We start from the raw sequence: 55283 nt of genomic DNA, 5'->3' as shown, positions 1-55283 counted from the left end.
ATCGGTGTCTTCGGTGATGTAGGTCGAATTGACCCAGTTCACCTGGCTCGCCTCTACCGTATAGCCGAACAAATCCTTCTCCGCCGCCGCGATGAAGGCGGCCGCCCCTTCGGCATTGGGCGGATAGGGCAAGGCGGCCCGTGCCGGCGCTGCGGTGGCCTTGTCGGCGGGGGCGGCGGCATGGGCGGACTGGGCCTGGGCCGTGGGCGCAAGCGTGGCGATGACGAGCGCGCAGAGCGCGGTGGCGGTGTGCTTCATGGCGGTGATCCTTCCGGGTCTGGAACGGCGCATCAGGGCGCCCGATTGCACCGCGCCATGGCGATAATCAAGCGGTACGCATCAGCCAGTCCGCGATCGCCTCGCCCAGCTCGGGCCTGGTGACGCTGCCCATGTGCGTTCCCGGCACCTCGACGAAGGTCGCGTTGGGCAGGCGTGCGGCAAGGTCGGCCGCGCTGCCATTGTCCCGGTCCTCGTTCCCGCAAACGACCAGCGTGGGCATGGTCACCCGGGCAAGGTCGGCAAGATCGAGGTCGGTCATGGTGTCGAGCAGCAGGCGCGCCGCCGCACGATCGGTCCCCTGCGATTTGAGGAACTGGACCGAAAACCACGCCGGATCGCCGCGCGGGATGGTGTCGAACTCGTCGATCACGCGCTTGAAGAAGGCGCTGCGCTTGCCCCATTCGCCCAAACCGGCGGTGCCCATCCCGCCCAGGATCAGGCGCCGTGGCAGCAGCGCATGGTTCGCCACTGCATGAAGCGCGGTGCGGGCACCAAGCGAGAAGCCGCCGAGATCGAAGTCCTCGACCCCCAGCTCCGCGACCAGATGGTCAAGATCGCGGACGAGGATATTGGCCGGATAGCGTGACGGATCCTGCGGTGCCTCGCTGTCGCCATGGACGCGAAAGTCGGGCATCAGCACCTCGTATCCCGCCGCCGCGATCCGGGCGGCGTGGCCGAAGCGGATCCAGTTGGTCTGAGCGCTCGAGAACAGTCCGTGAAGCAGCACCAGCGGGCGGCCCGCCCCCATCCGGTGAAGCGCCAGCCGCGTGCCATCAGGTGCGGTGATGAGGTCGGTGGTGGCGGATTCGGTCATCGAAGGCGATCCTGTGGCAGCCTTTGCGGCGGATGGGGAGATCAGTGCAGGCGGGCGACCGTGCAGGTCTCTTGCGCCGAACGGGCCGAGGGACAGGTAAGCCGCAATCCGTGCTCGGGCGCGATGCTGATGGCGGACAAGGCCCCTTCGGCAAAGTTCAGCATCACCGGGCCGAACACCGCGGGCTGTCCCGCCGCAGCCTGTTCAGGGCTGGCAGGCCGGCCGAGCACGGGTTCGAGCGTCCGCAGCACCTCGGCGCGGGGGCTGCCGAACGGAACGGCGACCGGCAGGACCAGCGGATCGTCGCTCTCCACCCGCAATCCGTTCGCATCGAGCGTGAAGGCCAGCCCCGACCAGCCGCGCGATGCCGCATCGGGCACCGGGGCGAAGCGTTCCACCGGCGTTGCGGGCGGTGCGGCGCTATCCTGCGCCTCGACGATCTCGCCGCAGCCACCCAGCGGCAGGACCAGCATTGCGAGCATGGCCGCCGCCGTAAGTCGCCCCCGGACCATGCCTAGCCCTTGCGCAGGCATTCGCGGCCGAGCAGTTCGGCGATCTGCACCGCGTTGAGAGCAGCGCCCTTGCGCAGATTGTCGCTGACGCACCACAGGGTGATGCCGTAGTCCACCGTCGGATCGTCACGCACGCGGCTGATGTAGGTGGCACTGTCGCCCGCCGCCTCGACCGGGGTGATGTACCCGCCGTCCTCGCGCTTGTCGACCAGCATGACGCCCGGCGCTTCGCGCAGTATGTCCTGCGCCGCCTCGGCCGACAGCTCGCTTTCGAACTCGATGTTGACCGCTTCGGAATGGCCGACGAACACCGGCACCCGCACGCAGGTGGCGTTGAGCTTGATCGCGGGGTCGAGGATCTTCTTCGTCTCGACCACCATCTTCCATTCCTCCTTGGTCGAACCGTCGTCGAGAAAGCTGTCGATATGGGGGATGACGTTGAAGGCGATCTGCTTGGTGAACTTCACCGCCTCGACCGGATCGCCGACGAAGATGTTGCGGCTCTGCTCGAACAGCTCGTCCATGCCGGCCTTGCCCGCGCCCGATACCGACTGATAGGTGCTGACGACAACCCGCTTGATCCGCGCCGCATCGTGCAGCGGCTTGAGCGCGACAACCAGCTGCGCGGTCGAGCAGTTGGGATTGGCGATAATGTTGCGTTTCGTAAAATCGTGGATCGCCTGCGGATTCACCTCGGGCACGATCAGCGGCACGTCCGGTTCCATCCGGAACAGCGAGCTGTTGTCGATCACCACGCAGCCCGCAGCCGCCGCCTTGGGCGCGTAGTCCCTGGACGGACCGGACCCTGCCGCGAACAGCGCGATGTCCCATCCGGCGAAGTCGAAATGCTCGATGCTCTGGCATTTGAGCATCCGCCCGATATCGCCGTATTCGACCTCGACGCCCTGGCTGCGGCTGCTGGCGACGGCGGCTACCTCGTTTGCCGGAAACTCGCGTTCGGCAAGGATCTGCATGATTTCGCGGCCGACGTTCCCCGTCGCGCCCACGACTACTACCCGATAACCCATCAATCTTGATCCTGCTTGCTGTCCGGCCGGGACGACGCGGCGCCTTCGGGCGGCACGACCCCGTGCGCCTCGAGGAACCGGAACACGGTATTGTAGCGATGCGGCGAAATCCGCTCGCCCGAAACGCGGTGCGTATAGCCGGGATAGAGCATCATTTCGAACGGCACATTGGCTTCCTGCATCCGCGCGATCACCGCGGTGGCGTTCTCGAACACCACGTTGTCGTCGGCCATGCCGTGGATGATCAGCAGCGGGTCCGATATCCTGTCGGCATTCGCGATCGCATCGCTGGCCGCATAGGCGGCAGCATCGTCCTGCGGCGTGCCCATGTAGCGTTCGGTGTAGTGGGTATCGTACAGCGCCCAGTCGGTAACCGGAGCGCCGGCGATACCGGCGGCGTACAGCCCCGGATCGGCCTGCAACTGCTTGAGCGTCATGTAGCCGCCATAAGACCAGCCATCGATGGCGATTTTCTGCGGATCGACGAAAGGCAGGGTCTTGAGGTATTCGGCCCCCGCCTTCTGGTCACGCACCTCGGCGCCGCCCATCGCGCGGTACAGCGGTTGTTCGAAGGCCACGCCGCGATTGGCGCTGCCGCGATTGTCGAGCGCAAACCAGATGTAGCCCCGGTCGACGATTGCCTGCCGCAGGGCGCCGTCCCAGCCCTTGTTGACGATCTGCGGGCCGGGCCCGCCGTAATGATAGAAATAGACCGGGTAACGCCGTCCCGGTTCGAGTTCGGGGGTCACCATCTCCCAGTGGAGCGGCGTGCCGTCCTCTGCCGGCACGGTGCCATAGGTCACGGGGCGATGGCTGGCGAGGAACGGGGTATAGGGGTGGCCCGCGTCCAGCGCATTCTCCTCGACCCAGGCAAGGCGGCTGCCGGTGCCATCGGCGATGTAGCTCTGCGGCGGGGTGCTATCGTTCGAGCGGGTGACGATCATCGTCTGCCCCTGCTGGTCCATCGATGCCGCATGGGTGAAGGCAGGGTCGGTCAGGCGCTCGATCGCGGCCGGACGATCGAGATCGAAGGCATAGACGTGCTGCGCCAGCACATCGTCGCGGTTGCCCTGCACGAACACCCGGCCCTCGGCCTCGTTGACGCCGACGAGGTTGCTGACCACCCATTTGCCCGAGGTAAGCTGAGTCCAGCGACCCTGGGCGAAGCGATAGAGGTGGCCATAGCCATCGCGTTCGGACCACCAGATCAGCGATCCGTCCTTCAGGAAACGGTAGCTGTCGGACAGATTGATCCAGTGCCCCGGCGCCGCCCTTTCGGTGAACATGACGCTGCTCTTGCCGGTGGCGGGATCGACCCGCAGCATGTCCAGCCTGGTCTGTGCGCGGTCCTGCCGCTGCACGTAGAGTGCGGAGCCATCGGGCGCCCAGTCGACCCGGGCGAGGTAGATATCGGGATCGGCGCCGAGGTCAACCTTGACCCTGCCGCTGCCGTCCGGGTCCATCAGGTAAAGCTCGACCACGGCGTTGGGCGTGCCCGCGGCGGGATAGCGCTGCTCGTAAACCCTGGTGCCGGTGGCGCCGATGGCGGCGCGGGTCACGATGCCGACCCCGCTTTCGTCGAACCGTTCGACCGCGATGCGCGCATCGTCGGGCGCCCACCAATACCCCGTCAGCCGGCCCATCTCTTCCTGCGCGACGAATTCCGCCTCGCCCCAGCGGATCGCCTCGCCTTCCGCCGGGGTGATCGGCGCGGCCGCCTTGCCGACTTCGGCCACCCACAGCTGCCCGTCGCGCACGAAGCTGACATAGCGGCTGGTGCCGCTCATCGCCGGATTGAGTTCGCTTTCCTCGGTATCGGTCAGGCGCACCACCTCACCGCCGAGGCGGGCAAGGTACAGATCGCCGTCCAGCGGCACCAGCACGCCCGAACCGTCGCTGACCCACTGGTAGGCGATGATGCCCTTGAGGCTGCCGACCCGCGCCCGCTCGCGCTGCATCTTTTCGGCCTCGGACAGCTCGCGCCCCGAGCCGAGCTTCTCGCTGTCCACCAGCATCGCCCAGGTGCCCGCCTGCCGGTCGTAGGCCCACAGGTCATAGCGCTCGCGATCGGTCTCGCGGTTGCGCAGCACGGTGAGATAGCGCCCATCGGGCGACAGCCGTGCCGCCCGCGGGGCGGGCCCGTCGAGCGAGGGGGAGGCGAAGACGCGTTCGAAGGTAAGGTTCATCGCCGTATCCCCGGGGGCGGCAGGCGTGCCGTCCTGCGCATACGCCGCAGCAACCGGCAGCAGCGCCAACGCGCTGGCAGCGACAAGTGCGGCAGACAGGATGGTCGAACGCATGATGTCTCCCCGTGAGCGGCGGGGCAATCGCTTCACGCCGTCCGCCTGAGTGCGCGCCGTGTTGCAAGCCCGCGCCCGGAAAGCAAGCGAGCCGGCGGGATTATTCCGCAGACTGCCAATGTGCGCCGATGCACGCCTGATGCAAGAAGGGCGGCGCCGCTTGCGCGGGGCCGCCCCTCGAATGCGGTCGAAAGCGCCGCTTATGCCTTGGGCGCGTTGTCGCGGCGTTCCGCGATGCGCGCGCGCTTGCCGGTGCGGCCGCGCAGGTAATAGAGCTTGGCCCGGCGCACGACACCCCGGCGCACCACCTCGATGCTGTCGACGATGGGCGAATACAGCGGGAAGACGCGCTCCACCCCTTCGCCGAAGCTCATCTTGCGGACGGTGAAGTTGCTGCCCATGCCGCGGTTGGAGCGAGCGATGACCACGCCTTCGAAGTTCTGCACACGCTCGCGATTGCCTTCGACGACCTTGACGCCGACGCGCACGGTATCGCCCGCGCGGAACGTGGGAATATCCTTGCCGAGATTTTCGATCGCTTCGGCTTCGAGCTGCTGGATCAGGTTCACTGGTCCGGTTCCTTCGTATCGTGCCGCGCGCCAGAGGCAGGCTGGTCCCGAACGTCCCTGTGACGTTCCCAAAGGTCCGGCCTGCGTAACCGTGTGTCGTCCTCGCTGCGCAGCTTGCGCCACGCCGCGATCTTCGCATGATCCCCCGATCGCAGCACTTCAGGGATCGTGCGCCCTTCCCATTCGAATGGTCGGGTATACTGCGGATATTCGAGCAAACCGTCCTCGAACGATTCCTCGACCCCGCTGTCGGGCGCGCCCATTACGCCGGGGACGAGCCGAATGCAAGCGTCGAGGATGGCCAGCGCCGCCGGCTCGCCGCCCGACAGCACGATATCCGCAAGGCTGACCTGTTCGATCTCGGGATGGGCGTCGAACAGCCGTTCGTCGAAGCCTTCGAACCGGCCGCACAGGATGATCACGCCCGGGCCTGCCGCAAGCTCGCGGATGCGGGCCTGGGCGATCGGGCGGCCGCGCGGGGTCATGGCAAGGATCGGCCGCCCATCCGCCACGTGGCGGACCGCCGCGGCCATGATATCGGCCTTGAGCACCATCCCCGCCCCGCCCCCCGCCGGCGTATCGTCGACCGTGCGATGACGGTCCGGAGCGAAATCCCGCAGCTGCACCGCGTTGCAGGACCAGTCCCCGCGAGCGAGCGAGCGCCCGGCAAGCGACACGCCTAGCGGGCCGGGAAACATCTCGGGATACAAGGTCAGCACGGTGGCGGCAAAGGTCATCGCCGTGCGCCTAGCGGCCGCCGCAACGCTTTGCCATCCTGCGCGTTCAGCCAGCCATGAACGACGCACCAGACGATTGCATCATCATCGGCGCCGGGCCGGCCGGCCTGACCGCGGCGATCTATCTTGCCCGCTATCACCTCGGCATCCGCATGTTCGATTGCGGTTCGAGCCGCGCCAGCTGGATCCCCACCAGCCACAACCACGCCGGCTTTCCCGACGGCATCAACGGCAACGAGCTGCTCGACCGGATGCGCCGGCAGGCGGCCAAATACGGCGCGTGGCGCGAACCGCGCCGGGTCAGCGGGCTGAGCAAGGACGGCGACCTGTTCCTCGTCACCTGCGATGACGAGACCTATCGCGCGCGCACCGTCCTCCTCGCCACCGGAGTGGTCAACAACCGGCCCGAGGGGATCGACGAACAATTGCACGACGAGGCGCTGTCGCGCGGCCTGATCCGCTATTGCCCGGTGTGCGACGGCTACGAGGTGACCGACAAGCGCGTGGGTGTGATCGGGACCGGCGATCATGGCATGAAGGAGGCGCTGTTCATCCGCGGCTTCACCAGGGACGTCACGCTGATCTCGCCCCACGGGGACCACGAGCTCGACCCCTCGTGCTCGGCCGCGCTCGACGAGGCCGGCATTGGGCGCATTGCCGGGCCGTGCGGCGAGTTCGCGATCGAGGGCGAGCAGATCGGCGTCGACACAGCCGAAGGGAGGATGACCTTCGATTCCATCTATCCCGCGCTCGGTTCGGTGATCCGCTCGGGGCTGGCGAAGGCCTGCGGGGCGGACGTGACCGACGAGGGGTGCCTGACGGTCGACGATCATCTGGAAACCAGCGTGCCGGGGCTGTTCGCCGCCGGCGACGTGGTGGTCGGCCTCGACCAGATCAGCCACGCGATGGGCCAGGCAGGCGTTGCGGCGACAGCGATCCGCAACCGGCTCGCCGAGGAACACCCGCTGCGGCGTTAGTCGACGAAGGCGGCGCTTACGATCAGCCGCTCGGCATTCCATTCCGGCACCGCCTGTTCGGTCAGCGGGACCATGAAGCGCTTGCCGTCGGGCTTCTCGATCTCGACGATGTCCGTCGCCCCGAAGTTCTCGACCGCGCAGACCGTTCCGACGGGCTCACCCGCCTCGGTGACGACGGCGAGGCCGAGCAGATCGGAGTGGTAGAACTCACCCTCGTCCAGGGCGGGCAGGCTGCCGCGGGCGACGGTCAGGACCGTGCCCCGCAGCGCCTCGGCAGAGGTGCGGTCCGGGATTTCGGCGAAGCGGGCGATCGCGCCGCCCTTGCTGTCGCTCTTCAGCCCGACAAGGGTCAGCGTGCCATCATTGAACGTCCGGTGGGCACGCAAGGCGTCCACACCGTTGCCGAACAATTTCAGGCGGACCTCGCCCGTCACCCCGTGCGCGCCACTGACTGCGGCAAGAGTGACGGGCTTATCCTGCATCGCGCCGGCTTACTCGGCCGAAGCCGCAGCTTCGTCCGCGGTTTCCGCGTTTTCCACCGCAGCACCCTCGTCGGCGGTATCGGTCGCGGGGGTATCCGCCGCTTCGCCTTCGCTAGGAGCGGCATCGGCGCTGGCGGCTTCGGCCTGTGCAGCCTTGGCGGCTTCTTCGGCCTCGGCAGCCTTGGCGGCCTTCTCTTCGGCGCGTTCCTTGGCAGCGTCGCCCGGCTCGCCCTTCTTGGGGTTGTTGCGCGCCGCACGTTCGCGGATGCCGGCATTGTCGAGGAAGCGAGCCACGCGGTCCGACGGCTGCGCGCCGACCGAAAGCCAGTGACGCGCGCGATCCTCGTTCAGCTGCACGCGCTTCTCGTCATCCTTGGCGAGCAGCGGATTGTAGGTGCCGATCTGTTCGAGATACTTGCCGTCACGCGGGCTGCGGCTGTCGGCCGCGACGATGCGATAATAGGGGCGCTTCTTGGCGCCGCCGCGCGAAAGACGAAGTGCAATTGCCATGATATCTAACCTTTCCGATGTAAGTGTCTGGATTATTTCTTTGTCAGCATGTCGCGCAGATCGGGCGGCAGGGTGTCGGGATCGACCTAGGGACCCTTCCCTCCGCCCAGGCCAGGCAGCCCGCCCGGCCCGCCGAGCCCCGGCATGGCGGCACCCAGACCGCCCTTGCCGAACAGCGCACCCAGGCCCTTGAGCCCGCCCATCTTCTTGATCTGCTTCATGGCCTTGGCCATTTCCTGGTGCATCTTAAGCAGCTTGTTGACGTCCTGCACCTCGGTGCCGGAACCCGCCGCGATGCGCTTCTTGCGCTTGGCGTTGAGGAGTTGGGGGCGCTTACGCTCCTTGGCGGTCATCGAGCCGATGATCGCATCCATGTGGATCAGCAGCTTGTCGTCCATCCCGCTCTCGGCCATCGCCGCCTTGGCCTTTTTCATGCCGGGCAGCATCCCCGCCAGAGCGCCCAGCCCGCCCATGCTGCGCATCTGGTTAAGCTGCATGCGCAGGTCGTCGAGGTCGAACTCGCCCTTGGCCATCTTGCGGGCAAGCGCCTCGACCTCTTCTTCCTTGATGCTGGCGGCGGCCCGTTCGACCAGGCTGACCACATCCCCCATGCCGAGGATGCGGCCTGCCACCCGCTTTGGATCGAACACCTCAAGCGCGTCGAGCTTCTCACCCGTGCCGGCGAACTTGATCGGCTTGCCGGTAACATAACGCATCGACAGCGCCGCGCCGCCGCGGGCATCGCCGTCCATCCGGGTCAGCACCACGCCGGTGAGCGGTACCTCGCCGGTAAAGCTCTGCGCGACGTTGACCGCGTCCTGCCCGGTCAGGCTGTCGACCACCAGCAGCACCTCGGTCGGCGCGGAAACGCTGGCGATGGCCTTCATCTCGGCCATCAGCGCCTCGTCGACATGAAGGCGGCCGGCGGTATCGAGCAGCAGCACATCGGCCGCCTGCAGGCGCGCCGCCTCCATCGCGCGGCGGGCGATGTCGACCGGCTGCTGACCGGCGATTACCGGCAAGGTGGCAACCCCGGTCTGCTCGCCCAGCACGGCCAGCTGCTCCTGCGCCGCCGGACGATTGACGTCGAGCGAGGCCATCAGCGCCTTCTTGCCCTGCTTCTCGCGCAGCATCCGCCCGAGCTTGGCCGTGGTCGTCGTCTTGCCCGAGCCTTGAAGGCCGACCATCATGATGACCACCGGCGGGCGGGCATTGAGGTTCAGCCCTTCGATCGGCGCATCGGGATCGTCCCCGGCAAGCATGACGACCAGTTCGTCATTGACGATCTTGACCACCTGCTGCCCCGGCGTGACCGAGCGCAGCACGTCCTGGCCGACGGCCTTTTCGGTGACCGCGTCGATGAAGCGGCGGACCACCGGCAGCGCCACGTCTGCCTCGAGCAGCGCGATCCGCACCTCGCGCATGGCTTCGCGCACGTCGGTTTCCGACAGCGCGCCGCGACCCTTGAGGCGGTCGAAGACATTGCCGAGCCGGTCGGACAGATTGTCGAACATCGCCTGCACTCCTTCCGCCGATCGGACGACCGGCCAAACGCGAAAAACGCCGGCGGACGAAACCTCGTCAGCCAGCGCGGGGCAGCGCCCCTATGGTCCCAAACTATCGCCCGGGTGTGGTGGAAGCAGACCGAAGCCGTCGCCCCGGCCTGCTACCATCGCACCCTGGCCAAAGGATTTTGCCGGATGCCGGTTCGTGCGGATGGCGAAAATGGTGGGACCGGAGAACCGGCGCGCAGCGACCTTCAGGTCGTGAGCACCGGAAGCGGACGGACCCGCCATTTGCAGCCCCGCACGGGCTGGCAGGCGGTAAAATCCGGAATGGTGGAGCCTAGCGGGATCGAACCGCTGACCTCTACAATGCCATTGTAGCGCTCTCCCAGCTGAGCTAAGGCCCCGAGCCATTTCCAGTCAGGCGCACCCTGGGAGGCGCGCCGTCTTTGTGGAGGCGCCGTTTATGCAGGCGCGCTCCGCAAGGCAAGCCAAAAATCAGCTGTCATCGCTTTCGTCGTCGTCGCCCTTGGACTTGGTCTCGACCCCCAGATCGTCGTCCCCGCCAAGGTCGACCTCGTTGTCGGGCGAATCATCGTCCTCGTCGATGTCTTCCAGCTCATCGTCCGCCAGATCGCTATCGGGATCGACGTCCTTTTCCTTCTTCTCTTCCTCGAACGGGATCGGCTGCTTCGACTTGAGCACCGGTTCGGGGTACCACTTCTCGTCGCATTCGATGCAGGTGACGGGTTCGTCCTTCGTCAGATCGTAGAAACGCGTGCCGCATTTCGGGCAGGTCCGCTTCGAACCCCATTCCGGCTTGACCATTGCAAATCCTTGAGCGTTGCGGCCCTGCCGCGAGACCCGGCAGGGCAGTATCCGATTATCGTAATGATGGGTTCCCCGCACCGGGGAATCAACAGCGCGGCGCGCCTTGCCAGATGGTATAGCCACTGTCAAAGACGCCGCGCCCCACCCCTGTCCGCCGAGTGTGAAGAGAACCTTGCTGACCCCTCACCGCTTCATGCCTGCCGGCCCGTTGACGGGGCGTATCCGGGTGCCGGGGGACAAGTCGATCAGCCACCGCGCGCTGATGCTGGCAGGGCTTGCCGTCGGTCGCAGCCGGATCAGCGGCCTGCTCGAGGGCGAGGATGTGCTCACCACCGCCACGGCGATGCGCGCGCTGGGGGCAACTGTCGAACGCGATGGCGCCGACTGGATCGTCGACGGAATTGGCGTCGGCACCCTGCTGCAACCGGACGCTGCGCTCGACATGGGCAATTCGGGCACGTCGGCGCGGCTCCTGATGGGCATCATCGCCAGCCACGGGATCACCGCAGCGTTGACCGGCGACGCCAGCCTCTCGCGCCGTCCGATGGCGCGGGTGATCGAGCCGCTGGGATTGATGGGCGCGCACTTCACACCCTCGCCCGGGGGCACGCTGCCGCTGATGATCGAGGGGCTGCAACCGGCCGTGCCGCTCACCTATCGCCTTCCGGTGCCCAGCGCGCAGGTCAAGAGCGCCATTCTTCTCGCCGCGCTCAACACGCCGGGAACCACTACCGTGATCGAGCCGGTGGCCACCCGCGACCATACCGAACGCATGCTGCGCGCCTTCGGGGTCGCGGTCGATGCGGAAACCGTCGATGTCGAGATGCACCTCTCGCTGACCGGGCCGGCCGACCTGTCACCGTGCGACATCACGGTGCCCGGCGACCCCTCGGCCGCTGCCTTCTTCGCCGTCGCCGCAACCATTGTCCCGGGCAGTGACCTGGTGATCGAGAACGTCGGCCTCAATCCGGGGCGCAGCGGTCTTTACCGGGTTCTGGACGAGATGGGGGCTGCGATCGATCTGCAAGACCGGCGGGAAATCGGCGGAGAACCGGTGGCCGATCTGCAAGTGCGGCACGCCCCGCTCCGGGGGGTTACGATCGATCCCGCGATCGTGCCCTCGATGATCGACGAGTTTCCCGCCCTTTTCGTGGCCGCCGCCTTTGCGACCGGCACGACCATCACCAGCGGGCTGGACGAATTGCGAGTGAAGGAGAGTGACCGGCTCGGCACCATGGCGCAAGCCTTGCGGGCGATCGGCGCGCGGGTCGGGGAGCATGCCGACGGGCTGGCGATCGAGGGCAGCGGCGGCAGGCCCCTTGCAGGTGGCGGACCAATCGAGGTGCGGCACGATCACCGGATCGCGATGAGCATGGCCGTCGCCGCCTGCGCCAGCGAGGCCGGGATCGAGGTGGACGACATATCCTGCATCGCGACCAGCTTTCCCGGCTTTGCCGCGCTGCTTGACCGGGCGACCGGAGAGCCGCCCCCCTCGCCCTCCGGGACAACTTCATGACGCTCGATATCTATTCGTTGATCGGCTTCGTTGGCACGGCCTGCATCATTGCAGCCTACGCCTACCTGACCTTTGCCGCACGCCCCAATCCGTATGTCCTGCACGGCACCAATCTCGCCGGGGCGGCCCTGCTGACGATTTCGCTGCTGGTGCATACCAACTGGCCGAGCCTGGTGCTCGAAGGGTTCTGGGCCGCGATCGCGATCTTCGGCCTGATCAAGGCCGCCCGCACGCGGATGACGCCGCCATGATCATTGCCGTGGACGGGCCCACCGCATCGGGCAAGGGCACGATCGCCAAAGGACTGGCGCTGCATTTCGGCCTGCCGCATCTCGATACCGGGCTTCTCTATCGTGCCGTGGGCCGGCAGGTGCAGTTGAACGGGGGCGACCCCGATCAGTCCGTTGATGCGCTGGCCGCGACCGGGTTTGCCGAAAGCCTGCTTGCCGATCCCGAACTGCGCAGCGAGGAGACCGGTGGGCTCGCCAGCCGGGTTTCGATCCATCCCGCCGTGCGCGAGGCGCTGTACGAACGGCAGCGGCGGTTCGCGATGCAACCGGGCGGGGCCGTTCTCGACGGGCGCGATATCGGGACGGTCATCGCCCCGGAAGCCGAGGTCAAGCTGTTCGTCACCGCCAGCGTCGAGGCCCGGGCTCGCCGCCGCTACCTCGAAATGCGCGATCTGGGCCGCGCGGTCACTCAGGCCGAGATCGAGGACGACCTGCGCCGCCGCGACCGGCGCGACACCACGCGGGCGACCGCCCCGCTGACGGCCGCCGCCGATGCCAGAGTCATCGATACCAGCAGCCTCGACCGGCACGAGGCTTTCGCCAGCGCGCTTGCGGCAGTCGAGGAAGCTTTGGACCGATCGCCCCCCGCCTGAGGCACGGGCGCAAATGCCTTGCCTTTTCGCGTAGTTTCCCCTAGGCGCGCGCGGTTCTCGCAATCCACAGGATGACAGGACCTTCGCGGCGGCATTCGGCCTCGCGGAGCAGTCGGCCCTCTTGCCCCGCTCCCCCTCGCAATGGTGCGTTGAGGCGGTGAAAGACCCCGGTAAAACCGGTGGCCGGTAGCAAAACGAACGAACAGGACTTCACATAGATATGGCAACCTCAGCCAATCCCACGCGCGATGATTTCGCCAGGATGCTCGACGAGCAGTTCGGCGGCGCGGATGACGGCGGCTTCGAAGGCCGCGTGGTCAAGGGCACCGTGACCTCGATCGAAAACGGCATGGCGCACATCGACGTCGGCCTGAAGAGCGAAGGCCGGATCGACCTCAAGGAATTCATGCGGGGCGAAGACGGCCACGGGCTCGAAGTGGGTTCGGAAGTCGAAGTCTTCGTCGATCGTATCGAGAACGCCGACGGCGAAGCCATGCTCAGCCGCGATCGCGCCCGCCGCGAGGCCGCGTGGGACAAGCTCGAAAGCGAATTCGGTGAAGGCAAGCGCGTTGAAGGCCGCATCTTTGGCCGGGTCAAGGGCGGCTTCACCGTCGACCTCGACGGGGCCGTCGCCTTCCTTCCCGGCAGCCAGGTGGACATCCGCCCGGTCCGCGATGTGGGCCCGCTGATGGACATGGCGCAGCCGTTCCAGATCCTCAAGATGGACCGCCGCCGCGGCAACATCGTCGTCTCGCGCCGCGCGGTGCTCGAGGAAACCCGCGCCGAACAGCGCAGCGAACTGATCGACCAGCTGACCGAAGGCCAGGTGATCGAAGGCGTGGTCAAGAACATCACCGACTACGGCGCCTTCGTCGACCTCGGCGGGATCGACGGCCTGCTCCATGTCACCGACATGAGCTACAAGCGCGTCAACCACCCCAGCGAGATGATCGAGATCGGCCAGACCGTGACCGTGCAGATCATTCGCATCAACGAGGATACCCAGCGCATCAGCCTCGGTATGAAGCAGCTGGAAAACGATCCGTGGGATGGCGTCTCGGCCAAGTACCCGGTCGGCATGAAGATGACCGGCACCGTCACCAACATCACCGAATACGGCGCCTTCGTGGAGCTGGAACCGGGGATCGAGGGCCTTGTCCACGTGTCGGAAATGAGCTGGACGAAGAAGAACGTCCATCCCGGCAAGATCGTCTCGACCAGCCAGGAAGTCGACGTCATGGTGCTCGAGGTGGATAGCGAGAAGCGCCGCATCAGCCTTGGTCTCAAGCAGGCCCAGCGCAATCCGTGGGAAGAATTCGCCGAAGCGCATCCGGTGGGTGCCAAGGTCGAAGGCGAAGTCAAGAACGCCACCGAGTTCGGCCTGTTCATCGGCCTGCCCGGCGACGTCGACGGCATGGTCCACATGTCGGACATCGCCTGGGGCATCTCGGGTGAGGATGCTCTGGCGCTGCACCGCAAGGGCGAGCAGGTCGAGGCCGTCGTGCTCGACGTGGACGTCGAGAAGGAGCGCATCAGCCTCGGCATGAAGCAGCTCGAGAAGGGCGCGCCGACCGAGGCAGGTGCCGCGGGCAGCCTGCGCAAGAACGAGGTCGTCACGGTCACCGTGCTCGAGGTTCGCGATGGCGGGCTCGAGGTTCAGGTCGGCGAAGACGGGGCGACCGGCTTCATCAAGCGCAGCGACCTTGGCCGCGACCGCGACGAGCAGCGTTCGGACCGGTTCCAGACCGGCCAGAAGGTCGATGCCATGGTAACCGGCTTCGATCGTTCGAAGAAGCCGACCTTCTCGATCAAGGCTCGTCAGATCGCGGAAGAGAAGGAAGCCGTGGCACAGTTCGGTTCGTCCGACTCGGGCGCGTCGCTGGGCGACATTCTCGGCGAAGCGCTCAAGAAGCGCGAGGACTGAGCATCGCGGCGGGGCGGGCTTCGCAGTCGGCCCCGGCACCGCTGATGGATTGAACGTTACACGGAAGGGGCCCGCCCGCTCGAAAGAGCCGGCGGGCCTTTTCTCTTGGCGCCCGGCGGCGTAACCTCGGCCCATGCTGCACGTTCATCAATTTCCCTGCCTGTCCGACAATTACGGATTCCTGCTCCACGATCCCACGAGCGGCGAGACTGCGGCGATCGATACGCCCGACGGCGGCGAATATCTCGCCCAGGCCGCAAGCCGGGGATGGCGCATCACCCAGATCTGGAACACGCACTGGCACCCGGATCATACCGGCGGCAACGCGGCCATCGTCGAGGCAACCGGGGCGAAGGTCGTCGCCCCGGCCGAAGTGCTGCGCGTATCGCCGATCGACGTGGCCGCCGCGCATGGGGATCGCGTAACGCTGGGCGGTGTCGTCGCCGACATCATCGATGTCTCGGGCCATACCAACGGGCACATCGCCTATCATCTGGCTAGTGAGGGGGTCGCCTTCGTCGGAGACAGCGTCTTCGCGCTTGGATGCGGCCGCATGTTCGAAGGCGAAGCCCGGCAATTCTGGGCCAGTCTCCAACGGATCAAGGCCTTGCCGCCGGAAACCAGACTGTATTGCGCCCACGAATACACCGCCGCGAACGCACGGTTTGCGCTGCATGCCGACCCCGGCAACGACGCACTTGTCGCCTATGCGCAGGACATTGCGGAGCTACGCGATAAGGGCGAGCCGACCGTGCCAACCACGCTCGCCCGCGAACTGGCGACCAACCCGTTCCTGCGGGCGGACGATCCGGCGACGATGGAGCGATGGGGCAGCGCCGATCCGTGGCAGGCCTTTGCCGCACTGCGTCAGGCAAAGGACGCGTTCTAGCCCAGGCCGTCAGGCGAACGGGGCAGAGTGCGACTCCCCCCGACCGCGCCGAGCCTCAAATGTCGGCGATGACCCGGTCGGCGTATGCGCGGTCCGCATCGGCGTTGTAATTGGCCGCGATAAGCTTGCGGCTGGCCGCCGCTGCGGCATTGGCGGCGCGGGTTCGGACCTCCTCAATCGCCTCGCGCTCGGCGGCGGCGATCTTGTCTTCGGCCATGCGCTGACGGCGGGCGATCATCGCGGTGCTGTCGCTTTCCGCCTTGGCGACGATGGCGTCGGCTTCGTGACGCGCGGTCGCCAGCATTGCGTCGGCATCGCTTTCGGCGGCCTTGATCTTGCCGGCATATTCCTCGCGCAGGGCCTCGGCCTCGGCGCGCAGCTGCTTTGCTTCGTCGAGCTGGTCTTTGATCGCCTGGATCTTCCCATCCAGTCCGCCGGCGATGGTCTTGTGGACCTTGGCGCCGAGAAAGGCGATGAGCAGGAGGAGGAGCATCGCGATCGACACCCACTGATAGGGTGCCAGGCCGAGAAGCTCGGGCTCGACATGGGTCGGCGCGCCGCCGTGACCTTCCTCGACGAGGACCTCGGCCGTATCGGTGGCGAAAACTTCGGGCTGCACCGCATTAGCCATGGACCAGCGCCTCCTTCACGGCCTGCTGGGCAAGCGGCCGGGGAATTTCGATATCGGCCAGCTTGGCGACGATCGCCTGTGCCGCCTCGGCAGCAACAGTTTCGAGTTCTGCAAGCGCCTCACGCCGGGCCGCCCCGATCCGCTCTTCCGCCGTATTGATTTCGCTGTCGAACTGCGCCTGCGCGCCCTTCAACCGCTGTTCGGCCTCGGCCGCGGCGCGTTCCTTGGCCTCGGCGACGAGTGCCTGCGCAGCTGCCCGGTTCTCGTTCTCGCGCACCCGCCATTCGGCTTCCTGCGCATCGGCAGCGTCCCGCGCGGCCTTGGCGGCTGCGAGATCCGCGCCGATCCGGCTTTCGCGATCTGCAACCGTCGCCATGATCCGGGGGACCATGCCGCGGCCCACGACAAGAAAGGTCAGGCCGAAAAAGACCAGCAACCAGAAGATCTGGCTGGAGAAGGTCTCGGACAATTGCGCAATCTGAGGCATCGAAACGCTCTTTCCTCGCTGGAGGAACCGGCCCGCGCGCCGCCTGTCTGATCCAGGCGGCGGCGAGCCGGACAAGTGCTGCTTACTGGAAGATCAGCAGGGCAGCGATAACGAACGCCAGCAGGCCGAGAAGTTCGGCGCCGGCGAAACCGATGAACAGACGGCCCTGCTGGGCATCGGCGGCACCCGGATTGCGCAGCGCGCCTTCGAGGAACTTGGCGAAAACGTTACCCACGCCGATCGAGGCGAGACCCGCACCGATGGCGGCGAAACCTGCTCCAAGCAGCTTTGCAGCTTCTGCGTCCATTACTAAACTCCTTGTCAAACAATAGGTTGATTTCAATCAGTGAAGATTTTCCGCGTCGTTGATATACAGCGACGTCAGGAGCGCGAAGACATAGGCCTGGATGCCCGCCACGAGGATTTCGAGCGCGCAGATGCCGATCATCAGGATCATGCTGGGAACGCCGATCCCGAGCGCAAACAAGGGCCCCGCATTGCCCCCGGAGATGACGAAGCTCGACAGCACTTCCAAAAGGACGTGCCCGGCCATCATCGCGACGAACAGACGCAGGCCGAGGCTGAAGGGGCGCACCATGAACGAGATGAACTCGATCGGCGCGATCACCGGGGCCATCCACCACGGCGTGCCATGGGGCAGGAACAGCGAGAAGAAGTGCAGCCCGTGCTTGAAGAAACCGACCGCCAGGACGATCGCGAAGCTCATGATCGCCAGCACGCCGGTGACGGTGAAATGGCTGGTGAAGGTGAACGGATGGATCCCCACGACCCCCAGCGGCAGCAGCCCGAGGAGGTTCGCGAACAGGATGAACATGAACAGCGAGAAGACGTAGGGCACGTACTTGCGCCCCGCCTTGCCGATGTTCGCCTCGAGCATCTGGTCGATGAAGCCGGTGAAGCTTTCCACCATCACCTGCCAGCGCCCCGGCACCAGCTGGCGACGCATGCCGCCCAGCATGAAGACGATCAGCACCAGAGTGGTGATGAGCATCCACAGCGCGCTGTTGGTGAAGGCGATGTTGTAGCCTGCGAGCTCCATGTTCTGCGAACCGGCGAGCGGTTCGATCGTGAACTGGAGCATCGGGTCGACTTTGGCCTCAGATGCCACGTCCGCTTGTGTCCCTAATCCGTTGTCGTTCCAGCCCGAACGCCCCCCGCGGGAAGCTATTCGCCGGGCCGCCTGCTAGCCGCGCGAAAGATGTTTCTGAAAGCGACGACGATTCCGAGGAACAGCCCCACCAACAGGCCCCATGGATTGGTATCGGTAAGATAGCCGATGGCATACCCGATCACCGCACCGCCAAGAACCCCTCCGAGGAGATCGGCGAGAACCCGGTTGCCGGCGCGATAATCCGCGTCGGCTTCGCTGGTTTTCGGCCGGTTGCGTTCGTCTTCGCGTTGCTGGGCGGCGGCAAGCCGCCGTTCCAACGCGTCGATCCGCGCATCCTCCTCGATTGGGTCCCGGGCGGGCTCGTCCTTGCTCATGCCATGCTCCTGCAAAAGGGACTGCGCGGCATGGGCACAGACTTGCCCGCCGAGGGCGCCGCCCCCTTAGAAGGGGCAACCTGACGAGTCAACACGGCCACGCCCCCGACGCGCGGGAAGCGGCCAGACCTCGTCCCGAAACGGACCTGTTACGGGCAGCGCGGATCGCGCAGGGGAGCCGCCGCCGTGCGCGTTTTCCACGTGCCGTCCGGTGCCTGGTACTTCTCCCCCGGTGCTGTCGCGAGGATCGCCTGGCACCCGGCGGTGAGCGCGTATTCCTCCAGCGTGGCGCGATTGGCCTGCGCACGCTGCGAATAGAGGGCCCGGCGCTTGATATTGATGGCGTTGACGAGGCGGCGCAGTTCCGGCGTTTCCTGGCCCACGATCCCGAGGTATCCGTCCATCTTCTCGCCCACCTGGCCGGCCGAGCGGGCGGCGGCGTAGGCCGGATCGCGTTGCTGCGCGAAGGCGGGCACCGCGCCCGTCGTCGCAATCGCGAATGCGGCGAGTGTGGCGGCGACGAGGCGGCGGGCGCTGCGCTGGGTCAGACTGGTCGTGTTCATCAGAATATGTCCGCGTTCTCTTCGATCGTGTTGCCGGCATCCTCTGCCAGCCGGTATATCACTTCCTGGCGAATGTTCACGTTGAGTTCGATCACGATCGGCTCTTCCGGCGCGTTCACGGTGACGCATCCGCCAAGAGCCAGTGCGATCGGCATCGCTCGTGCCATCATGCCATATGGTGCGGGTATCTTCATAGCGCCCCTTCGCTTTCTTCGGTCTGAATGGAGGGTTCGTCGGGAATGAGATCGTCCGGGGCCACCTCGTCCTCGACCTCGTCACCGCTGATCTCACGGCGCAGCAGGCGGGTGCCGTCGTCCGACAAGAGGCCGAGACTGCGAGGATCGCGCACGGCCGCCGGATCGTAGAGCGACTTCAGCGACGAGATCAGGCGATAGAACGGGGCGCGGATGTTGATCCGGAACTGGATCGGCAACTGGGCCAGACGGCGGGTGATGACATTGCGCGATGCGCCCTCGCCCTGGCTGACCCCGTCGAAGCGCACCCGGGTGACGATATCGCCGGTCAGCGCGCCTTCCATGCCGATCGTCATCTGGCGATAGTCCAGACTGCGCAGGGCATCGAAGGCGAAATTGGCGATCGGCGAAAGATCCTCATAGGTCAGCTCGCCGAGGTAGGAGACGTTGCCGCCCGGATCGCGCGAAACCAGTGCGCCGTCCTCGATCGAGCCGTTTCCATCCCGATCGAAAACGATGGTGACTATGCCGTCGAACACACCGGTGGCGTTGATGTTCTCAAGCTCGAACCGGCTGACGAATTCGGCGGCCTGCAATCCGACGATCTCGAACACGTAGCGACGTTCTTCCCGGGCGCCGATGTTGATATCGACATCGCGCAGGATCAGCTGTCCGCCCATGAAAGGCCATGCCCCGCCCCTCACCCCCAGAACCTCGCCGCCGCGAAGTTCGAAGGCGACTTCGCCATCCGTCACCTCAACGCCCGGATTGATCGCTGCGACCTTCAGTTTCTGGCCCGGGGCGGTTGTCAGGCCGAGGAGGTCGGTGAAAACGATCGTCCCGCTCGCCCCGCGCACAGGGCCGAAGGCGGCGGCGAAATCCAGCGCTTCGGACGAGAAGCTGCCCGTGCTGGTAACGGTGCCGTCGCCCGCCCAATCGATCCGCCCGGTTCCGCTTACGATGCCGCTGACATTGGCAACGACGCCGAAGGCGAGCCGCGTGAGGCCATCGGGTTGCAGGTCGCGATCGAACAGGATTCCCGGGACGGCAAGATCGGCATGGCCGCTGCCGGTGGCGAGACTGTGGCGAATGCTGGTCGAGGCGACGATCCGGTCGCTTTGCGGATCGCGCAGGTCGGCCGATGCGGAGATCAGATTGTCGCGCAGGACGAGCGATGCCTCGCGCGCGATCAACGGCTCGAACCGCGCCGGCTCGTTGCGGTCGGAAAGAGTGAGCGCCCCCTGCTTCAATGTCAGGGCACCGTCGGCATAACGCCATGTGCCGCCCGCCTCGCTGATGTCGAGGGGAACGGACGGCAGGGTCACGTCGGCTCCGGCGAAGGTGCCGCCGATGTCGGGGCCGAGCCGAGCATCGAGATCGCTGATGGCAAAGCGCGTCGGCCGGTCAGCCGGCCCCAGCGCGACCGACAGCGTGCGGGCACGCAGGACGCCGGGATAGGCAAAGGCGATCGGGCCGCTGTCCAGTACGACCGGGGTCGAGCCGAGCATGCCGGCAAGGCGAAGCGAAGGCGCACCGGCAGCCAGCCGCAACGAACCGTCGCGATAGGCAAGTATCGGACGGCCCGTCGCCGGGCAGACCGTCAGGTCCTGTCCCCGGATCGTCAGATTGGCATAGCGCAGCGAGCGGAAGTTCGGGCGGATACAGCCCTGCCACAGGGTCAATCCGCCGCCCTCGGACAGTTGCCCGGATACCGGCAATTCCAGCCCCTCGACACTGCCGCCGGGAAGCGCGCCGCTGGCAATGATGGTTCCGGCAAAGCCCAGCGCGCCGCCGGGCGACTGGGTGAGCGTCATCGCGGGAATGGCGAGGCGATCGCCGCCGACCGCATAGTCCTCCATCCGCAGCCGAAACACCCCGGCCCCGTTCGCGCCGCGCTCCATCCGCCCGGTCAGGCGGGGCAGGTCGCGCCCGGCAAGCGCCAGGTTTCCGGCCAGCGTCGAGCCGGTGCCGGAGGAACGCAGTTCGATGCGCGAGAGCGCGGCAATCCGCTGGCCGCTGCCCCCGGTAATCTCGGCCCGGGGAACGATCAGGTTGTAGCCCTGCGGGGTGGTGCGCAAGCGCAGTTCCGCGTCGAGCGCACTGCCCCGCGCCTCACGCCGCAGGGCTGCGGCCATGCGCCCTATCAATGGTGCGAGCATGGTGCCCCGGGTGGCCTCGACCCCGCCTTGCAGTGAAGAAAGCGCACTTTCGCCCAGACGCAGCCCCCCGCTTTCGAGAGTGGCGACAATTTCGGTTCGCTGACCGGGCAGCGAGCGGGCCGAGCCTTCGAACGTCGACAGGGCGGCGGCGACCTGCGCTGTCTCGAGCCCCCGCCCGACCAGATTGTAGCGCGCGGACCACGCCCCCGCGCCCGCTTCGCCCCGGACGGTTCCGGTAACCCCGGAAAGCGCCGCGAAGGGTGCCCGGGCGGTGCCCGTCTCGATCCGTGCGGTCAGCTTGAGGCCAGAGAATTGTTCGTCGGTCGTCAGGTCGGCATCGGCATCGAGCGCGGCAAGCGTCATCCCGCCGGCACAGGCGATATTGCGCGCCCGTATCGGGCCGGTGAAGCGTGGCACGCCCCCCTGGGTCGCGATCCGGCCATAGGCGGTCATGCTGTCTGCCGCGCAGCCTTCGACGGACACGCCCGGCATGGTTGCTGCTACGGTGCCCCTGAAGCCGTCCGCCAGATTGCCGCTGCCATCAAGCTTGAGCCCGGCGATGCCGTAGGGCGTTTCGATCCGCCCGCGCCCGTCCTGCAGAACCAGTTCGATGTCGGGCAGGCCCGTCCCGCTCTCGTCTTCGCTGTAAAGGAACCGGTCGAGCGTGCCGAACGAAATTCTTCCATCAACCATTCGCCCGTAGAGGCGCGGGGCGATCAGCGTGATCCGCCCGATCTCGGGATAGCCGAAGCGGTGCCGAAGCCTGACGATGGCCCTTTGCGCGGTCAGGTCCGGACGCGCCGGATCGCCCACCACGATGTTCGAGACGATCTGCGTGCGCGCGCCGATGCGCTTGATCGTATAGGTCGCCGGGATGCCATAGGTCTGCAACTGATCCGCCACCAGATCGTCGGCCAGAACGCGCCGGTTGTTCCAGGCGAGCAAGGCGGCCAGCAGCAGCAGCAGGAACAGGATACCGGGCCAGGCCCAGCGCTTCTTGCGCCAGCGCGGGCGCCGGGGCGCAGCATCCGGGGCGACGAAAAGCTCCTCTTCCGCCGCAAAATCCTCACCCGCCCGGTCCATACCCTCGCGCACTTGCGCAATGCGCGCGGCAAAGGCAATGCGCTTGATCAGGCGAGGACGAAGGGGGCGCGGATGGCGCGACGGGCGCAGGGCGAAGTGCCCCAGAATGGCACGCCGCATTCCGGCATCGGACATCGCGAACGGCTCCGGCAGCGGCTGCTCGGCGGCGGGGCGGAGGCGCTGGCCGACTACGAGTTGCTCGAATACCTGCTGTTCGCCGCCATCAGGCAGGGCGATACCAAGCCGCTGGCCAAGCGGCTGATCGCGCAGTTCGGATCATTTGCCGCGGCAATGAACGCCGAACCTGCCGCTCTGGCGCAGGTCAAGGGCATGGGGGAGGCTAGCGCCGCCGCGCTCCACGCCGCCGCCCTCGCCGCCCGGCGCATGGCGCGCGGGGCGGTGGAGGAACAGCCGGTTCTCGGCAGCTGGCAGGCCCTGCTCGACTATCTTGCGATCGACATGAGCCACCTGCGGCACGAGCGCGTGCGCGTGCTGTATCTCGATACGCGCAACCGGCTGATCCTCGATCATCTGGCCGCGGAAGGTTCGATCGACGAGGCCGCGATCCACCCTCGCGAAGTCATCCGCCGGGCGTTCGACATCGGCGCGAGCGCGCTGATCCTGGTGCACAACCACCCGAGCGGCGATCCCGAGCCCAGCCGGGCCGACATCGCGATCACCAACCGCATCGCCGAAGCCGGACGCCTGCTCGGCGTGACGGTGCATGACCACGTGATCGTGGGCAAGGGTTGCCACGTCTCGATGCGGGCGAAGGGCCTCGTCTGACGCCCGCTATCTGGCGGGCACCAGACCATAGGCACGATAGCGTTCCGCGATCGCCGGTTCGATGCGCAGGGCATGCTCGATATCGCGCGCGGCCGCGGCCCGATCGCCCCTCTTGGACAGGATGACGCCCCGCAGATAGAGGCTTGCCGCCATCCCCGGCTGCTTGCGCAGGACGGCGTCGATATCCTTCAGCGCCTCTTCGTCGCGGCCGAGGCGGTGATAAAGCATTGCCCGGCTATCGAGCACCGGCGCATCGTAATCGCCCACGCGCACCGCCTTGTCGCACAGTTCCGCGCCTTCATCGAGGCGGTAGGACCAGGTCGCCATGAACCAGCACTGCGAATTGAGCAGGCTCTTGTCCGACGGGCGATCCTCGGTCGCGGCAACAAGCTTCTGCCACGCCTCGTCCTTGCGCGCGGTGCTCCCGGCGATTTCGGCAAAGGTCATCGCCACCTGCGAAGCCTCGTCCCCCGACAGGTCGAGATCGTCGAGCACCGCCAGCGCTTCCTCGTGGCGACCCGCATAGGCCAGCGTCATGGCATGGGCCGAGGCCGTGTCCAGGCTGCCGTCGAGGTCGTAGGCCTTCGCAGAAGCTTCGGCCGCATCGCCGAACCGGCCCATGCTGGACAGGATGTTGGAGCGCAGCAGATGCCCCTCCGCCGTCGCGGCGCTGGCCAGCGTGCGATCGACGTCGGCAAGAGCGCCTTCGTAGTCGCGCATCGACATCCGGAAAGCGGCCCGGAAGGCGGGCATCTGCGGCTCGTCCTTCATGAGGTCGACCAGCGTGGTCACCGGCGGGATCAACGTGCTTACCCGTTGCCTGATTTCCGCGTCGCTGAGTTCCCAGGAACGGCGCGGATCGGTGATGCGGATTTCGGGATCCTTGCTGACCAGCGACCGCATCGCCGCCTTCTGCGCGGCGATTTCGCGGGCGGGCACTTCGATCGGCACATAGCTCGCCATGTCGCGCACGGTCAGCGTGCGGCCGGCGAGTTGCGCTTCGCGGGACAGGCGGGTCGAGGCGACGACCTGTTCGGCAAGATCGGGCTCGCCCCGCATCTCGATCACCCCGTCGCCTTCGGGCAGAACATAGGTAACTTCATAGCGCGTCGTCATCGGACCGCCCGGCATATAAGGGATGTCACGCCACGCCGCGCGCGACCGATCGGGATCGAACGACCAGTTGGTCGATGCGGTATCGATGTCGAGGTTGGCGGTATTGCGCTCCAGCTGGAAGGGCTCGAACACGATGCCGCGCGCGTTCAGGCGGCCGACGCCTGCGACCTCGTCATAGGTGAACGTGCCCTCATAGAAGATCGCGTCGATGAAATCCTTGAAATAGTTCTGCGCGTGCGACAGCTGGGTGCGGGTATCGCTTTCGGCGGCCCGGGCTTCCATCCACGAAGCCATCTGCCCGCGGGTTTCCACCTCGAAGTCGACCAGGCCGGGCAGATCGACCCCGCGGCTGTAGTCGTAGCGCAGCTTCATCACCCGGTCGGCCGATGCCGGCCAGCGCTGTTCCAGCTTCACCAGCTGCGCATCCTGCGCGATCAGCGGCAGGGCATAGGCGAAGTGCGGTACTTCGTCGATATTGGCAAGGCGCCCGCCCGAACCGGTGCCGTCGAGCCAGTAATCCTTGCCGTCGATCCGGGCGTGAACGATCACGTGATCGAATGCGCCGGGCAGCGGCTGCCACCGCGAAACCGCATCGCCGTTGTCGGTATTGACGAGGACCGGCCGCGCCTCGATCCCCATGTCGTGCAGCATCGCCAGCAGCAGCAGGGTCTTGGCCTTGCAGTCGCCGTAGCGCAGGCTCCAGGTATCGGCGGGGGATTGCGGCAGATAGTTTCCGCCGTTCATGCCGTTGGCAAGATAGTTGATCTCGTCCTGAACGCTTTGCAGCGCGAGCGCCGCGCGTTCGAGTGGGGTGCGGGCGGCGCCGCTGATCCGCGCGACCTCCTTCGCCAGGGCACTGCCGGGCGCAATCGTCCCCTCGGTCGCATAATGCGGCGCCATCACTGCCGCCACTTCCGCCCACGAGGCGAAGCTACCCGCCGCCAGCATGGGCGCCATGCGATAGCGACCGGGCGCATCCTGCGGAATTTCGTCCTGCTTGGCGATGGGCAGCATTACCTCGACCGTGCGGATGCCGTTTCTGACCGGCAGTTCGGCCACTTCGGCATCGCCGATACTGCTGAAGTTCACGTCGCTATCTGCGGGCCACGACATGCGCAGACGACCGAAACCGACCTTGGCGGGTTCGGCCATGTACCCCTCGATGGCCTGCATTTCCTCGCGCAGTGCCTGATCCTTCAACGTCGTCGACACGGTGAAGCGCAGCACGTCCCCCACCCGGGCACCCGGCACCTTGACCACGGCGGTCAGCATTCCGTCGATCGAGCGGCGCTCAAGCTCGCTTTCGCGGCGGATGACCTCGGGCTTCACGCCCTGGGCAAGCAGGTCGATCACCTCCTTGCCGCGTCGCAGTTCGAGACGGTGGACGATAAGGTCGCCCTTGTCGGGCATCCACGCGAACTGGAGCGTGCCGAGCCGGCCGAGGATTTCCGAGCTGCGCAGATCGTACGCCATGTCGACATAGCGCTGCACCACCCCGTCCTTCAGCATGACCTGGCGATCGGCCAGGACCAGTTCCTGGCGGTTCTTCATGGCGGCATCGATATCGGCCGGCACGACCCATGAGGGGGCGGCGGCGTAGGCGACCTCCTCGCCGGCGAACGCCGGGGCGGGGGCGACGATGAGCGCGATAGGCGCAGCTGCCAGAAGATACTTTGCGACCATGGGAATTCCTCTCGGCCAAGACGGATAGTCGATTCGCCCCCGCTTCTCAACGGCTGGTCGCCCCTCTGCATCACTTCGGCGCATTATGATGCCCGTCCGCAACGATCGCGGCGGGGGCACACTGCTTGCCTCCGGTCGCGTCACCCCCTAGCGGCGCCGGTATCGTCATCCATCTGCCGGAGCCTTCCGATGGTCCCCCGTTACGCCCGCCCTGAAATGACCGCCATCTGGGAGCCCGAGGCACGCTATCGCATCTGGTTCGAGATCGAGGCCCATGCCACGCAGAAGCTCGGCGAACTGGGCGTCGTTCCGGCCTCTGCCGCACAGGCCCTGTGGGACTGGTGGGCGACAGGCCCCAGGATCGACGTTGCCGCGATTGACGAGATCGAGGCGGTCACCAAGCATGACGTGATCGCCTTTCTGACCTGGGTGGCGGACAATGTCGGCGATGAGGCGCGTTTCATGCACCAAGGCATGACCAGCAGCGACGTGCTGGACACCACGCTCGCCGTCCAGCTCGCCCGGGCGAGCGACATCCTGCTGGCCGACCTCGACGAACTGCTGGCGGCGATCCGCCGCCGCGCGCTGGAGCATAAGCATACCCCCACAATCGGGCGCAGCCACGGGATCCACGCCGAACCCGTCACCTTCGGCCTCAAGCTCGCGCAGGCCTATGCCGAGTTCGACCGCTGCCGCAGCCGCCTCGTCGCGGCGCGGGCGGAGATCGCCACCTGCGCGATCTCCGGCGCGGTCGGTACCTTCGCCAATATCGATCCGGCGGTCGAGCAGTATGTGGCCGAGAAGATGGGACTGACGGTCGAACCCGTCAGCACCCAGGTCATCCCGCGCGACCGGCATGCCATGTTCTTCGCCACCCTTGCGGTGATCGCCGGCAGTATCGAACGGCTCGCGGTCGAAATCCGGCACCTGCAGCGGACCGAGGTGCTCGAGGCGGAAGAATACTTCTCGCCCGGCCAGAAGGGATCGAGCGCGATGCCGCACAAGCGCAATCCGATCCTCACCGAAAACCTGACCGGACAGGCCCGGATGATCCGCGCCTATGCCTTGCCGGCACTGGAGAACGTCGCCCTGTGGCACGAACGGGACATCAGCCATTCTTCGGTCGAACGGTTCATAGGTCCGGATGCCACCATCACGCTCGACTTCGCGCTTGCCCGGCTGACCGGCGTTATCGACAAGCTGCTGGTCTATCCGGAACGGATGCAGGCCAACATGGACCGCATGGGCGGGCTGGTTCATTCGCAGCGCGTCCTGCTGGCGCTGACGCAGGCCGGTGTCAGCCGCGAGGATGCCTATCGCCTGGTGCAGCGCAATGCGATGAAGGTCTGGGAATCCGATGGCAGGCTGCAATTGCTCGACCTGCTGCAGCAGGACGACGAGGTGACTGCCGCCCTCCCCCCGGAAACGCTCGCGGAGAAGTTCGACCTCAATTACCATTTCAAGCACGTCGAGACCATTTTCGAGCGGGTCTTCGGCGAGGTTGCTTGATGAACCCGCCCGCCCCGCCTAGCATCGCCGCCAAACAACGGTGGGAGAGCGCGTGATGCAGGTCGTACGGACCATCCTGTGGGTATTGCTGCTGGTCGGCGTTCTGGTCTTCTCGTTCGGCAATTGGGACAAGGAAATCGATGTCCGCATCTGGCCGGGCATCGTCTGGGAAACCCGTATCCCGGCGCTGGTGATCGTGGCGTTCCTGATCGGGCTGGTTCCGACTTGGCTCTATCACCGCGGCGTGCGCTGGCGGCTGAAGCGTCAGAACCAGGCGCTGGAAAGCTCGATCGCCCGCATCAATACGCGGCACGACGAGGCCGCCACCCATGCGCCGCCAACCCGGCCGGGCGGGCCCGACCTGCAACCCGATCCGGTGGACCGGGAGCCGACGATCCGCTGATGGCGAACCCGCTGTATCTGGCGCTGGATGTTCCGCGACTGGCCGATGGCCTCGCGCTCGTCCGGCGGGTGCGGTCGCATCTCGGCGGGGTCAAGCTGGGGCTGGAGTTCTTCTGCGCGCATGGTCATCACGGGGTGCACGAAATCGCGCAGGAGACGCGGCTGCCGATCTTCCTCGACCTCAAGCTTCACGATATTCCCAATACCGTCGCCGGCGCGATGCGGGCGATCAGCGTGCTGCAACCTTCGATCGTCACCGTCCATGCCGCGGGCGGCCGGGCAATGATGGAGGATGCCAAGGCCGCGGCAGACGAGCATACCCGGGTTGTCGCCGTCACGCTTCTCACCAGCATGGACGAACGCGATCTCGCCCGCACCGGGGTGACCGGCGCGCCATCGGATCACGTCCTGCGGCTGGCAGAGCTAGCGCAGCAGGCCGGGCTCGACGGGATCGTCTGTTCGGGGCAGGAAGTCCGTTCGGTGCGCGACCGGTGGAAGGACGGTTTCTTCGTCGTCCCCGGCTTGCGCCTCGCCAGCGGGTCGAGCGGCGACCAGAAGCGCGTCGTCACTCCGCGTCAGGCGCGCGACGATGGTGCCAGCGTCCTCGTCATCGGGCGGCCGATATCGCGCGCGGACGATCCGGTCGCGGCGGCGCGCGAGATCGAAGCCTCGCTCTAGCACACCCGGCAGCATGGCGATGATCAAGATTTGCGGCGTGTCGACGCCTGCTATCGCCGCTGCCGCGATTGCCGCTCGGGCCGATTACATCGGTCTCGTCTTCTTCCCCCCTTCCCCGCGCAACATCAGCCTCGCCGACGCGCGATTGCTGGCACAGCGCAGCGATGGGCAGATCCGCCGGGTGGGCCTGTTCGTCGATGCGGGCGATACCGAGATTGCAGAGGCGGTTGAAGCGGGCCAGCTCGACGTGCTGCAATTGCATGGCGACGAGACGCCCCGACGCGCCTTCGAACTGCGGCAGAGGTTCGGTCTGCCGGTGTGGAAGGCGATTCCGGTCACCACGGCAGACGATGTCGCCCGAGCGGCGGCCTACCGCGAATGTGCGGACCTCGTGCTGTTCGATGCGCGCACCCCTGCCGATGCGGCGATGCCCGGCGGCATGGGTCTGCGCTTCGACTGGACCTTGCTGCACGGCTGGCGCGGACGGACCGGCTGGGGGCTGGCAGGAGGGCTGGCGCCTGGCAATGTCGCCGAGGCCATCGTGCAGACCGGCGCGCCGCTGGTCGATACCTCGTCCGGCGTCGAAACATCGCCGGGGGCCAAGGACGAAGCTCTGGTGCAGGCATTCTGCCGCGCCGCGCGCGATGCTTGACCGCCGGCGCGTTCCTGCTATGGGCGCGGCTTCGCGAATTGGCTCCGCACCCCGGTGAAGCGGCGGCCGCGCTGGACCTTGCGTCCAGCGGTGCGATGCCGGGTTCAATGGCTGCGGTCGGTCTTGTGGTGAGGCCGGCGGGCAGTTCAGCAAATCGAAGGACACGACTCATGTCGAAGCGCAAGAGCGCCAAGTACAAACTCGATCGCCGGATGGGGGAAAACATCTGGGGTCGTCCGAATTCGCCGGTCAACAAGCGTTCCTACGGGCCCGGCCAGCACGGCCAGCGGCGCAAGGGCAAGGTGAGCGACTTCGGCCTTCAGCTGCGCGCCAAGCAGAAGCTCAAGGGCTATTACGGCGACGTGACCGAAAAGCAGTTCAAGCGCACCTATGCCGAAGCGTCGCGGATGAAGGGCGATACCAGCCAGAACCTCATCGGCCTGCTCGAGCAGCGGCTCGACATGGTGGTCTACCGCGCCAAGTTCGCGCCGACCATCTTTGCCGCCCGCCAGATCGTCAGCCACGGACACATCTATCTCAACGGCATCAAGACCAACATCGCTTCGGCGCGGGTCAAGGTCGGCGATGTCGTCAGCCTCGGCAACAAGGCGAAGGACATGGCGCTGGTGATCGAGGCGCAGAGCCTGCCCGAGCGTGACATCCCCGACTACGTCGCACCCGACGGCACCGACAAGGTGACCTTCACCCGCGTGCCCAAGCTCGACGAGGTGCCCTATCCGGTGACGATGGAACCCAACCTCGTGGTCGAGTTCTACTCGCGCTGATCCGGCCCATTGCGGGACACAGGGAAGCGGCTCCGTTCGGGGCCGCTTTTTTGTTGGTATTCGTCGATTTTGCAGGGGGTTGCATGGAACCCCCGAACAGCATTGGGTGTTTCCGCAGCAGCATGACACAGTATCGTTTCGTGACCCCAAAACGCGCTGGCAAATGGTACGATTCGCTCCGCGACGCACAGGCATTCGCGTGCCGGATCGGGGCAGGCTTCCTCGATGCCGCCGGCACCTTCGTGGCCTATCGCGGAACGATCCTCGAACTGCGCGAGAAACTGCCCGCCTGACGAGCGGCACTCAGCGCACGGCGGCGAACTCCGATATCACGGCGCGATCTCCGTTCCGTCCCAGGCAAGGATGCGCCCGGTCGTCCGGGCATCGCAGCGGTCAAGCACATCCAGCAGCGCGGTCGCGGAAGTTGCCGGGTCGAACAGCTGGCCCGCCGGCACATTGCGCTGGAATGGCGCGCTCAATCGGGTGTCCACGGTTCCGGGATGAAGCGCGACGCAGAACGCCTGCGGACGGCTGCGCGCAAGTTCGATCGACAGGCTGCGTACGAGCATGTTGAGCGCCGCCTTGCTGACCCGGTAGCCGTACCATCCGCCAAGGCGATTGTCCGCGATGCTCCCGACCCGCGCCGACAGCGCGGCGAAGCCCGCCCGCCGATCCTCGCTGAGCAGCGGCAGGAAATGCTTCGCCACCAGCGCCGGTTCGATGGCATTCACGGCGAACTGCTGCGCAAGCGCATTTGGCGCAAGCTGCCGCCAGGTCTTTTCGGGCTGGATGCCGGGCGCGTGAAGCATGCCGGTCGCAACGATCACCAGATCGCATGGGCCCCCCGCGCCTACGCTGTCCGCCGCCGCGGCGATGCTGCCCTCGGTCAGGTCGATATGGCGGTCGCCGGCTTCGCTGCGCGCCAGCCGGACGACTGCCGCGCCGTGGGTCTCCAGACCTTTTGCCAGCGCGCTGCCGATCCCCCCGTTCGCCCCGATGACGACCGCGCGGCGCCAAGTCATTTTCCGCCGCCGGCGCAATAATCGTCGCGGAAGGCGTCGGCGAAGCTGGCGAACGTACCAGCGACAATTGCATCGCGCATGGCCTGCATCAGCTGCTGGTAGAAGGCGATGTTATGCTCCGTCATCAGCATCGCGCCCAGGATCTCGCCCGCCTTGACCAGATGATGAAGATAGGCGCGCGTATAGGTCGAGCATACCGAGCACGCGCACCTTTGGTCCAGCGGCTCGCTATCCTCGGCAAAACGCGCATTGCGCAGATTGAGCGGGCCAGCCCAGGTGAACGCCTGCCCGTTGCGGCCCGATCGGCTGGGCAGCACGCAATCGAACATGTCGACCCCGCGCTCCACCGCGCCGACAAGATCGTCGGGCTTGCCCACCCCCATCAGGTAGCGCGGACGGTCAGCGGGAAGCTGGCCGGGCGCGAAGTCCAGCGTGGCGAACATCGCCTCTTGCCCTTCCCCGACGGCGAGCCCGCCGATGGCATAACCGTCGAACCCGATGTCGGTCAGCGCCTCGGCCGATGCCTGCCGCAGATCGCGATCGAGGGCGCCCTGCTGGATGCCGAACAGCGCCGCGCCTGCCGCGTGTTCGCCCCCCGCATCGAAGGCAGCGCGGCTGCGTCTGGCCCAGCGCATCGACATTTCCATGCTGGCGGCGATCACGTCGCGCGGCTGGTCGGCCCGCGGGCACTCGTCGAAAGCCATGACGATGTCCGAGCCCAGCAGCCGCTGAATCTCCATCGAGCGTTCCGGTGTCAGCATGTGCCGCGAGCCGTCGATGTGGCTGCGGAACTCGACGCCCTCTTCCGTCAGCTTGCGCAGGTCGGACAGGCTCATCACCTGATAACCGCCGCTGTCGGTGAGGATCGGGCAGTGCCAGTTCATGAATCGGTGCAGCCCGCCGAGCCGCGCCACCCGCTCCGCCCCCGGACGCAGCATCAGGTGATAGGTGTTGCCGAGGATGATGTCGGCGCCAGTTGCCCGCACGGTCTCGGGCTTCATCGCCTTTACCGTGGCCGCGGTGCCCACCGGCATGAAGGCCGGGGTGCGGATCGTGCCGCGCTGCATCGCAATCTCGCCGGTACGCGCGCGTCCGTCGGTCGCATGGATGGTGAAGGCAAAGCGGGTCATGGCGCGCTGCGCCTAGCCGGTCAGGACCGCAGCCGCCAGCCCGTGCGGAAGATGTAGGCGATGACCGCCACGCACAGCGCGAGAAAGCCGAGCGTGATGGCAAAGGAAACGCGGATGTCCACATCGGCGCTGCCATAGAAGGTCCAGCGCAGGCCGCTCACCAGATAGACGATCGGATTGAACAGGGCGATCGTGTCCCACGGGCGGGGCAGCATGTCGATCGAATAGAAGGTGCCGCCAAGGAAAGTCAGGGGGGTCAGGAACAGCAGCGGGATGATACCCAGCTTCTCGAAATTGTCGGCCCAGATACCCAGGATGAAGCCAAACAGGCTGAAGGCTGCCGCGACCAGAATGATGTACAGGAACGCCAGCACCGGGTGCGCGATCTGATAGTCGACGAAAAACCGCGCGGTGACGAGGATGATTGCGGCGAGGATCAGGCTCTTGGTGGCCGCCGCACCGACAAACCCGATCAGCGTTTCCGCCACCCCGACCGGTGCGGAGAGCAACTCGTAGATCGTCCCGGTGAAGCGGGGCATGTAGATGCCGAAGCTTGAATTGCTGGTGGTTTCGCCCAGCAGCGTGAGCATGAGCAGGCCGGGAATGATGAAGGCGCCGTATTCGACCCCGCCGAGGTCCGGCATCTGCCCGCCGATGGCGGCGCCGAAGACGATGAAATAGAGGGCCGTCGTCAATACCGGCGCCAGAACGGATTGGAACGCGGTGCGCAGGAAGCGCATCAGTTCGCGGGTGTATATCGCCCAGGTCGAGCGCCAGCTGATCATCGCGCGGCCTCTGCGGGCTTAACCTCGTCTTCGCCAAGCAGCGATACGAAGATGTCTTCGAGGCTGCTTTCGCGCACGTCGATCCCGGTGTAGTCGATGCCGGCTGCCAGCAGGCGCTTGGTCAAGTGCGCCACTTCCGCCTTGCCCTTGCCGGTGCCGTCACCGCCGCGATAGCGCAGGGCGGTGCCGCCATCTTCAAGTTCGACGGGCAGCCCGGCCAGTGCTTCGGGCAGTTCGCTCAGGGGCTCGGCCAGCGTGATATGCGCCTCGGTCCGTCCGAGACGCGCCATCATCGCGGCCTTTTCGTCGACCATGACCAGCCGCCCGCCGCGAATGATTCCGACCCGGTCGGCCATTTCCTCGGCTTCCTCGATATAGTGGGTCGTCAGGATGATCGTGGTGCCCCGCGCCCGCATCTGCGCGATGATCGCCCACATGCCCTTGCGCAGCTCGACGTCGACCCCGGCGGTCGGTTCGTCGAGGAACAGGAGATCGGGCTCGTGCGCCAGTGCCTTGGCGATCAGCACGCGCCGCTTCATGCCGCCCGAAAGCGCCATGATCCGTTCGTTGCGCTTGTCCCACAGGCTGAGCGAACGGAGGATTTCCTCGACCCTGGCCCTGTCCGGGCCAAGGCCGAACAAGCCCCGCGAATAGCTTACCGCACGCTCGACCGGCTCGAACATGTCGGTGCTTAGTTCCTGCGGCACCAGACCGATGCGGGCGCGAGCGCGGCGCCAGTCATGCGCCAGATCGTGGCCGAATGCCCGGATCGTGCCGCTGGTCGGCCGGACCAGTCCGCACACCGCGCCGATCAGCGTGGTCTTGCCGGCCCCGTTCGGACCCAGCAGGGCGAAAATCTCGCCCTGGCGGATCGTCAGGTCGACAGTGTCGAGCGCTTTCAATCCGCTCGGGTAGACCTTGGTCAGCCCGCTGAGTTCGAGGATCGGCTCCACCCGATGGCTACTCCGCCAGCTTCTGCATTGCCGCGGGATCCACGTAGCGGGCGTAGGCGATCAGGGCCTGCATTGCCGCAGGATCCTGCAGCAGTTCGCGCATGGCCATTTCACCGAGGCGACCACTTGCCGCCTCGATACCCATTGCATCGCGGTTCTTGACCAGCACCGCCATCTCGGCCTTGCACTCCACCGTCATCAGGCGAGTAAACAGCCTGGCCATCGCACGGTCGATCTCGTCCTTCTTGGCCGCGTCGACGGATGCGATATCCTTCATCGCCGGCGACATGACCAGGCTGGTACCCATCCACCGGGCCACGAGCATGCGATCCTCGCCGCTCGACTTGCCGACCAGGCATTCCCCCAACGCGGCGGATGCCTGATTGGGCACCGCGGTCAGTTGCGCCTGCGCGGCGGCAGGCATGACGCCCAGAAGGCTGGCGGCCAGAACAGTTCTGGCGATTATCTTTCGCATTTTCGTCCCCCTCATGGAATCAGCAGGCTGGAATCGCCGTAGCTGTAGAATCGGTAGCCATCGGCAATAGCGTGTGCATAGGCCGCTTGCATCCGTTCGCGCCCCATTAACGCACTGACCAGCATGAACAGTGTCGATTTGGGCAGGTGAAAGTTCGTCATCAGCCCGTCCACCGCGCGGAAGCGATAGCCGGGGGTGATGAAGATTTCGGTATCGCCGGCAAATTGCCGGATGGTCCCGTCCTCACCCGTGGCGCTTTCGAGCAGGCGCAGGCTGGTGGTGCCCACCGCGATGATCCGGCCACCATCGGCGCGGGCGCGGTTGAGCCGCTGTGCCACCTTGGGCTCGATCCGGCCCCATTCGGCATGCATCGCATGGTCGGCGGTATCCTCGGCCTTGACCGGCAGGAATGTCCCGGCGCCGACATGAAGGGTAAGCGTCTCCGAACCGATCCCCGCGGCGGCGAGCGCATTGGTCAGCCGCGGCGTGAAGTGGAGCGCGGCCGTGGGCGCGGCAACCGCGCCGTCCTCGCGCGCGAACATGGTCTGGTAGTCGGCACGATCCTGCGCGTCGGTCGCGCGGCGGCTGGCGATGTAGGGCGGCAGCGGCATCTGCCCTGCCCGCTCGAGCAGCACTTCGACCGGATCGTCTCCGGCGAAGTGGATCACATAGCTGCCATCGGGCAAGCGGCGTTCGGCCGTTGCCGACACCCCATCAGCGAAGGCAACGGCGTCTCCTTCACGCAACCGCTTCGCATTGCGCACGAAGGCCTGCCAACGGCGAAGGTCGATCCGCTTGTGCAAAGTCGCCCCGATCTTCGCCTCCCCCCGGCGGCCTTCGAGCTGGGCGGGAATGACGCGGGTATCGTTGAATACCAGCACGTCACCGCGGCGCAGGAGCTGCGGCAGGTCGGCAACGCTCCGGTCGAGGAACGGCGCCTGCCCGCCCTCGACCACCAGCATCCGCGCGCTGTCTCTCGGGTTCACCGGACGCACCGCGATCCGCTCGGGCGGGAGTTCGAAATCGAAAAGGTCGACCTTCATGCTGCGCGCCTGCCAAAGACGCGCCGCAAAGGCAAAGGGCTTAGCTGCCGATGGGGGCGTTCAGGTCTTCCGTCGTCACGCCGCCCGTCGGTGCGATCGGCTGAAATGCCGGCGCGGGGCGGTTGTCGCTGGCGATGGAGGCCTGCACGATCCGGGTCGGATTTGCTGGCGGTTCCCCCCGGTTGATCGCATCGACCGCATCCATCCCGGCGATCACGCGGCCGAAGTTGGTGTATTTCTTGTCGAGGCTGAAGCGGGGATAGAAAACGATGAAGAACTGGCTGTTGGCGCTGTCTTCCGCGGCGGCACGGGCCATCGATACCGTACCGCGGACATGCGGCATGGGGTTGAACTCGGCCGCCAGGTCAGGCAGCGGCGAGCCGCCCTGCCCGGTCCCGGTGGGATCGCCGGTCTGTGCCATGAAGCCATCGATCACGCGGTGGAAGATGACGCCATCGTAGAACCCGGTCCGCGCCAGTTCCTTCACGCGGGCGACATGCGCCGGTGCCCAGCTCGGCATCAGGCGGATGGCCACCCGCTGGCCATTGGAAAGGTCGAGCAGGAGGATATTCTCGCGCTCGGCCGACAGATCGTAATCGACCTTGCCGTAAACCGGTTGTGCCGGCGTGGCGGGAGGGGTCGCGGGAACGGTGGCGGCTGGCGTCTCGGCCGGCTGATCCTGTGCGGCCGCACCCAGGGGCGTGGCGGCGACAAGTGCGGCGGCGAGGAAAGCGAACGTCGGCTTCGGCATGAATATCCCGTCGGAAAGTCCTGATCGGCGTGCCCATTACCGTGCCGGCGCTGTCGGTTCAATGAATAGCTGGGGGCTAGTAATCGCCGCGCTGGCCCCGCGCGGCGACGCGGGCGACAACCTCGTCACACACCGCCGGGCTGACGAATGGGGCGATGTCGCCGCCGAACAAGGCGATCTCCTTGACCAGCCGCGAGGCGATCGGTTGCAGCGACACGTCGGCCATCAGGAAGACCGTCTCGATATCGTCGTCGAGTTGCTGGTTCATGCCGGCCATCTGGTATTCGTATTCGAAATCGGCCACCGCCCGCAGCCCGCGGACAAGAACGCTGGCCCCCATCCGCCGCGCGAACTTCACCAGCAGGGCGTTGAAGCCCACCACCTCGACATTGGCGAGGTCGAGCAGCCCGACCTCGCGCCGGACCATGGCCAGCCGCTCCTCGGTATCGAACATGGGGTCCTTGGACGGGTTGGTGGTGACGCCCACGATCAGCCGGTCGACCAGTTTCGAGCCGCGGCGGATGATGTCCGCATGACCCAGCGTGATGGGATCGAAAGTGCCGGGATAGACGCCGATCCGGGTGCTCATCAGTGATCCCTTCGCACGACGAAGCGCGCCAGCTCGATCAGCAGCTCGGCTTCGGCGCCATGGCTGGCGAGATGCTGCCCGGCCTGTTCGACAAGCACCGTCGCCTGCCGGCGCGCGGCGTCCCGCCCCATCAGGGTGACGAAGGTCTGCTTGCCCTGCCCCTCGTCCTTGCGCAGCGCCTTGCCGGCCTTGTCCTCGTCGCCCTCGACGTCGAGCAGGTCGTCCGCGATCTGGAAGGCAAGCCCGATATCGCGGGCATAGGCGCGCAGGTGCGTGCGTCCTTCCGGAGGCACCTTGCCGAGGATCGCGCCGAGTTCGACGCTGGCGGCCAGCAGCGCACCGGTCTTGAGCTGTTGCAGCCGGGTGACCTCCGGCAGATCGTAATCGCGTTGGGCCGAGGCAATGTCCATCATCTGCCCGCCGGCCATCCCGCCGTGCCCGCTTGCCCGTGCAAGCGTGGCGACGAGTTCGGACCGCACGAACGGGTCCGCGCTTGTACCCGGCATGGTCAGGATATCGAATGCAAGAGCGTGCAGGCTATCTCCGGCCAGAACCGCGACCGCCTCGCCAAAGGCCTTGTGAACGGTGGGTTTGCCATGCCGCAGGTCGTCATCGTCCATACATGGCAGATCGTCGTGGATCAGCGAATAGGCATGGATCGCCTCGACCGCGCAGCCGGCATTGACCGCCGCATCGCGCGCCACGCCGTAGAGCCTGGCGGTCGCGCAGACCAGCAATGGGCGCACCCGCTTGCCGCCCCCGATCACGGCATAGCGCATCGCCTCGAGCAGCGGCGCGCGCGAATCGTCGGGTACGGGCAGGAAGGCATCGAAGGCGGCATCGACGTCCTGCTGGATCGCGGCGAAGGCTTCGGCCAGTCGCTCGGGCATGGCACCGTCCACCCCGCGCTGCCCGTCAGCTTTCGGCATCGAAGGGCACCGTGCCAGTAGGCCTGCCCTCGGCATCCTGGACGATCTTTTCGATCCGCGCCTGCGCACTGTCGAGCCGGGCCTGGCACGCCTTGCGCAGCTCCTCGCCGCGAGCATAGAGGCTGATGCTTTCGTCGAGCGGGATATCGCCGCTCTCAAGCTGGCGCACGACCTGTTCAAGAGCGCGTAGTGCATCCTCGAACGACATGCTCTCGATCGGCTGTTCCGGCGGGGTCTCCATTGCGGGCAAGCTTTGACGGCGCTTGCCGCGCCGGTCAAGAACGCCGGCATCGGTTACACGCAGCGCTGCCCGGGCATGGGGCTGGCGATGCGTCCCAAGCGGCGCTAAGCGCGCTCGCATGAGCACGACCGGATCAGCCATCACCCCCGAAATCGTCGAACAGCATGGGTTGAGCCCCGAGGAATATCAGCGGGTGCTGCATGCACTGGGGCGCGAGCCGAACATGGTCGAGCTTGGCATCTTCTCGGTCATGTGGTCCGAGCATTGCAGCTACAAGTCGAGCCGCCTTCACCTCAAGAAACTGCCGACCGAGGCGCCCTGGGTGATCTGCGGCCCGGGCGAGAATGCCGGCGTGATCGATATCGGTGACGGGCAGGCGGCGATCTTCAAGATGGAAAGCCACAACCATCCTTCGTACATCGAACCCTATCAGGGCGCGGCGACGGGCGTCGGCGGCATTCTGCGCGATGTCTTCACGATGGGTGCAAGGCCTGTCGCCAACGCCAATGCCCTGCGCTTCGGGCGGCCCGAACACCCGCGGATGAAACATCTGGTACAGGGCGTGGTCGCCGGGATCGGCGGCTATGGCAATTGCGTCGGCGTGCCGACCGTCGCGGGCGAAACGAACTTCCACCCCGCCTATGACGGCAACATCCTCGTCAACGCGATGACGGTCGGCGTCGCCGATGCGGACAAGATCTTCTATTCCGCGGCGACGGGGGTCGGCAATCCGATCGTCTATGTCGGCTCCAAGACCGGGCGGGACGGCATCCACGGCGCCACCATGGCGAGCGCGGATTTCGGCGAGGATGCGGAGGAAAAGCGCCCCACCGTCCAGGTCGGCGATCCGTTCACCGAGAAGCTGCTTATCGAGGCGTGCCTCGAACTGATGGCGACCGATGCGATCGTTGCCATTCAGGACATGGGGGCGGCGGGCCTCACCTCCTCCAGCGTCGAGATGGCGACCAACGGCAAGGCCGGTATCCGGCTCGACATGAACCGGGTGCCGTGCCGCGAAGACGGCATGACGCCGTACGAAATGATGCTGAGCGAGAGCCAGGAGCGGATGCTGATGGTGCTGAAGCCCGGCCGCGAAGCCGAGGCCGAGGCGATCTTCCGCAAGTGGGAGCTGGACTTCGCCGTCATTGGCGAGGTCACCGATACCGGGCACATGGTGCTGGAATGGAATGGCGAGGTGGTATGCGACATTCCGCTGGGCCCGCTGGCCGCCGATGCCCCGGAATACGACCGCCCCTATCTCTCGCGCGACGAATACAAGGCATGGGCCGGCGTCGCGCCGCTGGGGGACTTGCCGGAAAGCGGCGACGTGGCGGCCGATCTCGTCACCCTGATGGGCAGCCCCGCGCTCGCCAGCAAGCGCTGGATCTACGAGCAGTATGACAGCCAGGTGGGCGCCGACACTCTCCAGACCGGAGGGGACGCCGGCGTGGTCCGGGTGCACGGAACGGGCAAGGCGCTGGCCATCACCACCGACTGCACTCCGCGCTATGTCCATGCCGACCCCTACGAGGGCGGCAAACAGGCCATCGCCGAGGCCTATCGCAACCTGTGCGCGGTGGGCGCGCGACCCTTGGCGGTGACCAACTGCCTCAACTTCGCCAACCCTCAGCGGCCCGAAATCATGGCCCAGCTGGTCCACGCGCTCGAGGGGATGGGCGAAGCGTGCCGCGCGCTCGATTTCCCGATCGTCAGCGGGAATGTCAGCCTCTACAACGAAAGCAAGGCGACCGGCGGCGGCAGTGCGATCCTGCCCACTCCGGCCATCGGCGGGGTCGGCATCATCGACGATTATTCCCGCATGGCTCGCATTGCGCTGCGCGACGGGATGAAGGTGCTGCGTCTGGGCGAACCGATGCAGATGCTGGGGCAAAGCCTGTGGCTGCGCGAAGTCCACGGCCGCGAGGATGGCCTGCCGCCGCGCGTCTTCCTCGAGGAAGAGCGCAAGCACGGCGAATTCGTGCGCGACCTGATCGCCTCCGGTCAGGCGTGGGTGGTGCACGACATAGCGGATGGCGGAATGCTGGTCGCGCTGGCGGAGATGGCGCTGGCCGGCGATGTCGGGGTCGAACTGCTTGGCCGGCCCGATACGAACACCCTGTTCGGCGAAACACAGGGCCATTACCTCATCGCGGTGCCAACCGGCGATGAAATCGCAATCCACGATGCGGCCGTCGCCAAGGGCATGACCTGCGAGATCATCGCCACCTCTGGCGGCGACGCGGTTGGCGGCGAGGAATGGTCGGTCCCGCTGGCCCGGCTGCGCCAGACCAACGAGGCCTTTTTTCAGGACTGGATGGAAGGCTGATCCGCCTGCGGCCGGGGCCGCGGCGGATCGCGGGTCAGGCCGCCTTGACCGGCACCGTTCCTGCGGCGAGCAGATCGTAAGGGTCGATCCCCTCTTCGCGCCAGATTCGGTGGCACTCCCTGTACCACGTTGGCTCGGGAATCTGCAGTTCGGCGCGAACATCGTCCAGCTGCATCGACAGCAGCAGCCTGATCGGGAGGTCCACCAGCGTCGGGCAGGCCGTACCGGTCCGATGCGCCTGGCGCACCGCCCGCAGCACCGGCGCCCGCGAATTCGTCAGCTTGCGAATATGGTGCGCGCCGGCATAGCCGATCAGAAGATGACCGTGGCTGGGTTGCTGACCATGGGTGAACAGCAGCACGCATTGTTCGCCCAGCGCGTCACGGCCGTAACCGGTGAGGATGTGCAGCAGGTCGTGCGTATCCCGGCTGCGGTCGATGTACCACTGGGTGAGATCGTCGAAATGCGGCCGCCCGATCTTCTCCGATTCGGCGACCAGACCGGCTGCCGAAAGTCCCTCGCGTTCCATGAAGTCGCAATAGGCGTGGGCAACGCTGCCCCTGGGCATCTTGCGCAAGGTTTCGTGACCGTCGAGAATCGGCGGCAGATACGCCTCGTCCCGCCGCAGCGCTTCACCATCGGCCGACAGGGTCAGCCGGCGAACCCGATGATCGAAATCGCGCGAGGGCAGCGATTCAAAGATCTTGAAGACATGGCTGGTCTCTTCCTTGTCCTGCAGCAGGTCGAGGAAGTGACCATATGCCTTTAACGGCCGATACCGCGGGCGCACGCGCGCGGGGTCGCGCAAGGGGGTGCCGTCGCTCGCCGCTTCGATGCCGGTATGGGGATGAGAGTGTTCGACCATCGTTGAACTCTTCCGATTGGGTAGCCAGTTCGCCACTACTGACATCAATGTAAATAAATCGTTCCGGCTTTGCAACTACCCCATCACCCATTCGCTGCGCGGAATGCCCAGCAGCGACAGGATCGCGGTGAGACTGGCGCTTTCGATCCGGCCATTGGCCGCGGCGCGCAGGATCGGCTTGGCGTGGCAGGCAAAACCGTAATCCGCCCCTTCGATCATGGGAACGTCGTTCGCCCCGTCGCCTGCCGCCAGCACGCGCGCCCCCTCGCCCAGCATGGCGCGTTCCTCGTCCAGCGCCGCCCGCTTGGTTTGTGCGTCGCTGATCGGCCCGACGAGCCCGCCGCTCAGACGGCCGGCGCTGACGGCGAGGCGGTTGGCCACCACCCGGTCGAACCCGACCTGTTCGGCCACCGGATCGGCGAAATGGTGAAACCCGCCGGTGACCAGCACCGTGCGGCAGCCCTTCGCCTTAAGCGTCTGCACCAGGGTTCGCGCGCCTTCGACCGGACGGATGCGTTCGTCAAGGCAGCGGGCAATCGCCTCTTCGTCCAACCCTTCGAGCAGGGCGACCCGTTCGCGCAGCGCCGCCCCGAAATCAAGCGCGCCCGCCATCGCCCGTTCGGTGATCGCGGCAATCTGCGGTTTGAGCCCGGCATAGTCGGCCAGTTCGTCGATGCATTCCTGGCCGATGATGGTGGAATCCATGTCGGAGACGAGCAGGCGCGGAACCTCGATATCGTGATCCGCTATCAGCATGTCGCACGGCCCGAAGGCCTCGTCGATGACGCTGCGCATGGTTGCCGCATCGCCATCCGCCAGCGCGATCTGCAACACGTCGCTACAGAAATCGAGCATCGATGCCATGGCGATCGGCATGCCCTCGGCGGCCAGCATGACGCTGGCACGGTCCAACCGGGTATCAAGCGCGTCGGCGTCTGCTATCAGCCGGGCGATGAGCACTGCGCACTCTCCTCTGAAGCCGCCGCTGGCGCTCATCGCAGGGCCGACTGCGAGCGGCAAGAGCGATCTCGCGGTGCGGCTGGCACAGGCGCTTCATCGCGGGGGGCGACAGGCCACCATCGTCAATGCCGACAGCGCACAGGTCTATGCCGACCTTGCCATCCTGTCGGCCCGGCCGGATGATCGCGAGATGGGCGGGATACGGCACCTGCTGTTCGGCGCGTGGGACGGCGCACAGGCCTGCTCCGCCGCCGACTGGGCAAGCGCCGCAAGAGACGTCATCGCCCGCCTGCACAGTGAGGGCGTGGTGCCGATCCTGTGCGGGGGGACGGGCCTTTACCTGCGCACCCTGCTCGACGGCATCGCCCCCATCCCGCCGATCGATCCCACTATCCGGACCGCGGTTCGCGCACTGGATCAACCGGTCGCCCGCGCGGCTCTGGAACAGGAGGATCCGGCGGCGGCGGCCCGGCTTGCCCCCGGCGACAGTGCGCGCACGATGCGCGCCCTCGAGGTGATCCGATCGACCGGGCGCACTCTTGCCCACTGGCAGCAGGAAAAGCGCGGCGGGATCGCCGGCGCGGTCACGCTGCATCCGCTGGTCCTGCTGCCGGAACGGGAATGGCTCTATGCCCGCTGCGACCGGCGGTTCGAGACGATGCTTGCCGCCGGCGCGGAGGCTGAGGTGGCCACCCTGCTGGCCCGCCAGCTCGATCCCGGCCTACCCGTCATGCGCGCGATCGGGGTGCCCGAAATTGCCGCCATGCTGCGCGGCGAAAAGACGCGTGAAGCCGCTGCCGAGGCGGGCAAGCTCGCCACGCACCGCTATGCCAAGCGGCAATACACCTGGTTCCGGCATCAGCCCCCTGCCGCCTGGGCGCGGGTAGCCGCCGCGCCTGACGACGTGGCGGAAGCCTTCCCCGCGCTGTTCGCAACTTCGTCAGCGAATGCCTTGTCGGCCGTCCCCCAATCGTGACACCATCGTGAAACCCCGAGGAGAACGCCGATGACCGAAGACATTCTCGAACCCTTGTTGCCGATCATCGACCCGCATCATCATTTGTGGGACTTGCGCCCGCTCCTCCCCGCCTTCCCCACGCCCCGCCACCCGTTCCTCGAGGCGATCGCAGGGGCGCCCTATTACACTTTCGACCAGCTTCATGCCGATACCCATTCGGGGCACCGGATCATTGCCACCGTCTATATGGAATGCGGCGCCTTTTACGACGGTTCGCGGCCGGAGGGGATGAAACCGGTGGGGGAGGTCGAGTTCGCCAACGGCGTGGCTGCACAGGGGGCAAGCGGCCTCTACGGCGAATGGCGCCCCTGCGCGGCCATCGTGGGGCACGCCGATCTGACGCTGGGCGACGAGGTTCGCCCGGTGATCGAGGCGCTGATCGCGGCCGGGAACGGCAGATTTCGCGGGATCCGTCACGCCGGCGCCTGGGATGCCGACCCCGAAGTGCTGGGCCCGCCCTTTCACGCGCCCGAGGGCCTGTACGGTTCCGAAGCCTTCCGGTCCGGCTTCGCCGCCTATGCCGACTTCGGCCTCACCTTCGATGCCTGGGTTCTCGAACCGCAGCTTGCCGAGGTGATCGACCTTGCCCGCGCCTTCCCGCAGCAAACCATCATCCTCGATCATTGCGGAACGCCGCTCGGCATCGCCAGCCATCAGGGCAGGCTGCACGAGAATTTCGACCGCTGGCGCCGCAGCATCCGGACGCTGGCGCAATGCGAAAACGTCGTCGTCAAACTCGGGGGTCTCGGCATGGCTTTCTGCGGACTGCCGGGCGACGGGCCTGCCAGGGGATACGGGTCAGACCATCTCGCTGCCCTGTGGCGGCCCTATGTCGAAACCTGCATCGAGGCGTTCGGCCCCGGGCGGGCGATGTTCGAATCGAATTATCCGGTCGATCGCTGGGGCGCGAGCTATCCGGTGCTGTGGAATGCGTTCAAGCGGCTCGCCGCCGGCGCATCGGCGGATGAGAAACAGGCATTGTTCGCGGGCACCGCGGCGCAGGTCTACGGGATCGAACACCTGCTGCCCGCGGACTGAAACCTGCCGCAACGTCACTCTCGACAGGCCGTACGGCGCGCCATAAGCCGCTGCTGGTTTCATTCAGCAACGCAAAGGCCATGCCCATGCCCCTTCCCGCCCCGTTCGACAAATTGCGCCTGCCGGTCATCGGCTCGCCCTTGTTCATCGTCTCGGGTCCGGAACTGGTCATTGCGCAATGCAAGGCGGGTATCGTCGGCAGTTTTCCCGCGCTCAACGCCCGCCCGCAAAGCGAACTCGACGAATGGCTGCACCGCATTACCGAGGAACTGGCGGCGCATAACCGCGCCAACCCCGATCGCCCCGCGGCGCCCTTTGCGGTCAACCAGATCGTCCACAAGTCGAACGACCGGATCGAGGCCGACATGGCGACCTGCGCCAAATGGCAGGTGCCGCTGGTCATCACCTCGCTGGGTGCGCGCGAGGAGATCTTCGACGCGGTGCGCGGCTGGGGCGGGATCACCATGCACGATGTCATCAACAGCCGCTTTGCCCGCAAGGCGATCGAGAAGGGCGCCGACGGCCTGATTCCGGTCGCTGCAGGCGCGGGCGGCCATGCCGGCACGCTAAGCCCGTTCGCGCTGATGCAGGAAATTCGCGAATGGTTCGGGGGCCTCGTCGCGCTGTCGGGTTCGATCGCGCACGGCCGTTCGATCCTCGCCGCGCAGGCGCTGGGGGCTGATTTCGCCTATATCGGTTCGCCCTGGATCGCGACGGAAGAGGCCAACGCCAGCGAGGGGTACAAGGACAGCATCGTGGCCGGCGGTGCCGATGGCATCGTCTATTCCAACCTCTTCACCGGGGTGCACGGCAATTACCTGCGCTCAAGCATCGAGAGCGCCGGGCTCGATCCCGACAATCTTCCGCACAGCGATCCCAGCAAGATGAACTTCGGCAGCGGCGGCAATACCAAGGCCAAGGCCTGGAAGGACATCTGGGGTTCGGGGCAAGGCATCGGCGTGGTCAACGAGGTCGCCCCGGTGGAGGCGACGGTCGCGCGGCTCGAACGCGAATATGCCGAGGCCCGGCGTGCGGTGATGGAACTGACGAGCGCCTAGAAGATGCCTTGTGCCAGCCCTTCGGCAAACGCTTCGCCGAGGGACCGGGCATCGCCCAGCGCGGGCTGCGGAACGGTCTTGGCGGCGGCAATCTGCGGGGCAGTCTGGGCCCCCAGATTGACGATCACGCCAGGCATGACCCGGCGCAGCCGCCAGCCCGTCACGATCCGGTCGAGCTGGCGCTGCGCTCCCTCGCCGTCCGACCCGGCGGCGATGATGGTTGCATAGGCGCGCCCCTCGATCCGCCCGAGGACGGGGTAATAACAGCGATCGAACATCTCCTTCATCTCGCCGCTTAACCCGGCGAGGTTTTCCGGCCCGACGAACAGGTACCCCCGCGCCGCCAGCAGCGCATCGGGGGATACCTCGCCGGCACGCACCATCTGCGAACCCGCCCCCGCCCCTGCTCCGGCTGCACGGGCGAGAGCCTCGCTCGCCCCGGTGCGGCTGTGCCAGACGATGAGGAGCGGCGGAGTGTCCATGGCCGCCATTCGATGCCCCGCCCTGTCGATTGTCAACTGCGGCGCCTTTCGCCCGGCCCGCCGCCCCGCTAGATGGACGCCATGGCAACGCACGCGATCCCCCATGTCTTCGGCGTATCCCGATCGCTGACGGGGCGTGCATGGCGCTGGCGCGGCGGCAACATGGAGCTTGGGCAAAGCGCGCTCGGCGATGGCGAGGCGATCGTTCGCCAGCTGCTCCTCGCGCGCGGGGTGGCGGAGGACGATCTGGCCCGCCACCGTGCGCCCACCTTGCGCGACTTCCTGCCCGATCCCAGCGAATTCAACGACATGGATGCCGCCGCCGACCGGCTGGCGCAGGCCATCTTCGGCCATGAGAAGATCGTCATCTACGGTGATTACGATGTCGACGGCGCGACCAGTTCGGCGCTGCTCATCCGCCTGCTGCGCGATCTCGGGGTGGAGGCAGGCTACTACATCCCTGACCGCCTGCTCGAAGGCTACGGCCCCTCGGGCGAGGCGCTGGTGCGACTGGCGGAAGAGGGATGCAGCCTCATCGTCACGGTCGACTGCGGGGCGATGGCGCACGAGGCCCTGCAACAGGCACGCGACGCCGGGGTCGACGTGATCGTGGTCGACCATCACAAATGCGCGCCCGAGCTTCCCCTTGCGGCGGCGCTGGTCAATCCAAACCGGCTCGATGAAAACGATCTCGCCGCCTCGCACGGCCACCTTGCCGCGGTCGGGGTCGCATTCCTGCTGGCGGTGGCGCTGGTGCGCGTGCTGCGGCGGCGTGGCTATTTCGATCGTTGCGCCGAGCCTGACCTGATGGGGCTGCTCGATCTGGTCGCCCTGGGGACGGTGGCCGATGTCGCCGCCCTGCACGGGCTCAACCGCGCGTTCGTCGCGCAAGGGCTGAAGGTCATGGCCCGGCGTCAGAACATCGGCCTTGCCGCGCTGATCGATGCCAGCCGCCTCAAGCGCGCGCCGATCTGTTCGGACCTGGGCTTTGCGCTGGGCCCGCGGATCAATGCGGGTGGCCGGGTCGGCGAATCGACCCTCGGCGTGCGGCTGCTGACCACCGCCGATCCGCACGAAGCGGCGACCATCGCCGCGCAGCTTTCCGCCCTCAACGAGGAGCGCCGGGCGATCGAGGCGGAGGTGCAGGCAGCGGCCGAAGCGCAGCTTTCCGGCCAGCACAACCGCGCGGTGCAGGTCGTTGCCGGCAGCGGCTGGCACCCCGGCGTCATCGGCATCGTCGCCGGTCGGATCAAGGAGAAGACCGGCAAGCCCGCGCTGGTGATCGCGATCGACGAGGCGAGCGGTCAGGGAAAGGGCTCGGGCCGTTCGATTGCCGGGGTCGATCTCGGCGCGGCCATCATCCGCGCACGCGGCGAAGGGCTTCTGGTGGCTGGCGGCGGACACGCAATGGCCGCCGGGCTGACGGTCGAAGCCGATGGGGTGGATGCATTCGCCGCGTGGCTGGACGAACATCTTGCCGAAACGGTCGCCCGGGCCTCGGAAACGCGCGAGATGCTGCTCGATCTCGGGGTTTCGGCCGGCGGGATGACCGCCGATCTCGTGCACTCGCTGGAACGGGGCGGGCCTTATGGCATGGGCTGGCCCGGTCCTCGCCTGGCGGTCGGCCCGGTTCGGCTGGTCAAATGCGACGTGGTCGGCAATGATCACGTGCGGATCATCGCAGCGGGCGATGACGGCCGCAGTTTCAAAGGCATCGCCTTTCGCGCGGCGGAGACCGATCTCGGCCAGACCCTGCTCAATGCCGCCCGCGGCCGCAAGCTGTGGCTCGCCGGCCGGGCGAAAGTTGACGACTGGGGTGCCGTTCCGGCGGCCGAACTTCATCTTGAAGACGCGGCCTACGCCGATTGACGGCTTTCGTCGGGCCCCGCCAATTGCAGGGTTGACGCATTTCCGGCCCTTGCCTAAGGCCGCCGCCACGCCACCGGCCCGGCATCGGGCATGGCCCCTTCGTCTAGCGGTTAGGACGCGGCCCTTTCACGGCTGAAACACGGGTTCGATTCCCGTAGGGGTCACCACGGTGGCGGTGCGATCACCTGAATGGTGCGGCCCCTTCGTCTAGCGGTCAGGACGCGGCCCTCTCACGGCTGAAACACGGGTTCGATTCCCGTAGGGGTCACCAGCAGGATCGCCGGCAACCGCGCCCTTCGCGAAAACCCGGCTTGGCTTTGCCGCCTGCCCGCCGCTATGCGCACGCGGTGAAAAGCGGTGCTATCCCTCGATTTGCCCTGGCTATTGCCCTTGTCACCTGCCTGGTGCTGCTGGTCCAAGGCGTCGGCTGGGCACTGGTGGCGGCGCTGGCGCTGGTGTGGGGCGGCACGCTGTGGCTCGCCGCGGCCCGCCCGCCCGAGACCCCCGGGCCTGCCCCGCGGCGGTCGCTCTCGCGCGACATGATGGGCGAACTGATCGAACAATCGCAGACGCCGATCATCGTCACCGAAAAGAAACGCATCGCCATCGCCAACCGCGAGGCGCGCGACCTCCTCGGCAGCCATATCGTCGGGCAGGACGTGCGCATGGCCCTGCGCCAGCCGGAAGCGGTCCGCCTGCTCGAGAACGAGGCCGACGGAACCGCGATCGTCCGCGGGCTGGCGCGGCGCCGTGATATCTGGCGGGTCGCCCGCAAGCAGCTGGGCGACGGGCTGGCGGTTATCGAATTCGTCAACCGCACCGCCGAAGCCGACATCTCGCGCGCCCATACCGACTTCGTCGCCAATGCCAGCCACGAACTGCGCACTCCGCTCGCCGCGATCCTCGGCTATGTCGAGACGTTGCGCGACGATGTGGAGCAGCTCGACCCGGCGACCGCGGAACGGTTTCTGGGGACGATCCAGCGCGAAGCCCGGCGATTGCAGGATCTGGTCAGCGATCTCATGTCGCTGTCGCGGATCGAGGCGGAGAAGCACGATCTGCCGGACGAGCTCGTCGACCTTACGGCACTGGTCGAACGGGCTGCGCGCGACGGCGCCGGAGCCGAACGTGCCGCCCGCCTCCAATTGCAGACCGGCGGCCCCTGCCATGTCAGGGGTGACAGCCAGCAGCTCGAGCAGCTGGTCCGCAATCTGGTCGACAATGCGTTCAAATATGGTGGCGAGGACGAGCCGGTAACCGTGGCTCTTGACTGCACGAACGGTGCGAAGGCCGTTCTGCGCGTGCAGGACCGCGGGGACGGGATAGCCGCAGAGCATCTGCCTCACCTGACCCGGCGGTTCTATCGCACCGATCCGGGCCGCAGCCGGGCGTCGGGGGGAACCGGTCTCGGCCTCGCCATCGTCAAGCACATCGTCGAGCGGCATCAAGGCCGGCTCGATATCGCCAGCACGCGCGGCGAAGGGTCGATTTTCGAGGTCCGCCTACCGCTCACGGCGCTGGAAGAGACGCCCCCGGCTGGCTGAGCGCAGGCGTCGTAGCATATCGTGACATTGCCGTGTCGGTTGTCATGGAAATGCAACATAACCGTCATACTCGGCCATCGCCCCCGCCCGAGGCCCGGAACCGAACATGACCTATCGCGCAGTCATTCTTGCCGCCGCTCTTGGTTCGACAGCCATGACGGCCATGCCCGCCGCCGCTCAGTCGGTCGGTAACCCTGCCCCCGCCGACGATCTGGCGCAGATGCGGGCAGAACTTGCCGCATTGGCGGCAAAGGTCGCGGCGCTCGAGGAAGAACTTGCGGCAGAACGCGCACAACAGGGTGACGCCGGCGCGGCTGCGGCAGCCGTGCCCGCGGCAGCCGCACCTGACGCATCCGGTGATGAAAGCCCGACGATCACGTTCAAGGGCGCCCCCGAGATCGAGGCGGAGGGCGGCTGGACCTTCAAGCCGCGGGGCCGCCTCCAGGCCGATGCGGGATTCGTTTCAGCGCCCGATGGCACCGGGGACGACGGCTTCGGCAGCGAACTGCGCCGCGCCCGGCTCGGCGTGCAGGGCACGATGCCCGGTGGCTTCGGTTACAAATTCGAAGTCGATGCCGCCGGCAACGAGATCGAGCTGGTGGATGCCATCATCACCTACGCCGATGACGGGCTGACCATCACGGCCGGCCAGCACAACAACTTCCAGTCGCTTGAAGAGCTCACCAGCAGTCTCTTCACCTCCTTCATCGAGCGCGCGGCCTTTACCGATGCGTTCGGCTTCCAGCGCCGCCTCGGCCTGAGCGCGCAGTACGAGGCTGGCGCGCTGATACTGCAGGGCGGCATTTTCAGCGACAATGCCGGCGACCTGCCGTCGCGGAATTACAGCGTCGATGGACGGGCGGTATACATGCCCAAGCTGGGCGAGGGCCAGCTTCACCTTGGCGGTTCGATCCATCTTACCGACCTCGAGGCTGATGCTTCGGTACGCTATCGCCAGCGTCCGCTGGTGCATTTCACCTCCACCCGCTTTGTCGATACCGGCGCTATCGATACCACCCGCGAACTGGGGTTCGGAGCCGAGGCGGCCTATATCGCCGGCCCGTTCCATGTCGCGGGCGAAGCCTTCTGGCAACGGGCCGAGCGAACGGGCACCCTGCCCGACGCGGCGTTCTTCGGCGGCTATGCCGAGGCCGGCCTGTTCCTGACCAAGGGCGATACCCGCGGTTACCGGAAGGGACAGTTCGACCGGATCAGGCCGCAGTCTCCGGTCGGCGATGGTGGAATGGGCGCGGTCCAGATCGTCGCCCGCTACGATCGGCTTGATCTCGACGATGCGGACATTACCGGCGGCAAGCAGGACGGCTATTACCTGTCGCTGATCTGGACGCCGACCGATTACACGCGGCTGATGCTCAACTACGGGCACCTGGACTATTCCGATGCGGTCCTTGCGGCGGACAATGGCGAAACCGATTACGGTGTCGACAGTGTCGCCCTGCGCGCGCAGATCGATTTCTGATCCTTGCCGCTGCCTTCAACCCGTAACATTCCCGTCATACCGGGCCCGGTGACACTGGAAGGGACACAATCATGAAACATTCGCTGATCACTACCGCCATGCTGGCTGCATCCGCCCTGACGCTCGCCGCTTGTGGCGCAGAGGGCGGCGGGGGCGCGGGCGGATCGCGTGACTTCGTCCGTGCGGTCGGCTCGTCGACGGTCTATCCGTTCGCCAAGGCGGTCTCTGAAACCTTCAGCCGCGATTATCCCGAATTCAAGTCGCCCGTGATCGAGGCGATCGGCTCTGGCGCGGGGATCGCCGCGTTCTGCGAAGGTGAAGGGCCCAATACCCCCGACATCGCCAATGCCTCGCGCCGCATGAAGGCAAGCGAGCTTGCGACATGCCGGCAAAACGGCGTCAACGATATCGTGGAAATCCAGGTCGGCCTCGACGGAATCGCCTTTGCCGCCGCGAAGGACGGCATCTCGCTCAATCTGACGCCCGAGATCGTCTACAAGGCGATTGCCGCCCGGCCCTATGGCCAGCCGCAGACGGCCAAGACGTGGAAGGATGTCGACCCGTCGCTTCCCGCGATGCCGATCCTCGTCTATGGGCCGCCCTCAACTTCGGGAACGCGCGATGCGTTGAAGGAACTGGTACTTGAGAAGGGGTGCGAGGCCAATGCCGAGATGGAAGCTCTCAAGGAAACCGACAAGGACCGGTTCACCCAGGTCTGCACCGAAGTGCGTTCGGACGGCGCCTATGTCGACCAGGGCGAGCAGGACAATCTGATCGTGCAGAAGATCGAGAGCAATCCCAATTCCATCGGTGTCTTCGGCTATTCCTATCTCGAGGAAAATCTCAATCGGCTGAAGGGCTTGCCGATGAACGGCGTTCAGCCGACCTATGAAAACATCGCCAGTTTCGATTATCCGGGGGCCCGGCCGCTGTTCGTCTATGTCAAGAAGTCGCACATCAATGCGATCCCGGGTCTGAAGGAGTTCCTTGGCGAATGGCCGAAGATGTGGGGCAAGGACGGGCCGCTTGCCGAGCTTGGCCTCGTGGCATCGCCCGATGACGTGATGGCGACCAGTCAGCGGGCGGCGACCGAGTTCACCACGCTCGACGGCGCGCAGCTGAAATAACCGGTCGGGGGCAAAACGCGTGTCGCTGACCATCCTGCTTCTGCTGGCTTTCGGGCTTGGCCTTGCCGGATGGCTGGCGGCGCGCGCCCGCGCCTGGGCCTTCCGGCGCGAAAGTCCGGGGCGCAGGCTGGCCAGCCTGCCCAATTACCATGCGTGGTTCGTCGCCCTGTCGATCGCGATACCGGCGGTGCTGTTTGCGGTTCTGTGGTCGGCGATTGCGCCCAATCTGGTCACGCAATCCGTTCTCGCCAGCCCCGCGGCGGCCGACCTGCCCGCCTTCGGGTTCGAGCGGACGAATATCCTCAACCAGGCAAATGCGGTGGCGACCGGGGCGGCGCCGGGGGTCTTCAACCCTGCGGCAGAGGGCCTTGTCGCGCCCTATCGAGAGGCCATGTCGCGCTATTCCCTCATCGGCATCGTCCTGACACTGCTGATCGGGTTCGTCGGGGGCGCGTGGGCATTTCTGAAGCTCAAACCGGATTTTGCCGCCCGGACGCGGGTGGAACGGATCGTGATGACGATCCTGCTGCTCGCCTCGCTGGTCGCGATCCTCACCACGATCGGCATCTTCGCCAGCCTGATTTTCGAGACCATCCGCTTCTTCGGCATGGTCAACCCGCTCGATTTCCTCTTCGGCACCCACTGGGCGCCCGACCCGATGGCCAATCCGGACAACCCCCAGTCCGACAGGTACGGCGCCATTCCACTGTTCTGGGGCACGCTGTTCATCGGCGCCATCATCGCCATGATCGTCGCCATTCCCCTGGGCCTGATGAGCGCGATCTACCTCACGCAATATGCCCATCCGCGGCTGCGCGCGTGGGTCAAGCCGGCGCTGGAAATCCTCGCCGGGGTGCCGACGGTGGTCTATGGCTATTTCGCCGCGCTGACGATCGCGCCCGCCATCCGCGATGCCGCCGCGGCCCTCGGCGTCGCCAATCCCTCGAGCGAGAGCGCGCTTGCCGCCGGGCTGGTGATGGGCGTGATGATCATCCCCTTCGTTTCCTCGATGGCCGACGATTCGATCGCCGCGGTACCGCAGGCGATGCGCGACGGCAGCCTGGCGATGGGGGCGACCACCAACGAGACCATCACCCGGGTGCTGATCCCCGCCGCCCTGCCCGGTATCGTTGCCGGCGTCATGCTGGCCGTCAGCCGTGCGATCGGCGAAACCATGATCGTGGTGATGGCCGCGTCCACCGCCGCCAATCTCACCGTCAATCCGCTCGAGGCGATGACGACCGTGACGGTTCAGATCGTCGCCATGCTGACCGGCGAAGGCAGTTTCGATCATCCAGCCACGCTCAGCGCCTTTGCCCTCGGCCTGGTGCTGTTCCTGGTGACGCTGGCGCTCAATTTCATTGCCCTGCGCGTGGTCAAGAGGTTCCGCGAAGCCTATGAATGACGCCCTCGCCCCGGACGCCGCCACCGGCGCACCCACCCGCACCGACCGGTTCGAGAAGCGGCTTGCCCGGCGCTATGCAGCCGAACGGCGCTTCCGTCTGATCGGTCTGGCGGCGATCGTCTTTTCGATCGCGGTGCTGGTCTTCCTCCTCGGCACCATGATCGCCAACGGGATTGGCGGCTTCCAGCGGGCCGAACTGCGCGTGCCGATCGACTTTGCCGAAGCGGGGCTGACGGTCGACCCCTCGATCTCGTCCGAAGCCGAGGCGGTCCGCTCGCTCGAGGCGCAGGGCCTGCCCGGCACGGTCGAGTTCTTCGCCGAACAGGCATTGGGCGCGCAAGGTGCAGCGCAGCTCGGCACGCATGCCTGGCGCGATGTCGCCGCCGCGATCTATGCCGATCCCGCGATCCTCGGCGGACAGCAAACCTTCGATCTGCCCGCCTCGGCCGACCTTGCCGCAGCACTCGACGGGGAAGGCTCGCCCGAGGCCGAGGCTTTGGTCAGGCAGCTGACGGCGGATGGCAGCCTGTCGCGCAATTTCGATGCCGGTTTTCTCGAACGCTCTGATGCCACCAATCCGCAGCAAGTCGGGATCTGGGCCGCGCTCAAGGGTTCGATCCTGACGATGATCGTCACCCTTGCACTGGCGTTCCCGATCGGCGTTCTCGCCGCGCTTTACCTCGAAGAATACGCACCGAAAAACCGCTGGACCGACCTCATCGAGGTCTCGATCAACAATCTGGCGGCGGTGCCTTCGATCATCTTCGGCCTGCTCGGGCTAGCAGTGTTCCTCGGACTGTTTCCGAACCTGCGTTCGGCACCGATCATCGGCGGCATGACCCTGGCGCTGATGACGATGCCGGTAATCGTCATCTCGGGCCGCAACGCAATCAAGGCGGTGCCGCCAAGCATCCGTGATGGCGCGCTGGCCGTGGGTGCAAGCCGGGTGCAGGTGGTCTTCCATCACGTGCTGCCGCTCGCCCTGCCCGGCATCCTTACCGGCACCATCATCGGCATGGCCCGCGCGCTGGGCGAAACCGCGCCGTTGCTGATGATCGGGATGCGGGCCTTCGTCTCGACCCCGCCCGAAGGCTTTACCTCGCCGGCCACCGTCCTGCCGGTGCAGATCTTCCTGTGGTCGGACGAGATCGACCGCGGGTTCGTCGAACGCACCAGTGCGGCGATCATCGTACTCCTGATCTTCCTCCTGCTGATGAATGGCCTTGCCATCTATCTGCGCAACAAGTTCGAGAAGAAGTGGTGACCCTAGTCCATCAGAACCTCGAGACGACCGACGCCAAGATGAGCGCGCGCGACGTCTCCGTCTTTTACGGTGCGAAGAAGGCGATCGACGACGTGTCGATCGATATTCCCACGCGCTATGTCACGGCCTTCATCGGCCCCTCCGGCTGCGGCAAGTCGACCTTTCTGCGCACTCTCAACCGGATGAACGACACCATCCCTTCAGCCCGGGTCGAGGGGCAGATCACCCTCGATGGCGAGGATATCTACCGGTCGCGGATGGACGTGGTGCAATTGCGCGCGCGGGTGGGCATGGTGTTCCAGAAGCCCAATCCGTTTCCCAAGACGATCTATGAGAATATCGCCTACGGGCCGAAGATCCATGGCCTCGCCGACGGCAAGGACGAACTCGACGCGATCGTCGAGAAATCGCTGAACCGCGCGGGCCTGTGGAACGAGGTCAAGGATCGCCTACAGGACAGCGGCACCGCGCTTTCCGGCGGCCAGCAGCAGCGGCTCTGCATCGCGCGCGCCATCGCCGTCGATCCGGAAGTCATCCTGATGGACGAGCCGTGTTCCGCGCTCGACCCCATCGCGACGGCCAAGATCGAGGAACTGATCAGCGAACTGAAAGGTCGCTACGCTATCGTCATCGTGACGCACTCGATGCAGCAGGCTGCCCGGGTCAGTCAGCGCACGGCGTTCTTCCACCTTGGGCGGATGGTGGAATACGGCCGGACATCGGATATCTTTACCAATCCGAAAGAGCAGAAGACGCAGGATTACATCACGGGACGCTACGGCTGATGCAGGAACATACGGTAAAGGCATTCGACGAGGACATCACCCGTCTGCGCGGCCTGATCGCGGAGATGGGGGGCTTGGCCGAGGTCGCCATTCAGGAGGCGCTGGACGCGCTGGTCCGGGGCGACGATGCGCTGGCGAAGACAGTCGTCCAGAA

At 66.3% G+C, this 55283-nt stretch carries 58 protein-coding genes and 3 tRNA genes (2 of these 61 only partly in view); 27 read left to right on the top strand and 34 right to left on the bottom strand.

The features are described 5' to 3' along the window. The 7 genes from ACHFFA_RS00865 to trmD all read right to left on the bottom strand — a co-directional run. Window positions 1-258, bottom strand: the 5' portion of a protein-coding gene (locus tag ACHFFA_RS00865) for a M2 family metallopeptidase (protein ID WP_394268943.1). The gene continues 1620 nt to the left of window position 1, outside the view; 258 of the gene's 1878 nt are visible here — the first part of the coding sequence; it begins with the start codon at window positions 256-258; the stop codon falls past the left edge of the window. 67 nt (window positions 259-325) lie between these two features. Beyond that, on the bottom strand, window positions 326-1093 hold the full coding sequence (locus ACHFFA_RS00860; protein ID WP_394268942.1) for an alpha/beta fold hydrolase: 768 nt from the start codon (window positions 1091-1093) through the stop codon (window positions 326-328). A gap of 41 nt (window positions 1094-1134) precedes the next feature. After that, on the bottom strand, window positions 1135-1605 hold the full coding sequence (locus ACHFFA_RS00855) for a hypothetical protein (RefSeq protein WP_394268941.1): 471 nt from the start codon (window positions 1603-1605) through the stop codon (window positions 1135-1137). Window positions 1606-1607: 2 nt separating this feature from the next. Further along, window positions 1608-2633 (bottom strand): aspartate-semialdehyde dehydrogenase, encoded by a 1026-nt coding sequence (locus ACHFFA_RS00850; RefSeq protein ID WP_394268940.1) that lies wholly within the window; start codon window positions 2631-2633, stop codon window positions 1608-1610. Then, window positions 2633-4933, bottom strand: a complete 2301-nt coding sequence (locus ACHFFA_RS00845) for a DPP IV N-terminal domain-containing protein (RefSeq protein ID WP_394268939.1) — start codon at window positions 4931-4933, stop codon at window positions 2633-2635. The genes ACHFFA_RS00850 and ACHFFA_RS00845 overlap by 1 nt, the downstream gene beginning before the upstream one ends. 200 nt (window positions 4934-5133) lie before the next feature. After that, a complete protein-coding gene (gene rplS, locus ACHFFA_RS00840; protein ID WP_394268938.1) occupies window positions 5134-5502 on the bottom strand; it encodes a 50S ribosomal protein L19 in 369 nt (122 codons plus the stop codon). Beyond that, complete coding sequence (gene trmD / locus ACHFFA_RS00835; RefSeq protein WP_394268937.1) at window positions 5499-6239, bottom strand: tRNA (guanosine(37)-N1)-methyltransferase TrmD; 741 nt, start codon at window positions 6237-6239, stop codon at window positions 5499-5501. The genes rplS and trmD overlap by 4 nt, the downstream gene beginning before the upstream one ends. Before the next feature lie 56 nt (window positions 6240-6295). Between trmD and ACHFFA_RS00830 the strand changes: the two genes are divergently transcribed. Next, window positions 6296-7216 carry an NAD(P)/FAD-dependent oxidoreductase gene (locus tag ACHFFA_RS00830; protein ID WP_394268936.1) on the top strand — a complete coding sequence of 307 codons (921 nt, stop codon included), beginning with the start codon at window positions 6296-6298 and terminating at the stop codon, window positions 7214-7216. Here the strand turns inward: ACHFFA_RS00830 and rimM are convergent. The 5 genes from rimM to ACHFFA_RS00805 form a co-directional block, all read right to left on the bottom strand. Then, window positions 7213-7698, bottom strand: coding sequence for a ribosome maturation factor RimM (rimM, locus tag ACHFFA_RS00825; RefSeq protein WP_394268935.1), 486 nt, complete (start codon window positions 7696-7698; stop codon window positions 7213-7215). The two genes, ACHFFA_RS00830 and rimM, sit on opposite strands and share 4 nt — an antisense overlap. Before the next feature lie 9 nt (window positions 7699-7707). Then, window positions 7708-8208, bottom strand: a complete 501-nt coding sequence (rpsP, locus tag ACHFFA_RS00820) for a 30S ribosomal protein S16 (RefSeq protein ID WP_394268934.1) — start codon at window positions 8206-8208, stop codon at window positions 7708-7710. A gap of 86 nt (window positions 8209-8294) precedes the next feature. Next, on the bottom strand, window positions 8295-9722 hold the full coding sequence (gene ffh, locus ACHFFA_RS00815; protein WP_394268933.1) for a signal recognition particle protein: 1428 nt from the start codon (window positions 9720-9722) through the stop codon (window positions 8295-8297). Between the two features lie 322 nt (window positions 9723-10044). Further along, a tRNA-Ala gene (locus tag ACHFFA_RS00810) sits at window positions 10045-10120 on the bottom strand. Window positions 10121-10211: 91 nt separating this feature from the next. Further along, a complete protein-coding gene (locus ACHFFA_RS00805) occupies window positions 10212-10541 on the bottom strand; it encodes a TIGR02300 family protein (RefSeq protein WP_394268932.1) in 330 nt (109 codons plus the stop codon). Between the two features lie 196 nt (window positions 10542-10737). Between ACHFFA_RS00805 and aroA the strand changes: the two genes are divergently transcribed. The 5 genes from aroA to gloB all read left to right on the top strand — a co-directional run bounded on the left by aroA (window position 10738) and on the right by gloB (window position 15756). Beyond that, window positions 10738-12060 carry a 3-phosphoshikimate 1-carboxyvinyltransferase gene (gene aroA / locus ACHFFA_RS00800; RefSeq protein WP_394268964.1) on the top strand — a complete coding sequence of 441 codons (1323 nt, stop codon included), beginning with the start codon at window positions 10738-10740 and terminating at the stop codon, window positions 12058-12060. Next, the gene (locus ACHFFA_RS00795; protein WP_394268931.1) at window positions 12057-12311 is read left to right on the top strand and encodes a permease; all 255 of its coding nucleotides are present in this window, start codon (window positions 12057-12059) and stop codon (window positions 12309-12311) included. Before aroA ends, ACHFFA_RS00795 begins: the two co-directional genes overlap by 4 nt. Beyond that, window positions 12308-12943: a (d)CMP kinase gene (locus tag ACHFFA_RS00790; RefSeq protein WP_394268930.1), complete on the top strand. Its 636-nt coding sequence runs from the start codon at window positions 12308-12310 to the stop codon at window positions 12941-12943. The genes ACHFFA_RS00795 and ACHFFA_RS00790 overlap by 4 nt, the downstream gene beginning before the upstream one ends. Before the next feature lie 220 nt (window positions 12944-13163). Continuing rightward, window positions 13164-14867: a 30S ribosomal protein S1 gene (gene rpsA / locus ACHFFA_RS00785; RefSeq protein ID WP_394268929.1), complete on the top strand. Its 1704-nt coding sequence runs from the start codon at window positions 13164-13166 to the stop codon at window positions 14865-14867. A gap of 133 nt (window positions 14868-15000) precedes the next feature. Then, on the top strand, window positions 15001-15756 hold the full coding sequence (gene gloB / locus ACHFFA_RS00780; RefSeq protein ID WP_394268928.1) for a hydroxyacylglutathione hydrolase: 756 nt from the start codon (window positions 15001-15003) through the stop codon (window positions 15754-15756). 55 nt (window positions 15757-15811) lie between these two features. Here the strand turns inward: gloB and ACHFFA_RS00775 are convergent, their stop codons facing one another. From ACHFFA_RS00775 to ACHFFA_RS00740, 8 genes are all read right to left on the bottom strand, one after another. Continuing rightward, entirely contained in the window at window positions 15812-16387 is a 576-nt protein-coding gene (locus ACHFFA_RS00775) for a hypothetical protein (protein WP_394268927.1), read from the bottom strand. Next, a complete protein-coding gene (locus ACHFFA_RS00770) occupies window positions 16380-16874 on the bottom strand; it encodes an ATPase (RefSeq protein ID WP_394268926.1) in 495 nt (164 codons plus the stop codon). The genes ACHFFA_RS00775 and ACHFFA_RS00770 overlap by 8 nt, the downstream gene beginning before the upstream one ends. A gap of 82 nt (window positions 16875-16956) precedes the next feature. Beyond that, the gene (locus ACHFFA_RS00765) at window positions 16957-17181 is read right to left on the bottom strand and encodes a F0F1 ATP synthase subunit C (protein ID WP_394268925.1); all 225 of its coding nucleotides are present in this window, start codon (window positions 17179-17181) and stop codon (window positions 16957-16959) included. Between the two features lie 36 nt (window positions 17182-17217). After that, window positions 17218-18003 (bottom strand): F0F1 ATP synthase subunit A, encoded by a 786-nt coding sequence (locus tag ACHFFA_RS00760; RefSeq protein WP_394268924.1) that lies wholly within the window; start codon window positions 18001-18003, stop codon window positions 17218-17220. A gap of 56 nt (window positions 18004-18059) precedes the next feature. Continuing rightward, a complete protein-coding gene (locus ACHFFA_RS00755) occupies window positions 18060-18380 on the bottom strand; it encodes an AtpZ/AtpI family protein (RefSeq protein WP_394268923.1) in 321 nt (106 codons plus the stop codon). Window positions 18381-18529: 149 nt separating this feature from the next. Then, a complete protein-coding gene (locus tag ACHFFA_RS00750) occupies window positions 18530-18943 on the bottom strand; it encodes a YdbL family protein (protein ID WP_394268922.1) in 414 nt (137 codons plus the stop codon). Beyond that, the gene (locus ACHFFA_RS00745) at window positions 18943-19098 is read right to left on the bottom strand and encodes a YnbE family lipoprotein (RefSeq protein ID WP_394268921.1); all 156 of its coding nucleotides are present in this window, start codon (window positions 19096-19098) and stop codon (window positions 18943-18945) included. The genes ACHFFA_RS00750 and ACHFFA_RS00745 overlap by 1 nt, the downstream gene beginning before the upstream one ends. 35 nt (window positions 19099-19133) lie before the next feature. Beyond that, window positions 19134-22391 carry a YdbH domain-containing protein gene (locus tag ACHFFA_RS00740; RefSeq protein ID WP_394268920.1) on the bottom strand — a complete coding sequence of 1086 codons (3258 nt, stop codon included), beginning with the start codon at window positions 22389-22391 and terminating at the stop codon, window positions 19134-19136. Window positions 22392-22451: 60 nt separating this feature from the next. On the opposite strand from ACHFFA_RS00740, the gene radC reads away from it, so the two are divergent. Next, window positions 22452-23165, top strand: coding sequence for a DNA repair protein RadC (gene radC / locus ACHFFA_RS00735; RefSeq protein ID WP_394268919.1), 714 nt, complete (start codon window positions 22452-22454; stop codon window positions 23163-23165). 6 nt (window positions 23166-23171) lie between these two features. Here the strand turns inward: radC and ACHFFA_RS00730 are convergent, their stop codons facing one another. Next, a complete protein-coding gene (locus ACHFFA_RS00730) occupies window positions 23172-25964 on the bottom strand; it encodes a DUF3857 domain-containing protein (RefSeq protein ID WP_394268918.1) in 2793 nt (930 codons plus the stop codon). Window positions 25965-26153: 189 nt separating this feature from the next. Here ACHFFA_RS00730 and purB point away from each other — a divergent pair, with 189 nt between their 5' ends. The 6 genes from purB (at window position 26154) to ACHFFA_RS00700 (ending at window position 30283) form a co-directional block, all read left to right on the top strand. Beyond that, window positions 26154-27473 carry an adenylosuccinate lyase gene (gene purB, locus ACHFFA_RS00725; RefSeq protein ID WP_394268917.1) on the top strand — a complete coding sequence of 440 codons (1320 nt, stop codon included), beginning with the start codon at window positions 26154-26156 and terminating at the stop codon, window positions 27471-27473. A gap of 52 nt (window positions 27474-27525) precedes the next feature. Then, window positions 27526-27876, top strand: coding sequence for a LapA family protein (locus ACHFFA_RS00720; protein WP_394268916.1), 351 nt, complete (start codon window positions 27526-27528; stop codon window positions 27874-27876). Continuing rightward, window positions 27876-28553: an orotidine-5'-phosphate decarboxylase gene (pyrF, locus tag ACHFFA_RS00715; RefSeq protein WP_394268915.1), complete on the top strand. Its 678-nt coding sequence runs from the start codon at window positions 27876-27878 to the stop codon at window positions 28551-28553. Before ACHFFA_RS00720 ends, pyrF begins: the two co-directional genes overlap by 1 nt. 13 nt (window positions 28554-28566) lie before the next feature. After that, the gene (locus ACHFFA_RS00710) at window positions 28567-29205 is read left to right on the top strand and encodes a phosphoribosylanthranilate isomerase (protein ID WP_394268914.1); all 639 of its coding nucleotides are present in this window, start codon (window positions 28567-28569) and stop codon (window positions 29203-29205) included. Window positions 29206-29375: 170 nt separating this feature from the next. Beyond that, window positions 29376-29990 (top strand): 30S ribosomal protein S4, encoded by a 615-nt coding sequence (rpsD, locus tag ACHFFA_RS00705; RefSeq protein ID WP_394268913.1) that lies wholly within the window; start codon window positions 29376-29378, stop codon window positions 29988-29990. Between the two features lie 140 nt (window positions 29991-30130). Further along, window positions 30131-30283, top strand: a complete 153-nt coding sequence (locus tag ACHFFA_RS00700) for a hypothetical protein (RefSeq protein WP_394268912.1) — start codon at window positions 30131-30133, stop codon at window positions 30281-30283. A gap of 36 nt (window positions 30284-30319) precedes the next feature. On the opposite strand, the gene ACHFFA_RS00695 is transcribed toward ACHFFA_RS00700, so the two are convergent. From ACHFFA_RS00695 to ACHFFA_RS00650, 10 genes are all read right to left on the bottom strand, one after another. Then, window positions 30320-31012, bottom strand: coding sequence for an SDR family NAD(P)-dependent oxidoreductase (locus ACHFFA_RS00695; protein ID WP_394268911.1), 693 nt, complete (start codon window positions 31010-31012; stop codon window positions 30320-30322). Next, on the bottom strand, window positions 31009-32142 hold the full coding sequence (gene tgt / locus ACHFFA_RS00690; protein WP_394268910.1) for a tRNA guanosine(34) transglycosylase Tgt: 1134 nt from the start codon (window positions 32140-32142) through the stop codon (window positions 31009-31011). The genes ACHFFA_RS00695 and tgt overlap by 4 nt, the downstream gene beginning before the upstream one ends. A 20-nt stretch (window positions 32143-32162) precedes the next feature. Next, a complete protein-coding gene (locus ACHFFA_RS00685; RefSeq protein WP_394268909.1) occupies window positions 32163-32927 on the bottom strand; it encodes an ABC transporter permease in 765 nt (254 codons plus the stop codon). Next, window positions 32924-33880, bottom strand: coding sequence for an ABC transporter ATP-binding protein (locus tag ACHFFA_RS00680; RefSeq protein WP_394268908.1), 957 nt, complete (start codon window positions 33878-33880; stop codon window positions 32924-32926). Before ACHFFA_RS00680 ends, ACHFFA_RS00685 begins: the two co-directional genes overlap by 4 nt. A gap of 7 nt (window positions 33881-33887) precedes the next feature. Further along, entirely contained in the window at window positions 33888-34355 is a 468-nt protein-coding gene (locus ACHFFA_RS00675; protein ID WP_394268907.1) for a hypothetical protein, read from the bottom strand. 11 nt (window positions 34356-34366) lie between these two features. Then, on the bottom strand, window positions 34367-35398 hold the full coding sequence (gene queA / locus ACHFFA_RS00670; protein WP_394268906.1) for a tRNA preQ1(34) S-adenosylmethionine ribosyltransferase-isomerase QueA: 1032 nt from the start codon (window positions 35396-35398) through the stop codon (window positions 34367-34369). Between the two features lie 40 nt (window positions 35399-35438). Beyond that, entirely contained in the window at window positions 35439-36149 is a 711-nt protein-coding gene (locus tag ACHFFA_RS00665; protein WP_394268905.1) for a peptidylprolyl isomerase, read from the bottom strand. A gap of 76 nt (window positions 36150-36225) precedes the next feature. Then, the gene (gene coaD, locus ACHFFA_RS00660; protein ID WP_394268904.1) at window positions 36226-36738 is read right to left on the bottom strand and encodes a pantetheine-phosphate adenylyltransferase; all 513 of its coding nucleotides are present in this window, start codon (window positions 36736-36738) and stop codon (window positions 36226-36228) included. Next, a complete protein-coding gene (locus tag ACHFFA_RS00655; RefSeq protein ID WP_394268963.1) occupies window positions 36738-37628 on the bottom strand; it encodes a polyprenyl synthetase family protein in 891 nt (296 codons plus the stop codon). Before ACHFFA_RS00655 ends, coaD begins: the two co-directional genes overlap by 1 nt. 25 nt (window positions 37629-37653) lie before the next feature. Next, window positions 37654-37908, bottom strand: a complete 255-nt coding sequence (locus ACHFFA_RS00650) for an exodeoxyribonuclease VII small subunit (RefSeq protein WP_394268903.1) — start codon at window positions 37906-37908, stop codon at window positions 37654-37656. 118 nt (window positions 37909-38026) lie between these two features. Here ACHFFA_RS00650 and purL point away from each other — a divergent pair, with 118 nt between their 5' ends. Further along, window positions 38027-40234, top strand: coding sequence for a phosphoribosylformylglycinamidine synthase subunit PurL (gene purL / locus ACHFFA_RS00645; RefSeq protein ID WP_394268902.1), 2208 nt, complete (start codon window positions 38027-38029; stop codon window positions 40232-40234). A gap of 34 nt (window positions 40235-40268) precedes the next feature. Here purL and ACHFFA_RS00640 read toward each other — a convergent pair whose 3' ends face one another. Together ACHFFA_RS00640 and serB are read right to left on the bottom strand one after the other, a co-directional pair. After that, window positions 40269-41099 (bottom strand): Coq4 family protein, encoded by an 831-nt coding sequence (locus tag ACHFFA_RS00640; RefSeq protein ID WP_394268901.1) that lies wholly within the window; start codon window positions 41097-41099, stop codon window positions 40269-40271. 75 nt (window positions 41100-41174) lie between these two features. Next, complete coding sequence (serB, locus tag ACHFFA_RS00635) at window positions 41175-42059, bottom strand: phosphoserine phosphatase SerB (RefSeq protein WP_394268900.1); 885 nt, start codon at window positions 42057-42059, stop codon at window positions 41175-41177. Between serB and miaA the strand changes: the two genes are divergently transcribed. The 3 genes from miaA (at window position 42052) to ACHFFA_RS00620 (ending at window position 45173) form a co-directional block, all read left to right on the top strand. Beyond that, complete coding sequence (miaA, locus tag ACHFFA_RS00630; RefSeq protein ID WP_394268899.1) at window positions 42052-43035, top strand: tRNA (adenosine(37)-N6)-dimethylallyltransferase MiaA; 984 nt, start codon at window positions 42052-42054, stop codon at window positions 43033-43035. The genes serB and miaA overlap by 8 nt on opposite strands. Before the next feature lie 30 nt (window positions 43036-43065). Further along, window positions 43066-44115, top strand: a complete 1050-nt coding sequence (locus tag ACHFFA_RS00625; protein WP_394268898.1) for an amidohydrolase family protein — start codon at window positions 43066-43068, stop codon at window positions 44113-44115. An 86-nt stretch (window positions 44116-44201) separates the two neighbouring features. Then, window positions 44202-45173: an NAD(P)H-dependent flavin oxidoreductase gene (locus ACHFFA_RS00620; protein ID WP_394268897.1), complete on the top strand. Its 972-nt coding sequence runs from the start codon at window positions 44202-44204 to the stop codon at window positions 45171-45173. Here ACHFFA_RS00620 and ACHFFA_RS00615 read toward each other — a convergent pair. Beyond that, complete coding sequence (locus ACHFFA_RS00615; protein WP_394268896.1) at window positions 45170-45655, bottom strand: flavodoxin family protein; 486 nt, start codon at window positions 45653-45655, stop codon at window positions 45170-45172. The genes ACHFFA_RS00620 and ACHFFA_RS00615 overlap by 4 nt on opposite strands. Before the next feature lie 81 nt (window positions 45656-45736). Here ACHFFA_RS00615 and recJ point away from each other — a divergent pair, with 81 nt between their 5' ends. The 10 genes from recJ to phoU all read left to right on the top strand — a co-directional run. Further along, a complete protein-coding gene (gene recJ / locus ACHFFA_RS00610) occupies window positions 45737-47524 on the top strand; it encodes a single-stranded-DNA-specific exonuclease RecJ (RefSeq protein ID WP_394268895.1) in 1788 nt (595 codons plus the stop codon). A gap of 92 nt (window positions 47525-47616) precedes the next feature. Further along, window positions 47617-47691, top strand: a tRNA-Glu gene (locus ACHFFA_RS00605). 29 nt (window positions 47692-47720) lie between these two features. Next, a tRNA-Glu gene (locus ACHFFA_RS00600) sits at window positions 47721-47795 on the top strand. Window positions 47796-47871: 76 nt separating this feature from the next. Next, window positions 47872-49068, top strand: a complete 1197-nt coding sequence (locus ACHFFA_RS00595) for a sensor histidine kinase (RefSeq protein ID WP_394268894.1) — start codon at window positions 47872-47874, stop codon at window positions 49066-49068. Between the two features lie 106 nt (window positions 49069-49174). Then, complete coding sequence (locus tag ACHFFA_RS00590; protein WP_394268893.1) at window positions 49175-50548, top strand: OprO/OprP family phosphate-selective porin; 1374 nt, start codon at window positions 49175-49177, stop codon at window positions 50546-50548. A gap of 71 nt (window positions 50549-50619) precedes the next feature. Next, the gene (locus ACHFFA_RS00585; protein ID WP_394268892.1) at window positions 50620-51675 is read left to right on the top strand and encodes a substrate-binding domain-containing protein; all 1056 of its coding nucleotides are present in this window, start codon (window positions 50620-50622) and stop codon (window positions 51673-51675) included. A gap of 19 nt (window positions 51676-51694) precedes the next feature. Beyond that, the gene (pstC, locus tag ACHFFA_RS00580) at window positions 51695-53080 is read left to right on the top strand and encodes a phosphate ABC transporter permease subunit PstC (RefSeq protein ID WP_394268891.1); all 1386 of its coding nucleotides are present in this window, start codon (window positions 51695-51697) and stop codon (window positions 53078-53080) included. Continuing rightward, window positions 53073-54344, top strand: a complete 1272-nt coding sequence (pstA, locus tag ACHFFA_RS00575; RefSeq protein WP_394268890.1) for a phosphate ABC transporter permease PstA — start codon at window positions 53073-53075, stop codon at window positions 54342-54344. The genes pstC and pstA overlap by 8 nt, the downstream gene beginning before the upstream one ends. 38 nt (window positions 54345-54382) lie before the next feature. After that, window positions 54383-55129: a phosphate ABC transporter ATP-binding protein PstB gene (gene pstB, locus ACHFFA_RS00570; RefSeq protein WP_394268962.1), complete on the top strand. Its 747-nt coding sequence runs from the start codon at window positions 54383-54385 to the stop codon at window positions 55127-55129. Further along, window positions 55129-55283, top strand: the start of a protein-coding gene (phoU, locus tag ACHFFA_RS00565) for a phosphate signaling complex protein PhoU (protein ID WP_394268889.1). It continues 517 nt past the right edge of the window; 155 of the gene's 672 nt are visible here — the first part of the coding sequence; the start codon lies at window positions 55129-55131; its stop codon lies beyond the right edge, outside the window. The genes pstB and phoU overlap by 1 nt, the downstream gene beginning before the upstream one ends.

Origin of the sequence: Qipengyuania sp. (genome assembly GCF_043423005.1) — a bacterium.
In the GTDB taxonomy this organism is placed as follows: domain Bacteria; phylum Pseudomonadota; class Alphaproteobacteria; order Sphingomonadales; family Sphingomonadaceae; genus Qipengyuania.
Note: the sequence above shows the minus strand (reverse complement) of the source record. Positions and strands in the feature narration are given on the sequence as shown.

Excerpts from the sequence above, each read along its gene's own strand:
- rpsP (WP_394268934.1), bottom strand. The coding sequence starts at position 8,208 with ATGGCAATTGCACTTCGTCTTTCGCGCGGCGGCGCCAAGAAGCGCCCC.
- rimM (WP_394268935.1), bottom strand. The coding sequence starts at position 7,698 with ATGCAGGATAAGCCCGTCACTCTTGCCGCAGTCAGTGGCGCGCACGGG.
- purB (WP_394268917.1), top strand. The coding sequence starts at position 26,154 with ATGGTCCCCCGTTACGCCCGCCCTGAAATGACCGCCATCTGGGAGCCC.
- ACHFFA_RS00685 (WP_394268909.1), bottom strand. The coding sequence starts at position 32,927 with ATGATCAGCTGGCGCTCGACCTGGGCGATATACACCCGCGAACTGATG.
- coaD (WP_394268904.1), bottom strand. The coding sequence starts at position 36,738 with ATGAGCACCCGGATCGGCGTCTATCCCGGCACTTTCGATCCCATCACG.
- radC (WP_394268919.1), top strand. The coding sequence starts at position 22,452 with ATGGCGCGACGGGCGCAGGGCGAAGTGCCCCAGAATGGCACGCCGCAT.
- ACHFFA_RS00855 (WP_394268941.1), bottom strand. The coding sequence starts at position 1,605 with ATGGTCCGGGGGCGACTTACGGCGGCGGCCATGCTCGCAATGCTGGTC.
- ACHFFA_RS00655 (WP_394268963.1), bottom strand. The coding sequence starts at position 37,628 with ATGCCCGAGCGACTGGCCGAAGCCTTCGCCGCGATCCAGCAGGACGTC.
- ACHFFA_RS00585 (WP_394268892.1), top strand. The coding sequence starts at position 50,620 with ATGAAACATTCGCTGATCACTACCGCCATGCTGGCTGCATCCGCCCTG.
- pstA (WP_394268890.1), top strand. The coding sequence starts at position 53,073 with ATGAATGACGCCCTCGCCCCGGACGCCGCCACCGGCGCACCCACCCGC.
- ACHFFA_RS00615 (WP_394268896.1), bottom strand. The coding sequence starts at position 45,655 with ATGGACACTCCGCCGCTCCTCATCGTCTGGCACAGCCGCACCGGGGCG.
- ACHFFA_RS00710 (WP_394268914.1), top strand. The coding sequence starts at position 28,567 with ATGGCGATGATCAAGATTTGCGGCGTGTCGACGCCTGCTATCGCCGCT.
- ACHFFA_RS00625 (WP_394268898.1), top strand. The coding sequence starts at position 43,066 with ATGACCGAAGACATTCTCGAACCCTTGTTGCCGATCATCGACCCGCAT.
- gloB (WP_394268928.1), top strand. The coding sequence starts at position 15,001 with ATGCTGCACGTTCATCAATTTCCCTGCCTGTCCGACAATTACGGATTC.
- ACHFFA_RS00805 (WP_394268932.1), bottom strand. The coding sequence starts at position 10,541 with ATGGTCAAGCCGGAATGGGGTTCGAAGCGGACCTGCCCGAAATGCGGC.
- ACHFFA_RS00620 (WP_394268897.1), top strand. The coding sequence starts at position 44,202 with ATGCCCCTTCCCGCCCCGTTCGACAAATTGCGCCTGCCGGTCATCGGC.
- ACHFFA_RS00590 (WP_394268893.1), top strand. The coding sequence starts at position 49,175 with ATGACCTATCGCGCAGTCATTCTTGCCGCCGCTCTTGGTTCGACAGCC.
- miaA (WP_394268899.1), top strand. The coding sequence starts at position 42,052 with ATGAGCACTGCGCACTCTCCTCTGAAGCCGCCGCTGGCGCTCATCGCA.
- ACHFFA_RS00755 (WP_394268923.1), bottom strand. The coding sequence starts at position 18,380 with ATGAGCAAGGACGAGCCCGCCCGGGACCCAATCGAGGAGGATGCGCGG.
- ACHFFA_RS00770 (WP_394268926.1), bottom strand. The coding sequence starts at position 16,874 with ATGCCTCAGATTGCGCAATTGTCCGAGACCTTCTCCAGCCAGATCTTC.
- pstB (WP_394268962.1), top strand. The coding sequence starts at position 54,383 with ATGAGCGCGCGCGACGTCTCCGTCTTTTACGGTGCGAAGAAGGCGATC.
- ACHFFA_RS00675 (WP_394268907.1), bottom strand. The coding sequence starts at position 34,355 with ATGCGAAAGATAATCGCCAGAACTGTTCTGGCCGCCAGCCTTCTGGGC.
- ACHFFA_RS00830 (WP_394268936.1), top strand. The coding sequence starts at position 6,296 with ATGAACGACGCACCAGACGATTGCATCATCATCGGCGCCGGGCCGGCC.
- ACHFFA_RS00845 (WP_394268939.1), bottom strand. The coding sequence starts at position 4,933 with ATGCGTTCGACCATCCTGTCTGCCGCACTTGTCGCTGCCAGCGCGTTG.
- ACHFFA_RS00795 (WP_394268931.1), top strand. The coding sequence starts at position 12,057 with ATGACGCTCGATATCTATTCGTTGATCGGCTTCGTTGGCACGGCCTGC.
- ACHFFA_RS00860 (WP_394268942.1), bottom strand. The coding sequence starts at position 1,093 with ATGACCGAATCCGCCACCACCGACCTCATCACCGCACCTGATGGCACG.
- ACHFFA_RS00665 (WP_394268905.1), bottom strand. The coding sequence starts at position 36,149 with ATGCCGAAGCCGACGTTCGCTTTCCTCGCCGCCGCACTTGTCGCCGCC.
- aroA (WP_394268964.1), top strand. The coding sequence starts at position 10,738 with ATGCCTGCCGGCCCGTTGACGGGGCGTATCCGGGTGCCGGGGGACAAG.
- ffh (WP_394268933.1), bottom strand. The coding sequence starts at position 9,722 with ATGTTCGACAATCTGTCCGACCGGCTCGGCAATGTCTTCGACCGCCTC.
- recJ (WP_394268895.1), top strand. The coding sequence starts at position 45,737 with ATGGCAACGCACGCGATCCCCCATGTCTTCGGCGTATCCCGATCGCTG.
- ACHFFA_RS00765 (WP_394268925.1), bottom strand. The coding sequence starts at position 17,181 with ATGGACGCAGAAGCTGCAAAGCTGCTTGGAGCAGGTTTCGCCGCCATC.
- ACHFFA_RS00695 (WP_394268911.1), bottom strand. The coding sequence starts at position 31,012 with ATGACTTGGCGCCGCGCGGTCGTCATCGGGGCGAACGGGGGGATCGGC.
- queA (WP_394268906.1), bottom strand. The coding sequence starts at position 35,398 with ATGAAGGTCGACCTTTTCGATTTCGAACTCCCGCCCGAGCGGATCGCG.
- ACHFFA_RS00750 (WP_394268922.1), bottom strand. The coding sequence starts at position 18,943 with ATGAACACGACCAGTCTGACCCAGCGCAGCGCCCGCCGCCTCGTCGCC.
- ACHFFA_RS00745 (WP_394268921.1), bottom strand. The coding sequence starts at position 19,098 with ATGCCGATCGCACTGGCTCTTGGCGGATGCGTCACCGTGAACGCGCCG.
- ACHFFA_RS00650 (WP_394268903.1), bottom strand. The coding sequence starts at position 37,908 with ATGGAGACCCCGCCGGAACAGCCGATCGAGAGCATGTCGTTCGAGGAT.
- rpsA (WP_394268929.1), top strand. The coding sequence starts at position 13,164 with ATGGCAACCTCAGCCAATCCCACGCGCGATGATTTCGCCAGGATGCTC.
- ACHFFA_RS00775 (WP_394268927.1), bottom strand. The coding sequence starts at position 16,387 with ATGGCTAATGCGGTGCAGCCCGAAGTTTTCGCCACCGATACGGCCGAG.
- trmD (WP_394268937.1), bottom strand. The coding sequence starts at position 6,239 with ATGACCTTTGCCGCCACCGTGCTGACCTTGTATCCCGAGATGTTTCCC.
- ACHFFA_RS00640 (WP_394268901.1), bottom strand. The coding sequence starts at position 41,099 with ATGGTCGAACACTCTCATCCCCATACCGGCATCGAAGCGGCGAGCGAC.
- tgt (WP_394268910.1), bottom strand. The coding sequence starts at position 32,142 with ATGACCCGCTTTGCCTTCACCATCCATGCGACCGACGGACGCGCGCGT.
- pyrF (WP_394268915.1), top strand. The coding sequence starts at position 27,876 with ATGGCGAACCCGCTGTATCTGGCGCTGGATGTTCCGCGACTGGCCGAT.
- ACHFFA_RS00790 (WP_394268930.1), top strand. The coding sequence starts at position 12,308 with ATGATCATTGCCGTGGACGGGCCCACCGCATCGGGCAAGGGCACGATC.
- rpsD (WP_394268913.1), top strand. The coding sequence starts at position 29,376 with ATGTCGAAGCGCAAGAGCGCCAAGTACAAACTCGATCGCCGGATGGGG.
- ACHFFA_RS00730 (WP_394268918.1), bottom strand. The coding sequence starts at position 25,964 with ATGGTCGCAAAGTATCTTCTGGCAGCTGCGCCTATCGCGCTCATCGTC.
- purL (WP_394268902.1), top strand. The coding sequence starts at position 38,027 with ATGAGCACGACCGGATCAGCCATCACCCCCGAAATCGTCGAACAGCAT.
- ACHFFA_RS00850 (WP_394268940.1), bottom strand. The coding sequence starts at position 2,633 with ATGGGTTATCGGGTAGTAGTCGTGGGCGCGACGGGGAACGTCGGCCGC.